Source organism: Ancylobacter polymorphus (assembly GCF_030813495.1).
Lineage (GTDB): Bacteria > Pseudomonadota > Alphaproteobacteria > Rhizobiales > Xanthobacteraceae > Ancylobacter > Ancylobacter polymorphus.
The window spans coordinates 1-56,143 of record NZ_JAUSUI010000009.1 but is presented as its reverse complement, the minus strand read 5'-3'; the positions used below and the strand labels follow the sequence as shown (position 1 = coordinate 56,143).

The following is a 56,143-nucleotide window of genomic DNA, read 5'->3' as shown; positions in this document are numbered from 1 at the left end:
CCTCGCGCCTCTTATCTCCGACCGGGAGCTGTGCCTGCTGGTGCCGCCGGGCCTTGCGCAGCTCGCCCATGGTCCCGGTATCCAGACCCATCCCGTGGGGGGGCTGAAAGGCAACGCGTGGGAACAGATTTCCCTCCCCTGGCACGCGCGCGGGGGCGTCCTGCTGAACCTGTGCAACCGCTCGCCCCTCGTCCTGCGCAACGGCCTGACCCTGCTGCACGACGCCCAGGCCTTCACCGCGCCCCGGTCCTACGCTTTTGCGGGAAGGCTGGCGGGGCAGTGGCAGGCCCGCGCCGCCGGGCGGCGGCAGCTGGGGCTGCTGACCGTGTCGGACTTCGCCAAATCCGAACTGGTCGGCCTCGGCCTCGCCCCGGCGGAGCGGGTGCATGTCATCCCCAATGGCGCCGACCATGTGCTGCGGGCGCCGCCGCAGACGGAGCTTCTCGCCCGGCTCGGGCTGGCGCCGCGCGGCTACGCGCTGGCCCTCGCCAATCTCATGCCGCACAAGAACATCCCGCTGCTCATCCGCGCCTTCGCCCGCCCGGCGCTGGCGGGAATGACGCTGGTCCTGGTGGGCGGCACCGGGCGCGCGGCCTTCGCCGCCGCCGGGGTGACGGCGGGCGCCAATGTCGTCTTCCCCGGCTATGTCAATGATGGCGAGATGCGCGCCTTGCAGGAGAACGCGCTCGCGGTCTGCACGCCCTCGCTCACCGAGGGCTTCGGCCTGCCGCCGGTGGAGGGGCTGATGCTGGGAACGCCGGCGGTGATCGCGCCCTGCGGCGCCCTGCCGGAAGTGTGCGGCCCCGGCGCGCTGCAGGCCGACCCGCACGATCCTTCCGCCTGGGAGGCGGCACTGCTGCGGCTGCGCGACGAGAGCGGCCTGCGCGCGCGCCTCGCCCGGGACGGCCGCGCCTTCGTCGCCCGCTTCACCTGGCACGCCGCCGGCAGGCGCCTGCTTGAAGTGGTCGACACGGTCGCGCCAGGCTGAGCGGGAGGGCGCATGGACATCTGCATCAATGGGCGCTTTCTCGCCGGCCCGCCGGCCGCGACCTATGCGGTGGCGGAGCGGCTGAGCCGCGCCCTTGTCGCGCTGGGGGCGTCGGGCGCGTATCCCGCGGATTGGCGGATGCGCGTGCTGGCGCCGCCCAATGCGTGCGCTCTCGATGCGGGACTGCCGGTCGAGCGGGTCGGCAGCCGGACGGGCAATCTGTGGGAGCAGATCGACCTGCCGCGCGCCGCCGGGGGCCGGCTGCTGATCAATTTCGCCGCGCGCAGCCCGTTGCTGCTGCGCAATGGCCTGACCATGGTGCATGATGCGCAGGTTTTCACCGCGCCTTCCTCCTATTCTCTGGCGTTCCGCGCCACCCTCAAGGCCAATATCCGTCTGGCCGGGCGGCGGCAGCTGGGGCTGCTGACCGTGTCGGACTTCGCCAAATCCGAACTGGTCGGCCTCGGCCTCGCCCCGGCGGAGCGGGTGCATGTCATCCCCAATGGCGTCGACCATGCGCTGCGGGCGCCGCCGCAGACGGAGATTCTCGCCCGGTTCGGACTGGCGCCGCGCGGCTACGCGCTGGCCCTCGCCAATCTCATGCCGCACAAGAACATCCCGCTGCTCATCCGCGCCTTCGCCCGCCCGGCGCTGGCGGGAATGACGCTGGTCCTGGTGGGCGGCACCGGGCGCGCGGCCTTCGCCGCCGCCGGGGTGACGGCGGGCGCCAATGTCGTCTTCCCCGGCTATGTCAATGATGGCGAGATGCGCGCCTTGCAGGAGAACGCGCTCGCGGTCTGCACGCCCTCGCTCACCGAGGGCTTCGGCCTGCCGCCGGTGGAGGGGCTGATGCTGGGAACGCCGGCGGTGATCGCGCCCTGCGGCGCCCTGCCGGAAGTGTGCGGCCCCGGCGCGCTGCAGGCCGACCCGCACGATCCTTCCGCCTGGGAGGCGGCGCTGCTGCGGCTGCGCGACGAGAGCGGCCTGCGCGCGCGCCTCGCCCGGGACGGCCGCGCCTTCGTCGCCCGCTTCACCTGGCACGCCGCCGGCAGGCGCCTGCTCGAAGTGGTCGACACGGTCGCCGCCAGTCGCGGCCGGTGTCCGCCATGAATGGGCTGGCGCTCGCCGGCTTCTGGGCTCTCGCGGTGTGGGGCCTGTTCTCGCGCCGCCAGCTCCTGCTGTGGCTGTTCTTCGCCATGCTGCCTTTCGGCATGTTCGCCGTCATCCCGACACAGGTCACCGGGGGCCTTTCGATTCTGGCGGCGCCTGTCGCAGGCGCGCTGTTCGTGCTGCGGCAGTTCCTGCTCCGCCGGCACGGCATTGCCGACCTGCTGACCCTGGCCCTGCGCGGGCCCGGAATCCTGCTGACGCTGTTCTGGACGGTAGCGCTGCTGGTGACGCTGTTCGTCCCGCGCCTCCTCGCCGGGCAGGTCGCCGTGGTGCCGATGGCGGAAGCCTTTCTGGGAATCGCGCTGCTGCGCCCGACCCTGCAGAACGTATCGCAGATCGGCTATCTCACCCTCTCCGTGCTGCTGGTCTTCGCCTTCGCCCGGTTCTTCCGCATTCCGCGCCACCAGGGGCTGCTCCTGCGCGGGCTGACGGTCAGCGCCGTCGTCACCATCATCACCGGCGCCCTCAGCTATCTCTCCACCACAATCCCGCTCGACCCGGTTCTCGATCCTTTCAAGACCGCCGGCTACGCCTTGCTCGACAAGGCCAGCATCGGCGACGGCGTCCCGCGCATCACCGGCCTGATGCCCGAGGCTTCCGCCTATGGCGGGCTGGCGCTGAGCCTTCTGGCCTGCCTGTATTTCCTCCGCGGCATCATCGACGACCGGGCGCAGTCGCTGCGCCTCAATGCGCTGATCATCGCCCTGGCGGTGCTGGTGGTCGCCTCCACCTCGTCGGCGGGCTATGTCGGCCTCGGTGTTCTCGCCCTGCTGATCGGGCTCGACTGGTTCACCCGCGCCTTCCGGATCAACCGCCCGCGCTTCTCCCAGAGCGGCGTGCGCGAGGATTTTTTCCTCGCGCTCGCCATCATCGGCTTCGCCGCGGCGGCGGTCATGATCACACCCGGCGTCTTCGAGCCCGTCATGGAGCGGCTCGACGAGGTGGTGTTCAGCAAGACCCAGACCGGTTCCTATGTGGAGCGCACCGCCTGGACGACGCGGTCGCTGCAGGCCGGCTTGGACAGCTATCTTATCGGCGTCGGCCTGGGCTCGACGCGCGCATCCAACTTTGCCGTTGTGCTGTTCGCCAGCACCGGCCTCGCCGGCTTCCTTCTCTATTTCGGCTTCGTGGCGCGGCTGCTGCTGAGCCCCGCGCCCCGGACCGCGCCGCAGCTGCAAGGCCTGTCGAGCGCGCTGAAATGGTCGTTCTTTCCCGCTTTCGCCGTGAGCCTTTTGATCGGAACCACCCCGGATTTCGGCGCGTTCGAGGCTCTGCGGTTCGGCGCGCTGCTCGCCCTCGCGGAGGCCGGACGGCGAGCGGCGCTCACCGATCCTGCCCGTCAGGCCGCCCCGCCGACAGCGACCCTGCGGGGCGGCTAGGCCTCCTCGGCCGCGCGGGTACGGTCGAGGAAATCGATCAGCGAGACGCAGGCGCCGAGAATATGCTGGCGGGTGAGTTCGGCCGCCTCCTCCGCATCGCGGCGGATGCAGGCGAGCAGGATGCCCTCATGTTCGCGGCGCGCGCGGGCCATGCCGTCGGTGAGCACCAGCTGGGCGCGCAGATAGCGGTCGACGCGGTCGAGCGCGGCGCTGATGGTCTGCAGGTAATAGGGCCGCCCGGACGCCTCGTAGAGACTGTAGTGGAAGCTGCGGTTGAGCTCGCCCCAGTGCGAGGAATCGGTCTCGGTGGCAAAGGCATGTGCGAAGCGCTTGGCCGCTTCAAGCGCCTCGTCCGACATGCGCTCCACCGAATAGCGCAGCACCTCGGGCTCCAGCAGGGCGCGGAACTGGAAGATCTCGCGGATCTCGTCGGTGGACAGGGTGGTGACGACGGCGCCGCGATAGCGCTGGGTGGAGACAAGCCCCTGCTCTTCCAGCCGGGTCAGCGCCTCGCGGACGGGAATGCGGCTGACATTGAACATGCGGGCGATATGGTCCTGCCGCAGGGTCTGGCCTTCGGCGATGTCGCCCTTGGCGATCGCCTGGCGCAGCGCGTCGAAAATGACATCCGATGCGGATGCCATCTGCGCGATGTCCGTCGCCTTCACCTTCACCTGCCTGCCTCCCGAAACCCGGCGCCGATTCAGCCGAAATCCGGCTTTCGGCAGCGTGCCGCTTTGTCGTCCGCGATTCTACCTGATGTGCACAGGTAAAATTCGTGCCGCGACCCTAAAATGGATATTGCAACTTGGATCCAAAAATTGGAAGCTCCTTTCCGTCGCCGGCTCGGGCACCGCAGAGGCGCCGCCGGTCATCAACAATGAAGACAGCTTCCTCCAGAGGAGAGCCATTATGGCTAAGGGATTCGGCATTCTGGCCGCGGCGGCGCTGACGCTCGCCGCCGCTCTGCCCGCGCAGGCGGACAAGCTCGACGACATCATCGCTTCCGGCACGCTGCGCTGCGCGGTGGTGCTGGACTTCCCGCCCATGGGCTCGCGCGATGCCAACAACAACCCGATCGGCTTCGATGTCGATTACTGCAACGACCTCGCCAAGGCGCTGGGCGTGAAGGCGGAAATCGTCGAGACCCCGTTCCCCGACCGTATCCCGGCGCTGATCTCCGGCCGCGTCGATGTCGGTGTCGCCTCGACCTCCGACACGCTGGAACGCGCCAAGACCGCTGGCTTCACCATCCCCTATTTCGCCTTCAAGATGGTCGTGCTCACCAAGGACGGCCTCGGCATCAAGGATTACGACAGCCTGAAGGGCAAGAAGACCGGTTCGGTCGCCGGCACCTTCGAAGCGCTGGCGCTTGAGAAGGACGTGAAGGCGTGGGGCGCGGGGACGAGCTTCCGTGGCTACCAGACGCAGGCGGATGTGTTCCTCGCCCTCGCCCAGGGCCAGATCGACGCCACCGTCGTCACCTCCACCGTCGCCGCCGCGATCGTGAAGGAAGGCAAGTATAAGGGCCTGATGATGGGCGGCGATGCCCCCTACGACATCGACTATGTCGCCCTCATCGCCCTGCGCAACGAGCAGGGCCTCCTCAACTACCTCAACCTGTTCATCAACCAGCAGGTCCGCACCGGCCGCTACAAGGCGCTCTACGACAAGTGGATCGGCCTTGGTGCCGCGCCCGACCTGACGGTGCCCGGCGTCTATCGCTAAGCGCCCAACCCAGGCGTCATCCCGGACGGCCGGCAGGCCGCTCCGGGATGACACCGAGGCAAGCCCGGTCGACGATCCCGGCGCTGTGGCTTCGCCTCAGGCCGGGATGACGGCCCGGCATCTTTCTTGCCCCTGCATTCTGCGCCCGATGCCCGCGACCACGAGCCCGCCATGAACTACACTTTCCACTGGCTGCCGGCGTTCCGCGCCCTGCCCGACATGTTGTGGGGCGCGCTGGTCACGCTGGAGATCGCCGTGCTCTCCATGCTGCTCGGGGTCGCCTTCGCGATCCTGCTCGCGCTCGCCGCCGCCTCGCCCTACCGGGCGCTGCGGGCGGCGGCGGCAAGCTGGATCGAGCTCGCCCGCAACACGCCGGCCCTGTTCCAGATCTACATGGCCTATTTCGGCCTCGGCTCGCTCGGCATCCATCTCGACAGTTTCGTCGCCCTGCTCGCCGGCATCACCTTCAACAATGCCGGCTATCTCGCCGAGACCTTCCGCGGCGGCCTGCGCGCCGTGCCGCCGACGCAGGTGCGCGCCGCCCGCTCGCTCGGCATGGGGCAGGTCCAGGCCTTCCGCCTGGTGGTGATGCCGCAAATGTTCCGCATCGTCTTCTATCCCCTCACCAACCAGATGGTGTGGGCGATCCTGATGACCTCGCTCGGCGTCATCGTCGGCCTCAACAACGATCTCACCGGCGTCACCCAGGATCTGAATGTGCGCTCCTTCCGCACCTTCGAATATTTCGCGCTCGCCGCCGTGATCTACTACCTGCTCGCCAAATTCGTCACCCTCTCCGCGCGCCTGATGGCGTGGCGGCTGTTCCGCTACTGAGAGGGGCACGCGCCATGTTCTCCTCGCTGTTCGAGACCAGCTTCTCCTTCAACGACCTGCTGTTCATGCTCAAGGGCGCGGGCGTCACGCTGATGCTCACCTTCTGGGCGGTGCTCGGCGGCACGCTGCTCGGGGTCGTCTTCGGCGTCATCCGCGCCATTGCGCCCTGGTGGGTCAACGCCCCGCTCGGCGCGGTGCTCGACGTGTTCCGTTCCATCCCGCTGCTGATCCAGCTGGTGGTGGCGAATTCGTTCAAGACCATTATCGGCCTGCACTGGAGCCCGTTCACCGTCGGCTGCGTCGTGCTGGCGCTGTACATGTCGGCCTATTGCACCGAGATCGTCCGCTCCGGCTTCCTCGCCGTGCCCGCCACCACGCGCCGCGCCGCCCGCTCGCTCGGGCTCTCCTGGCGCCAGGACCTGACCGAGATCGTCTTCCCCATCGCGCTCCGCGTCGCTTTGCCGAGCTGGATCGGCCTGACGCTCGGCGTGATGAAGGACACCGCCATGGTGTGGTGGATCGGCGTCGTCGAATTGCTGCGCTCCTCGCAGGTCATCGTCACCCGCATCCAGGAGCCGCTGTTCGTGCTCTCCATCGCCGGGCTGATCTACTTCCTGATGAGCTTCCCCATCGCCCGCCTCGGCGCCCGCCTTGAAAAGCGCTGGCGCGAGAACGACTGAGACTCCGAGGTTTTTGCATGTCGATCGAAATCCAGGACGTCCACAAATCCTTCGGCTCGCTCGAAGTGGTCAAGGGCGTGACCATGACCGTCGAGAAGGGCGAGGTCGTCTCCGTCATTGGCGGTTCCGGCTCGGGCAAGTCCACTTTGCTCATGTGCATCAACGGGCTTGAGCCGATCAATGCGGGCCGCATCCTCGTCGACGGCACCAACGTTCACGGGCGCGGCACGGACCTCAACAAGCTGCGCCGCAAGATCGGCATCGTGTTTCAGCAGTGGAACGCCTTCCCCCACCTCACCGTGCTGGAAAACGTCATGCTCGCCCCCCGCAAGGTGCTGGGCAAGTCGAAGGCCGAGGCCGAGGCGATCGCGGTGGACAAGCTCGCCCGTGTCGGCCTCTCCGAGAAGTTGAAGGTCTATCCCTCCAAGCTTTCCGGCGGCCAGCAGCAGCGCATGGCTATCGCCCGCGCGCTCGCCATGTCGCCCGACTACATGCTGTTCGACGAGGTCACCTCCGCCCTCGACCCGCAGCTCGTCGGAGAGGTGCTCGACACGATGCGCTCGCTCTCCGCCGAAGGCATGACGATGATCGTCGTCACCCATGAGATCGCCTTCGCCCGCGAGGTCTCCGACCGCGTCGCCTTCTTCCACAAGGGCAAGATCCACGAGATCGGCCCCCCCGCCCAGGTCATCGGCAATCCCCAGAAGCCCGAGACCATCGATTTCCTCAAATCCGTCCTCTGATCCCTTCGCGCATTCGCACGAGACTTAAGGAGCATTCCCATGTGGCAGGGCGTCTATCCCGCCGTTACCGCCAAGTTCAACGAAGACGACACGCTCGATCACAAGGAGATGGAGCGGTGCTTCGGCCTGCAGATCGACGCCGGCGTCGACGGCATCATCGTCAACGGCTCGCTCGGCGAAGGCCCCATGCTCTCGCATGACGAGCGCCTCGCCGTGCTGAAGACCGCCAAGGCGGTCGCCGGCAAGCGCCCGGTGCTGATGACCATCGCCGATTCCGCCACCCGCGATTGTGCAAGCCTCGCCAAGCGGGCCGCCCAGGCTGGCGCCGACGGGCTGATGGTGGTGCCGAGCCTCGTCTACCACACCAACCCGAAGGAGACGGTGGCTACCCTCTCCGCGGTGGCTGAGGCCGCCGACCTGCCGGTCATGATCTATTCCAACCGCGTCGCCTACCGCGTCGACGTGACCGTCGAGATCATGGCGGAACTCGCCAAGGACAAGCGCTTCGTCGCGGTGAAGGAGTCCTCGGACGACATCCGCCGCACGGTGGAACTGCAGAACGCCTTCGGCGACCGCTTCGACATCTTCACCGGCGTCGACAATCTCGCCTATGAGGCGCTGGCGCTCGGCGCGGTGGGCTGGGTCGCCGGTCTCGTCGTCGCCTTCCCCGAGGAAACGGTCGCGATCTACCGGCTGATGAAGGCCAAGCGCTATGACGAGGCGCTGGCGATCTACCGCTGGTTCCGCCCGCTGCTCGACCTCGACGTGTCGACCTATCTCGTCCAGAACCTCAAGCTGGTCGAAGCCATGGTCACCGGCACCACCGAGCGCGTGCGCGCCCCGCGCCTGCCGCTGGAAGGCGAGCAGCGCGCCAAGGTGGAGAAGATCGTGCGCGAGGCCCTCGCCACCCGCCCGACCCTCGCCAAGGCGGCGTGAAGCGGCGCCCATCGACGCGACCCCTCATCCCCGGGCTCGACCCGGGGACCCAGGGGCCGGGACTCCCTCGCGGATATTATAGGCGATCCCGGATGCGGCCTGCGGCCGCTCCGGGAGGACGCCCGATGTGAACAGCGCGGTCAAAAACGTGCCCTCAGCCTCCCCCCAGAACGACATCGTCATCATCGGCGCCGGCATTGTCGGCCTCTCCGCCGCGTTCCATCTTCTGGCCGAGGGGCACCGGGTGCGTCTGGTCGAGCGCGGGGGCGTCGCGGAAGGGGCGAGCTATGGCAATGCCGGCGCGCTGGCCTTTACCGATATTCTCCCCCTCGCCTCGCCCGGCATGCTGCGCAAGGCGCCGAAATGGCTGCTCGACCCGCTCGGGCCGCTGACCATTCCCCCACGCTACCTCGCGCCGATCACCCCGTGGCTGATCCGCTTCTGGCGCGCCAGCCTGCCCGACCGCTACCGCGCCTCGATCGCGGCGCAGGGAAACCTCATGCGCTTTGCCGCCACCGCCATGCAGACGCTGGTGACCCAGGCCGGCCTTGCCGAGCATCTGCGTTCCGATGGCAATCTCCAGCTCTATGAGAGCGAGGCCGAGCTTAGCGCGGCGATGCCGGGCTGGGAGGCGCGGGCGCGCGAGGGCATCGCCTTCGAGCATGTGCGCGGCGAGCGGCTGGCCGAGCTCCAGCCCGGCCTGTCGCCGCGCTTCACGGTCGGCACCTTCACCCCGCACTGGCAGACGGTGAGCGACCCCTATCATTTCGCGCTCGCCTTGTTCCGCACGGTGATGGCGCGCGGCGCCGGGCTCGTGCATGGCGAGGTGGTCGGCGTCACGGCGACGGCGGAGGGCGTCGAGTTGCGCCTCGCCGATGGCAAGTTGCTCAAAGCCGGCCGGGCGGTGATCGCGGGCGGCGCCTGGTCGCGCCCGCTGGCGAAGTCGCTCGGCGATTCCGTGCCGCTGGAGACCGAGCGCGGCTATAACACCACCCTGCCCCCCGGCGCCTTCGACCTGCGGCGCCAGCTCACCTTTGGCGGCCACGGCTTCGTGGTCACGCCGCTGTCCACCGGCATCCGCGTCGGCGGGGCGGTGGAACTGGGCGGGCTGAAGGCGCCGCCGAATTTCAAGCGTTCGGAGGCGATGCTGACCAAGGCGGCGCGCTTCCTGCCGGGCCTGCGCACGGAAGGCGGCAAGCAGTGGATGGGCTTCCGTCCCTCGCTGCCGGATTCGCTGCCCGTGATCGGCCCCGCCACCGCCTCGCCGCGGGTGCTCTATGCCTTCGGACACGGCCATCTCGGCCTCACCCAGAGCGCGGCCACGGGCAAGCTGGTGGCCGATCTCGCCGCCGGGCGCCGGCCCTCCATTCCGCTCGAACCTTTCCGCCCCGACCGCTTCTGACGAGTAGATCCCATGGCGCGACACAGCTTCTTCTGCATAGACGGCCACACCTGCGGCAACCCGGTGCGGCTGGTGGCCGGCGGCGGGCCGAACCTGGTCGGCGACACCATGATCGAGAAGCGCGCGCATTTCCTGCGCGAATTCGACTGGATCCGCACCGGGCTGATGTTCGAGCCGCGCGGCCACGACATGATGTCCGGCTCGATCCTCTATCCCCCGACCCGGCCGGATTGCGATGTCGCCATCCTGTTCATCGAAACCTCCGGCTGCCTGCCCATGTGCGGGCACGGCACCATCGGTACAGTGACCATGGCTATTGAGCACGGGCTGGTGACGCCGAAGACGCCGGGCGTGCTGATGCTCGACACCCCCGCCGGCGTGGTGAAGGCGGAATACAAACAGGTCGGGCAATATGTGGAAGAAGTGCGCATCACCAATGTGCCCGCCTTCCTTTATGCGCGCGGGCTCACCGCCGCGTGCCCCGGCCTTGGCGAGGTGACGGTGGATGTCGCCTATGGCGGCAATTTCTACGCCATCGTCGAGCCGCAGGAAGCCTTCCGCGACATGGCGGACTTCACCGCCGGCGAACTGGTGGGCATGAGCCCGGCGCTGCGCCGCGCGCTGAACGAGAAATATGAATTCGTGCACCCCGAGAAGCCGGAGATTCGCGGCCTGTCGCACATACTCTGGACCGGGATCGCCCGCCACCCGGAGGCGCATGCGCGCAACGCGGTGTTCTATGGCGACAAGGCGATCGACCGCTCGCCCTGCGGCACCGGCACCTCCTCGCGCATGGCCCATCTCGCCGCGCTCGGCCAGCTGAAGGTGGGCGATGATTTCGTGCATGAGAGCATCATCGGCTCGCTGTTCAAGGGCCGGGTCGAGGCGGCGGTGAAGGTGGGCAATCGCGACGCGATCATCCCCTCCATCGGCGGCTGGGCGCGCATGACCGGCTACAACACCATCTTCATCGACGACCGCGACCCCTTCGCGCACGGCTTCGTGGTGGTGTGAACAACGCTGGGTGCGACGTCATCCTGAGGTGCTCGGGCTTCACCCGAGCCTCGAAGGAGGCTCACGCAGGGCACCATCTGTTTCAACATCCTTCGAGGCTCGCTGCGCTCGCACCTCAGGATGACGGCTGAACGCGGGCGGCAACGGCAAACAACGGAAACCACGCCATGAAGATCACCGGCATCAAGGCCTACAAGGTCGGGCTCCCGCTGCGGGAAGGCCGCTACAACTGGTCGAACGGCAATTTCATCGAGGTGTTCGATTCCACCGTAGTGGCGGTGGAAACCGACGCCGGCATTACCGGCTATGCCGAATGCTGCCCGCTCGGCTCGGCCTATCTGCCGGCCTATGCCCATGGCGTGCGCGCCGGGCTGGAGGAAATCGGCCCGAAGGTGATCGGCCTCGACCCCACCGACCTCAATGTGCTGAACCGGCACATGGACGCGGTGCTGCGCGGCCACCCCTATGTGAAGGCGCCGATCGACATTGCCTGCTGGGACATTCTCGGCAAGGTGGCGGGCCTGCCGGTCTACAAGCTGCTCGGCGGCGCGGCGCAGGAAAAGGTCGCGCTCTACCGCGCCATCTCGCAGGAAGCGCCCGAGGTGATGGCGAAGAAGATCGCCGGCTACAAGGCCGAGGGCTACACCAAGTTCCAGCTGAAAGTCGGCGGCGATGCCGATCAGGACATTGACCGCATCCGCGCCACCCGCGAGATTCTCGACGCCTCCGACATTCTGGTCGCCGACGCCAATACCGGCTGGACCCGGGCGGAAGCCGCCCGCATCTGCGCGGAAGTGGCCGATCTCGATGTCTATATCGAGCAGCCCTGCCCCACTTATGAGGAATGCCTCTCGGTGCGCGCCCGCACCGCGCGGCCCTTCGTGCTCGACGAGGTGATCGACGGCGTCGGCACGCTGATGAAGGGGCTGGCGGATGATGCGATGGACATCATCAACCTGAAAATCTCCAAGGTCGGCGGGCTGACCAAGGCGCGGCTGATGCGCGACATCTGCGTCGCCTCCGGCACGCCGATGACCATCGAGGACACCTGGGGCGGCGATATCGTCACCGCCACCATCGCCCATCTCGCCCGCTCGACGCCGGAGGAGTTCACCTTCTCCGCCACCGATTTCAACAGCTATGGCACGGTGGATATCGCCAGCGGCGCGCCGAAGCGCGAGAACGGCTTCATGACCGCCTCCGACGCGCCGGGGCTGGGCATCACCCCGCTGTTCGATGTGCTGGGCGACCCGGTGGTGGTGATCGGCTGAGAACTTTCACTCCCTCTCCCCGTCGGGGAGAGGGTCAAGGCGCCGCACGTAAACGCGAGGCCCCCATGCGCTCTTCCAAGATCATCCACATCGTCGGCTGCCATGCCGAGGGCGAGGTCGGCGACGTGATCGTCGGCGGCGTGGCGCCGCCGCCCGGCGACAGCGTGTGGACGCAGTCGCGCTTCCTCGCCTCCGACAACAATCTGCGCAATTTCGTGCTGCAGGAACCGCGCGGCGGGGTGTTCCGCCATGTGAACCTGCTGGTGCCGCCGAAGAACCCGAAGGCGGTCGCGGCCTTCATCATCATGGAGCCGGAGGACACCCCGCCCATGTCCGGCTCCAACTCCATCTGCGTGTCCACCGTGCTGCTCGACACCGGCATCGTGCCGATGACCGAGCCGGAGACACATATGGTGCTGGAGGCGCCGGGCGGGCTGATCGAGGTCACGGCCTATTGCCGCAATGGCAAGGCCGAGCGGATCAAGGTGCGCAACCATCCCTCCTTCGCCGACAAGCTCGACGCCAAGCTGGAAGTGGAAGGGCTCGGCACGCTCACCGTCGACACCGCCTATGGCGGCGACAGCTTCGTCATTGTCGACGCCCATGCGCTCGGCTTTTCCATCCGCCCCGACGAGGCCAAGGACCTCGCCGAGACGGGCATGCGCATCGTCAAGGCGGCGAACCGCCAGCTCGGCTTCAAGCACCCGGAGAATGCCGACTGGAACCACATTTCCTTCTGCCAGTTCGCCGCGCCCGTGGTCGAAGTGGCCGGGGTGAAGACCGGCGCCAATGCGGTCGCCATCCGCCCCGGCAAGATCGACCGTTCGCCCACCGGCACCGGCTGCTCCGCCCGCATGGCGGTGCTGCACGCCAAGGGTCAGCTGAAGCTGGGCGAGACCTTCATCGGCCGCTCGATCATCGATTCCCGCTTCGAGTGCCGGATCGAGGGCGAGACGACGCTCGGCGGCCGCCCGGCGATCCTGCCCTCGATCATGGGCCGGGCCTGGGTGACGCACACCGCGCAGCTGATGCTGGACCCGGAAGACCCGTGGCCGACCGGCTACCGGCTCTCCGACACGTGGCCGGTTTGGACGGCGGACTGACATCCGCCTTCCGGCCGGTTTGGACGGCGGACTGACGAGGCTTGCGCCTCGCGCCGTCATCCTGAGGTGCTCGGGCATCGCCCGAGCCTCGAAGGAGGCTCGCGCAGGGCATCTCCGGCTTCAGCATCCTTCGAGGCTCGCTGACGCTCGCACCTCAGGATGACGTTGTGAGCCACGAAAAAAGAGGCGCCCCGCGAGGCGCCTCTTTCATTTCAAGCGGCAACCGCTCTCAGCCCAGCGTCGCGCCGATCTTGCGCAGTTCGGGCAGGATCGGCGCCTTGGGCGTCCAGATCTTGTCGTACTCGGCGATGATCGGCGCCGCGTCGGCGGTCGGCGGCACGACGATCTTGATGCCGGTGCCCTCGAAATCCTTGATCAGCTTGGGCGCATTGGTCACGGTCTCGTCGACCTGCACGGCGAGCGCTTCCTTGGTCGCGGCGGTGATCAGCGCGCGGTCCTCGGTGGACAGCGTCTGCCACGCCTTGCCCGAGGCCAGCGCGATGAAGGGCATGAACACCGCGTCCATGCGCATCAGCACCTTCGACACCTTGTCGAAACGCTGGTTCCACGAGAAATCGAGATCGGCCTCCAGCCCGTCGACCTGGCCATTGGCCATGGCGTCATAGACCTGCGGCGTCGGGATCGGGGTCGGCGCGGCGCCGAGCAGCGAGTAGAAATCGCGGAAGGCCGGCGTGGTGTTGATGCGCAGCTTCATGCCGTTGAGCCCGGCAATGCCGTCGATCTCCTTGGCCGAGAACACCACACGGATCGAGGTGATGCCCCAGCCGAGGCCGAGCGTGCCGGTTTCCTTCGGCAGCGGCTCCAGCATCTGCATGGCGATGGGCTGACGCACCAGCTTGGCGGCGGCCTCGGTGGAACGGATCACGTAAGGGGCGAGGATGGCGGCGACGTTCGGCACACGGTTGCCGACCTCGGCCGCCTGCAGGAAGGCCATGTCGAGCGCGCCGGTCTGCAGCTGCTGCATCATCGCGCCCTCATTGCCGAGCTGGCCGGCATGGAACACGGTCATGGTCAGCTTGCCGCCGGTCTTCTCCTTCAGAACCTCGGCGACCTTGAGCGCGGCGTTGTTCCAGGGGTGGCCGGGCGGGGTGATGATGCCAAGGCGCAGGTCGCGCGCCTGGGCGCGCAGCACGCCGGGGGCGGCGAGCGGCAGGGTGGCGCCGGCAGCGGCGGCGAGCAGGGTACGGCGGGTGATCATCAGGGCGGTCCTTTCGGCTGGGAGGGTTCAGCGGACGAGGGCGGTGGAGAGGCCGGGAAAGATCGAGAGCAGCACCAGCAGCAGGCAGGCGGCGAAGAAGAACGGCAGGGTGACGAGGAACATCTTGCCGGGTTTCGCCCCCGTCACCGCCGCCGCCACGAAGAAGCACAGGCCGACGGGCGGCGAGAGGAAGCCGAGCACGAGGTTGACCACCGCCACCACGCCGAACTGCACGGGGTCGATGTGATAGACCTCGGTGGCGATCGGCAGCAGGATCGGCACCGTCATAATGAGGCCCGGCGCGCCGTCGATCACCGTGCCGATGACCAGCAGGATGACATTGACCAGCAGCATGAAGCTGATGGGCCCGGTGGCGATGGACTGGATCCACAGCGCCACTTCCTGCGGCACCTTGGCGAACACCAGCACCCAGGACAGCACCCCGGCCGCGGCCACGAGAAACAGCACGATGCCGGAATAGACGCCCGCCCGCACCAGCATGCGCGGCAGCTGCGACAGCGATAGCTCGCGGGTCCAGAACCGCCCCACCAGCACGGAAGCCAGCGCGCCGACGGCGGCGGATTCGGTGGGGTTGGCAAGGCCGGTGAGGATGGAGCCGACGATGACGATGGGGATCAGCAGCGTCGGCGCGCAGGCCACCACGGTGGCGACGCGCTCGCGCAGGGTGAAACTCTCGCCGCGCGGGTAGTTGTAGACATAACCCATGACGGCGATGACGACGCAGAACATCGCGGTGAGCACGATGCCGGGGATCAGCCCCGCCACCAGCATGGTGCCGACCGGAACCTGCGCCAGCACCGAATACATCACGAACATGATGGAGGGCGGAATGATCGGCCCCAGCATGCCGGCATAGGCGGTGAGGCCGGCGGCGAAGGTCTTGTCGTAGCCCTTCGCCTCCATCTCCGGCACCATGATCTGTGCCATGATGGCGACCTGGGCGGTCGCCGAGCCGAGGATGGACGAGACGAACATGTTGGCCAGCATGTTCACATAGGCGAGGCCGCCGCGCAGCGAGCCGACAAAGGCCATGGTCATGGAGATGATCTGGCGGGTGATGCCGCCGCCATTCATGATCTCGCCGATCAGAATGAACAGCGGGATGGCGATCAGCCCGTAATTGTCGACCGAGCCGAACATCTGCATCGGGAAGCTCTGATAGAGCACCGGATTGCCGGAGGCCTGGATGAAGACGACGCCGGTCAGGCAGATGGCGATGCCGATCGGCACGCCGACCAGCAGGAAGACGAGGAAGGCGGCGCCGGTGAGCATCAGGCGACCTCCTCGGCATTGCTGAGGCCGATGCCGCTGCGGTCCGGCGGGCTGGCGAAGCCAAGATCTTCCAGCAGATTGGCCGCGCTATGGACCGTGAGGGTGAGCGCGAAAAGCGGCATGACGAGATAGACCACCCAGCTCGGCCAGTTCAGCGTCTGGGTGCGCTCCGTGTAGAGGAAGTTGAACGTCGCCCCGCCATATTCGCGCGCATCGAAGCCGGCCGAGGCGATGCCGACCGGGTCCATCCACAGCCAGCACATCACCGCCAGCGCCAGGCCGAAACTGAGAATGCAGAGCGTGGCGATGACCCGCATCGCCTTCACCGCCGAGGGAGGCAGGCGCTCGGTCAGAATGGTCATGGAGAAATCAAGCCGCAGCCGCGACATGGCGGAGGCGCCGAGAAAGGTGAGCCAAACGGTGGTGAAGATGGCGGATTCGTCGATCCAGTAGAGCGGGACATGGCTGTAGCGGGTGACGACGTTGAGCAGGATCAGCCCGGTGAGCAGCGCCATCAGGCTGCCAATGGCGAAGCGCTCCAGGACCAGAAGGGCTTCCGACGCTGCGGTGACGGCACGAAAGGGCCGACCACCGGCAGCAAAGCCGTTGGTGTGCGTCATGTACCCGTTCCCCTCTTTTTTGTGATCGTAGATTTTATAAATTATATCCGTCAATATGCCTGACGTGATTATTCGGGGCGCGACCGAAGGTAAATGAACCCGCTTCTCAAGCATCGGACCCTGTCGGCGGCGATCCTGGATCAGCTCCGCCGCGCCATATTGGATGGCACCTATCCCGCCGGCGCCCAGCTGCGGCAGGACGCGCTGGCCGCAACCTTCAATGTGAGCCGGATTCCCATTCGCGAGGCGCTGTTCCAGCTCGATGCGGAGGGGCTGGTGCGGATCGTGCCGCAGAAGGGCGCGATCGTTTCCGAACTCTCGGCCGATGAGATCAACGACGTGTTCGGCCTGCGCATGCTGCTGGAACCCCGCCTGCTCGCCCGCTCCATCCCTCATCTGGACACCGGGGACTTCGCCCGCTTCGACGACATGCAGCAGCAGATGGTCGCGGCCACCGCGGCGCAGGATCTCAGCCGCTGGGGCCAGCTGAACGCGGAGTTCCACATGGCGCTCTATGGCCATGCCGGCCAGCCCCGTTCCCTTTCCATTGTCCACTCGCTGCTGCAGTCGAGCGACCGCTACACGCGGGTGCAACTCAGCGACACCGCGGGGTCCGGCATGGCCGGCATGCAGCGCGCGTTCGAGGAACATGCCACGCTGATCGACCTCAGCCGCGCGGGGGAGACGGCGCGCGCCTGCGTCTTCCTCGAAGAACACATCCGCACCGTGCATGACGACCTGCTGCGGGCGCTCGAAAGGGGCGCGCGGGAAGCGGCCCGTCTCCAGGAAGCGGGAGCCGCCTCATGAACGCGCCGGGCACGGGAAACGCGCTGGTCACGCTGAGCCTTGCCGAGCTCCATGCGCTCGCCCGCGACACGCTGCGGGCCGCCGGGCTCGGCGTCGCGCATGCGGAAGCGATCGCCCGCTCCATCACCCGCGCCCAGGCGGATGAATGCCATTCGCACGGGCTTTACCGGCTGCTCGGCTATGTCGACAGCGTGCGCAGCGGCAAGGCCGAGCGCGAGGCGCTGCCCGTGCTCACCCGCACGACGCCGGTCATTCTCAACGTCGATGCGCGCCGCGGCTTCGCCCCGCTCGCCATCGAGGCCGGCGTGCCGGCGCTGATCGAGGCGGCGCAGACCTATGGCATCGCCGCGCTGGCGATCCATGACTGCTACCATTTCTCCGCCCTGTGGGCGGATATCGAGCCCGCTGTGGAGGCGGGGTTGGCGGCCTGGTGTTTCACCATCGGCCAGTGCTGCGTCGCGCCGGCGGGCGGCACGACGCCCTTGCTGGGCACCAATCCGATCGCCTTCGGCTGGCCCGGGCCGGCGGGGCGGCCCTTCATTTTCGATTTCGCCACAAGTGCCGCCGCGCGCGGCGAAGTTGAACTCAAGCGCCGCGCGGGCGAGCCTCTGCCCGAGGGCTGGGCGGTGGGACCGGACGGCGCCCCGACCACCGACCCGGCCGCCGCGCTCTCCGGCGCCCTGCTCCCCTTCGGCGGACACAAAGGCTCGGCCCTCTCGCTCATGGTGGAACTGATCGCCGGCCCGCTGATCGGCGATCTCACCAGCCGCCAGGCCAAGGCGGTGGAGAATGGCGATGCCGGCCCGCCGCTCGGCGGGGAATTGTTCATCGCCATGGACCCCGCCATGTTCGGCCGCGACACGCTGAGCCAGCGCCTTGACGACGCCGACGCGCTTTTCGCCCTCGCCAAAGCCCAGCCGGGGGTCAGGCTTCCGGCCGAGCGCCGCTACGCCGCCCGCGCCCGCAGCCGTGAGGGCGTGCAGATTCCTTCCCGTCTTCTCGCCGAGATCCACGCCCTGACACAAGGCGACACCGAGGGAGAGCGCACACGCCGCTAGCGAACGGAGGGGTCCCTGGTCTATCTGGGACCGCTTATCTCAGGACGGGTGCCGCGCCGATTGCGGGCCGAAGACGGGCGGAGCGGCATGCAGCAGCCGGCAGGGGATGAGACGCCACAGGCCGCCGGGCGGGCGCGGGCGCGCATCTCCGACAACCGCAGCAGCCCGCTTTCCGCGGTCGCCCGCCTGCTCATCCTGCTGCTCCTCGTCGGCGGCGGCGGCGCCATCGCCTGGACGGCGACAATTCCCTCGCAGGACCATGTGATCGCCCGCGCCATGTTTGAGGACCGCGACGGCACCATGACCATCGACGAGGTGAGCGGTGCCGCCTTCACGCCCGTCGCGCCCATTCTCACGCGCGGCTATACGCCCTCCGCGACCTGGCTGCGGCTGACCGTCGGGCCGGCCGATGGCGGGCCGCTGGTGCTGCGCATCCGCCCGACCTATCTCGATCGGGTCGCCCTGTTCGAACCCGTGCCCGGCCGGCAAGGCGTCTGGCGCGAATATGTCACCGGCGACCGCACCCCGTTTCTCGAACGTGAGATGCCCTCGGTCACGCTCGGCTTCACCATCTGGCCGAGCGGGCCGGAGACGACCTATTATCTGCGCCTCACCACCACGAGCACCTCGCTGATGCACGCCGAGGCGCTCGTGCCGCAAGTGGCGGCGCTGCGCGACCTGCATATCCATGTCAGCCAGATCTTCATCCTGGCGCTGCTGCTGTTCATCCTGTTCTGGACCGCCAGCGACTTCGCCCTCAACCACGACATCGTGGTGGGCTGCTTCGCGGTCAACCAGCTGTTTTTCATCAGCTATAACGTGCTGATTATGGGCTATGGCGCCCTGATCTTTCCCAACGCGCCGGCGGGCTTCGTCGACATGCTCACCAGCGTCGCGATCATCGCCACGCCGCTGTTCTCGCTGCTGACCAACCGCCTGCTGCTGCGCCAGTTCGACCTGATGCCTCTGGCGCGCTGGGGCATCGACACGCTGCTGCTGGCCTTGGTCGTCGCCTTCGGCCTGCTGGCGGCGGGCGCCACCCAGCAGGCGCTGAAGCTGAACGCCGTGGTGGTGGCGCTCATCGTGCTGCTGCTGCCGCTGATGGCGTTCGGCACGCGCCGCGAGGCGCCGCCCGGCCGGCGGGTGCTGCGCATCTTCTATGTCATCCAGGCGGTGGCGCTCCTGCTCACCATGCTGCCGATCCTCGGCGTGGTGCCCGCCTCTGCCTGGAACCTCGACGCCAACATCATCCACGGGCTGCTGTCCGACCTGCCCATGTTCGTGCTGCTGGCCCTGCGCTCGCGGGAAGCGCGCGAGCGCGGCATCGAAGCACAGCTGGCGCTCGATCTCACGCGCGGCCAGCTGGAACTGCAGCGGGCGCAGTTCGAGATGCAGAACCGGTTCATGGCGATGCTTACCCATGAATTGCGCACGCCGCTTTCCGTCATCCGCCTCTGCGTCGACACGGCGAAGGTGGCGGGCGAGCCGCGCCGGCTGATCGAGGCCGCCTTCGGCAATATGCAAGGCATCATCGACCGCTGCAGCTTCGCCGACCGCATGGAGCAGAAGGGCCTCGACGTGGTGCGAGCGCCGGTGGATGTCGCGGCGGCGCTGCGGGCGGCGGTGGCGGCGAGTTCCGAGGCCGGGCGGGTGGCCCTGCATGTCGGGGCGCTGCCCGCCGTCACCTCCGACGCCCGGCTCATCGCCACGGTGCTGCACAATCTCATCGACAATGCGCTGAAATACTCGCCGGAGGGCTCGACCGTGGAGGTGACGGCCGCGGCGGAGCCGGGCGAGGCCGGCCCCGGCGTGCGGATCACGGTCGAAAACGAGTGCGGGCGCACGGGCGTGCCCGATCCGACGCAGCTGTTCGAGAAATTCTATCGCGGCCCACACGCACGTACCAAGAGCGGTTCCGGCCTGGGACTTTACATCGTTCACGGAATCGTGGACCTACTTGATGGTTTGATTACATACGAATTCATCGAGGGAAGAGCGCGCTTCAGCGTCTGGTTGCCATGCTCAGCATTGCCGTCGTCGAAGACAATGACGATCTGCGAACGGCCATCGTCAACGCCCTGAAGGGCGAGGGCCACCATGTGGTCGGTTTCGACTGCGCCGAAGCCATCGCCGAACAGGGGCAGGCGCTGCGCATCGACCTCGTCGTGGTTGATCTCAACCTTCCCGGAGAGGATGGGCTGAGCCTCACCCGGAGGCTGCGCGTCACCAACCCTGATATCGGCATCATCATGATGACCGCCCGTACCCGCAGCGACGACAAGCGGATCGGCTATGAAAGCGGCGCGGATATCTATCTGCCGAAGCCGGTCTCGCTGGAGGAGCTGACCGCCGCCATTCTGGCGCTGTCGCGGCGCCTGCGCCCGGCCGCGCCGGCGCCGACGGGGCTTGTGCTTGACACGGTGCGGCTCACGCTGGTGGGACCAAAGGGCACAATCGGCCTTTCCGCCCCGGAGGCCGCGCTGCTCGCGGCCTTCGCCCGGGCGCAGGACCACCGGCTGGAGACCTGGCAGATCATCGTCGTGCTCGAACAGGGCGACCGCGCGCCGAACCGCAACGCCCTCACCGTGACCATGTCCCGCCTCTCCGCCAAGATGCGGCAATGCGGTGGAGGCGCGCATCCGCTGCGCGCCATCCGCAATTGGGGCTACCAGTTCTGCGAGCCGATCATCTTGACCTGAGCGGCACTTCGTCGACGGAACAACCCTCCAATACCTCCGGTAAGCTTCTGTAATCATTCGATTTCCGGCTTCGCTACCTTGCCGCCCCAGGTTGAGGGCTGGATGGGAATCGAAGGGCTATGGGGAAGCTTGAACGCCGGGTGAGCCGCAGGCGCGCCGTCGGGAGAATCGCGGCCGGTGGCGCGCTCGTCGCCGCCTTCTCGGGCCTCAGCCCGCAAGCGCGGGCGGACTGCGTGCGCGACGGCACGGTGGTGGCCTGCGCGACGGCCTCGCCGGCCGGCTATGAAGAGATCGTCACCAGCGGCCGCACCGACCGCACGGTGAATGTCGCCGCCGATGTCGCCGACGGCATCGAGATCCAGCTCCTGCAGGGCGGGGATATCGATTTCCACCAGAAATCCGGCACCATCACCAACATTTACGGCGACAGCGTCTATCTCAAGACCACCGATGGCAAGGTCAGCGGCACCTTCAGCAACATGTCCACCAAGGATAACGCGCTGGAGATCGTGGCGTCGGAAATCGACGTCACCGTCAAAGGCTCGATCACCGGCACGGGCTTCGCCTCCTCCGGCGTTATCTTCAACGATGTCGGCTCGGTGAAGATCACCAATTCGGGCGGAGACAGCAACGCCATCAGCGGAAACTCGGCCGGGCTGAATGTCTGGCAGGCCGACAGCTTCACGCTCGTCAACGAAAACGGCAGCAAGATCACCGGCACGACCAAGAGCAGCGGCGGCGTCTTCGCCAACGACGTCTCCGGCGATATCTGGGTCTCGAACGACGCCAGCTCGATCACCGGCTCAACCGCCTTCGGCGCCTGGTTCAGCGGAGGCGACCTGACCATCGAGAACGGCAGCGGCACGATCTCGGGCACGAATTACGGCATCGATGTCTATGATCTCGGCGGAAGCGCCAAGGTCAGCAATGGCAGCGGCACCCTTGCCGGCGTCAGCTCCAGCGGCGCCTCCTTCGTCACCATTGGCGGCGATGTGGAGGTGAAGAACGGCACGGGCGGAAAGATCACCAGCTCGAAGGATTATGCCCTGCTCGCCTATCTCGTCGAGGGCGACACGCTGATCGAGAACAGCGGCGGCCTCATCGCCTCGGCCAAGGTCGGCATCTATGCCGACGGCGCGAGCGTGACCATCATCAACCGTCCCGGTCTCGACGCCGAGGAGGTCGAGCAGTTCGGCTTCATCACCGGCGGCATCGTCATCGACAGCGGGGCTTACTCGGCAAAGGACGACACGGGCGGCGCCACGCTGACCAACGAGGCCGGCGGCATCATCATCAGCCAGGCGCTGCCGGTGCTGGACGGCGAGATCACCCGCGAGCAGATCGCCGCCGCTTCGGCCGTGACGGTGGTGAAGGCCACGGGTGGGCGGATCGAGATCGCCAATGACGGCATTCTCATCGGCCGCGTCCAGCTTACCAAGTCGGACGACGTGTTCGAGAATACCGGCGGTTGGGCGGTCAGCGGCGTCAACGATTTCGGCTCCGGCCAGGACGCGCTGACCAATAAGGGCACCCTCTACGCGGCGGCCCTCGCCGACACCGCCGAGACCACCCGCTTCGACGGGCTGGAAACCTTCACCAACCACAGCATCTTCAGCCTTGCCGATGGCGGGGCCGGCGACATGGCGGTGTTCGCGGGCGATGTCGCCTTCGCCAAGGGCGCGACCTACATCATCGATGTTGACCTCGCCGGGCAGGCGGACCTCATCACCGCCGAAGGCAAGGCGACGATCGATTCCGGCGCCGCAATCCGGCTGCGCGCCGTGGATGACATCGCTTTCGGCACCGACTACCGCGTGCTCAGCGCCGCCGGCGGGGTAACCGGCAATTTCGGCGAGGTCGACGGCGAGGTCGACGGCGAGGTCGAGGTCTCAGCCTTTGTCGGCCTTACCTCGATCAATACCGGTTACGACCTCTATGTCCGCTACGATCAGGTGCGCGACTTCACCGCCGCCGCCGCGACGCGCGACCAGTTCGCCGTGGCGAGCGCGCTCGACACGCTGCCGGGCAAGGGGCCGACGGGCACCCTGCGCAACGCGCTGGCATTCCTTCCCACCGACGCGCAGGCGCGGGGCGCCTTCGACCAGCTCGCGGGCGAGGTGTATGCCTCCTCGCAGAGCCTGTTCGTGCAGCAGAGCAGCCTGATCCGCAACGCATTGATCGACCGGATGCGGGCGGCGCAGGGGGCGGTGGGCGCCTCCGCCGCGCCGGTGCTGGGCTATGCGCCGGCACCGGGCAGCAGCCCCGCTGCTCGGGCCATCGACGACGGGCTCGCCACCAAGGCCGCGCCGCTCGCGGCGACCACACCCGAACGGGCCCTGTGGGTGACCGGCTTCGGCTCCTGGACCGATTTCGACGGCAGCGCCAACGCCGCCGGCTTCAACGGCTCGACGGGCGGCTTCCTCATGGGCGGGGATGCCGGGTTTGACGGCGGCTGGCGGCTCGGCGTGGCGGGCGGTTACAGCGCCACCTCGTTCAGCGGCCAGGGCGCGTCCGGCGACAGCGACAACTGGCATATCGGCGCCTATGGCGGCAATCAGTGGGGCGCGCTCGCCCTGCGCGCCGGGCTTGCCTATACGTGGCAGGACGTGTCGACCTCCCGGTCGGTCGCCTTCCCCGGCTTCACCGACAGCCTCAGCGCCGATTACCACGCCGGCCTGTTCCAGGCCTTCGGCGAGCTCGGCTACCGGCTGGACACCGCCTTCGCCGCCTTCGAGCCCTTCGCCAACCTCGCTTATGTCAGCCTCGACACCGACAGCTCGGGCGAGTGGGGCGGGGCGGCGGCGCTCGCGACCCGCGGCAACGACATGGAAACCAGCTTCACCACGCTCGGCCTCAGGGCCGAGAGGGACGTGGTGCTCGGCAGCTTCGCGACCACGCTGCGGGCCTCGGCCGGCTGGCGCCATGCCTTTGGCGACATCACCCCGGTGGCGACGCAGGCGTTCCTCGGCTCGGCTTCGTTCGACACGACAGGCGTCGCCATCGCCGAAGATGCCGCCGTGGTGGAAGCCGGGCTCGATGTGCATGTCGGCGCCAGCGCCACGCTCGGTGTCGCCTATACCGGCCAATATGGCGGCGGCGTCACCGAGAATGGCTTCAATGCCAGTTTCAAGCTGAGCTTCTGACGCTCTCGCCTATCCCGGCGGATGCGGGTCCGCCGGTCTTCGCGGGGCCGACGCTCACAAGGCGCCGGCCCCCGCGGAGGGCCCCGGGTCGCACGGGCGGTGCGCCCCGGGGATGACTTTTCCGGCTCCCGGCGTCTATTCCTCAAGGTCCTCGCTCTCGACATCGGAGGACAGTTCCTGCACCGCCTCGCGCGTCGGCTGGCGGGTGAAGCCCTTGAGGTCGGCCGTCGGCTGGAAGTCGCGGGTGATCTCCACCGGGCTGACGACATAGGCGGTCACCAGTTCCGCCAGCGAGCGCAGCGCGTGCATGTGGATGCGCTCATAGCCGTGGGAAGCATCGACGCCGAAGGTGATGAGCGCGGTGCGCACATCCGCCCCGGCGACCACGGCGCTGGCCGAATCCGAGCGGTAGAAGCGGAACACGTCCTTCTGGTAGCGAATGTCGTTGGCGCGGCACAGTTCCACCAGCTTGCGGGTGAGGTGGTAGTCGAACGGCCCGCTCTCATCCGCCATGGAAATCGTGACGCCGAACTCGTCGGAATTCTGCCCGGGCGCCGTGGTGCCGTTGTCGATCACGACAAGCGAGGCGACATCGGCGGTGAGCACGGCGGAGGCGCCGACCCCCACTTCCTCGGCGATCGAAAACAGCCAGTGAATATCGACCGGCGTTTCCGCCTTCGCCTCGTGCAGCGCCCGGATCGCCGCCAGCATCACCGCCACCCCGGCCTTGTCGTCGAGATGGCGCGAGACGATGAAGCCGCTGTCGAGGAACTCCGGCTGCGGGTCTATGGCGATGATGTCGCCGATCTCGAAGCCGAGATGATGCAGATCCGCCGCGTTGCGCGCCCGCGCATCGACCCGCATTTCCACATGCTCCCAGCCCACCGGCAGATGGTCCACCTCGTGGTTGAAGGTGTGGCCGGAAGCCTTCAGCGGCAGGATCGTGCCGCTATAGCTGCCCTTCTCGGTGAACACCGTGCCGCGCGCGCCTTCGGCGAAACGTGCCGACCAGGTGCCGATGGGCACGAGCGACAAACGCCCGTTCTCCTTCAGCGCCTTCACCTGGGCGCCGAGCGTGTCGACATGCGCCACCAGCGCCCGCGCGCCCAGCGGCGTGCCGCCGGGGCGGACGGCACGGATGGCACCGCGCCGGGTGAGTTCCACCTTCAGGTCGAAATGGGCGAGTTCCTTGGCGACGAAGCGGACGATGGTGTCGGTGTAGCCGGTGGGGCTGGGGATGGCGAGCAGCCGGCGCAGCAGCTTGGCGAGATAGTCCGCATCGATGGTCAGCCGCGTCATGCCTCCGCCCTCCCCTGCGGCGCGTCCATGGCGTGGCGCGCGCCGGCAGGAATGGCGAGGGGGAACAAGAGGTCGATGAAGCGCTCGGCGGTGGGCTGCGGTTCGTGGTTGGCGAGCCCCGGACGTTCATTGGCCTCGATGAAGGCATAGTCCGGCCCGGTGGGCGATTTGACCATCAGATCGACGCCGACCACGGGAATGTCGATCGCCCGCGCCACCTTGATGGCGGCGTCCACCAGGGCGGGATGCACCATGTCGGTGATGTCATGGATGGTGCCGCCCGTGTGCAGATTGGCGGTGCGCCGAACCTTCAGTTCCTGGCCGGCGGGCAGGACGGTCTCCATGGAGACACCGGCATCGCGCACCGTGCGCTCCGTCTCCCCGTCGCAGGGAATGCGCGATTCCCCGGAGGTGGCGGCGGCGCGCCGGCGGCTCTGCACCTCGATCAGCGCGCGCACCGTGCTGCGCCCGTCGCCGATCACCGTCGCCGGGCGGCGGATAGCGGCGGCGACCACGCGGTAATTGATGACGACGAGCCGCACATCCTCGCCCTCCACGCATTCCTCGACCAGCACCTCGCTGGCGAATGTGCGCGCCTCGGCGATGGCGGCGTCCAGCTCGTCCAGCGAAGCCACCCCAACGCTGACGCCCTGCCCCTGCTCGCCGCGCGCCGGCTTCACCACCAGGCGCCCATGCCGCTTGAGAAAGGCGGCGATCTCGTCCATCGGCGCGCTGGTGGTGAGTTGGGCGGGCACCCGCACGCCCGCCTCGGCGACGATGCGGCGGGTGATGCTCTTGTCGTCGCAGATCGACATCGCCACCGCCGAGGTCAGTTCCGACAGGCTCTCGCGGCAGCGCACGGTGCGGGCGCCGAAGGCCAGCCGGAAGAAGCCGCCCGCAGGGTCGATCGGCTCGACCAGAATGCCCCGGCGGCGGGCCTCATTGATGATGATCTGGGCATAGGGATTATAGCCCTCACCCTGCTCGGGCCCCGCGAACAGCTTCTCATTGATCGGGTTCTTGCGCTTTACGGTGAAGAAGGTGACGCGCTCGAAACCGAGCTTCTCGTAGAGGGCGATGGCCTGCGCGTTGTCGTGCATGACGGAGAGGTCGAGAAAGGCCGCGCCCTGCTGTGCGAAGCGCTCGGCGAGGCAGCGCACCAGCGCCTCGCCAATGCCGGGCTGGCGCGCCTGCGGATCGACCGCGAGGCACCACAGCGAGGCGCCGCGCTCCGGATCGTCGAAGGCGAGGCGGTGATCGACGCCGGTGACCGTACCGACGATGCGCCCGGTCGCCTCATCCTCGGCCACGAGATAGGTGAGCGGATCAGGCGCGCGCGGCGACTGGAAGAACTCCAGCGGCACCGTCACCATGCCGCGCGAGGCATAGATGCGGTTGATGGCGTCCGCATCCGCCCCCGTTTCCAGCGGGCGGACGCGAAAGCCCGCCGGCGGCCGCTCGCAAGGCTGGTAGCGGGCGAGATCCAGCCGGAAGGTGTGCGAGGGATCGAGGAACACTTCCTGCGGCGCGTGCGAGAGCAGCACATGCGGCTCCTCGACATAGACGGCGATGTCGCGCCGGTCCGGGCCCTCCTCGCGCAGCGTGTCCACGAGATCGGGCAGGCTGTCGAAGGTCTGGCCGAAGATCAGCCGGCCCCAGCCGACATTGAGAGCGCAATTGCGTGTCATGTCGCGTCCCTCCCGCTCAGACGCCGTGCGACTGGAGCCACATCTCCAGCAGCGCCACCTGCCAGAGCTCCGAGCCGCGCAGCGGCGTGATGTGGGAGACGGGATCGGCGAACAGCGTGTCGAGATAGTCCTGCCGGAACAGCCCCCGTTCGCGCGCCGCCTGCGAGCCCAGCACGTCGCGCACCATGTCGAGATAGGGGCCGGAGATGTATTTGAGCTGCGGCACCGGGAAATAGCCCTTGGGCCGGTCGATCACCTCGTGCGGCACGACGAGCCGGGCGGCCTCCTTCAGTACGCCTTTGCCGCCCTGCGCCAACTTGAACTCCGGCGGGATGGTGGCGGCGAGTTCCACCAGCTCATGGTCGAGGAAGGGCACGCGCGCTTCCAGCCCCCAGGCCATGGTCATGTTGTCGACCCGCTTCACCGGATCGTCCACCAGCATCACCTGCGAATCCAGCCGCAGCGCCCGGTCCACCGGGGTCGCCGCGCCCTCCGCCAGCAGATGGGCGGCGACGAGGTTGCGGCTGACATCGCTGTCCGCCAGCCATTGCGGGCCGAGCTGACGGGCGAGCGTGGCCTGGTCGCGATCGAAGAAGCCGCGCGCATAATCGGCCACCACGTCGTTACTGTCGGCGAGCGGGGGATACCAGTGATAGCCGGCAAAGACCTCGTCCGCACCCTGGCCGGACTGCACCACCTTGATCGACTTCGAGACCTCGCGGGAGAGCAGGTAGAAGCCGATATTGTCATAGGACACCATCGGCTCGGACATGGCGTGGATGGTGTCGGGCAGCGCCCCCATCAGATCGGAGGACGGCACGAAGATCTTGTGGTGGTTGGCGCCGAAGTGCTCCGCGATCAGGTCGGAATAGACGAACTCGTCGCCCTTCTCGCCATTCGCCTCCTCGAAGCCGATGGAATAGGTGGCGAGATCGCGCTGGCCCTCCTGCGCCAGCAGGCCGACGATGATCGAGGAATCCACACCGCCGGACAGCAGCACGCCCACCGGCACATCCGCCACCATGCGCCGGCGCACGGCGGTGCGCAGCGCGTCCAGCACCCGGTCGCGCCAGTCATTGGCGGAGAGGGCGGCATCCTCCGGCCGGCGTTCATAGGGCGGGCGCCAATAGACGCGCTCGGTGAAGGACCCGTCCGGTGCATAGCGGCGCACCGTCGCCGGCGGCAGCTTGCGCACGCCCTTGAGAATGGTGCGCGGCGGCGGCACCACGGCGTGGAAGCTCATGTAATTGTGCAGGGCGTCGCGGTCGATCGAGGTATCGACATCCCCCGCCGCCAGCAGCGCCGGCAGGCTGGAGGCGAAGCGCAGACGCTTGTTTCGTTCCGTATAGTAGAGCGGCTTGATGCCGAAACGGTCGCGCGCCAGCACCACCGCCCCGCTGTCGCGCTCGGCGATGGCGAAAGCGAACATGCCGTGGAAGCGCTCGACGCAGGCCTCGCCCCAGGCGTGATAGGCCTTGAGGATGACCTCGGTATCGCCCTGCGAGAAGAAGCGGTAGCCCTTGGCTTCCAGCGCGGCGCGGAGCTCGGGGTAATTGTAGATGCAGCCATTGAAGGTCAGGGTCAGCCCGAGTTCGGGGTCGACCATGGGCTGCGCCGCTTTGTCAGAGAGATCGATGATGCGCAGGCGGCGATGGCCGAAGGCGACAGGCCCCCGCGCTTCCAGCCCGGCCCCGTCAGGTCCGCGCGGCGCGAGCACATCCATCATGGACGCAATGGCGCGCGCATCCGCGAAGGATCCATCAAAGCGAACGTCTCCGGCAATTCCACACATACGGCTCTCGGTCTCCTGTGGCTGGGGCATCGGCCCGGGAGCGGTGGCATCGTCCCGATCCGACCTACTCCGATAGGGATAAGCACCGGGCGCGCGTTTCGTTTCATCGCCGCCGCCGGCTTTCGAGCCGAAGGCGCGCTGTTGCCACGTCGTTGCGCGGCTAAGAAACAGGCTGGGAGAGGTCGATCAGAGCGCCGCCCCGGCGGGAGCGGCCTCGGCCTCACACGCTTGCCGGATGCGGGCCTCGACGCCCTGGAGCGCGACCTCGGCCACCGCTTCCAGCTCCGCCCGGCCGACGCCGTCACGGGCGAGAAGCGACATGCCGCCCTGCACGGTCTGGATGAAGCGGGCGAGGGAATGGCCATCGAGGCCGGCGGGCAGTTCGCCTTCCGCAACGCCACGCGCCAGCCGCGCGGTGAGCCGTTCCAGCGTGGTTCCGCGGGCGGTGCGCAGACGGTCGCAGAGAGCGGGATGCGCCTCGCCATCCACCGCCGCGAGCGCCACCATGCAGCCATGGGGAATGTCGGCGCGACAGCCGGTCAACGCCGCAGCGGAATCGAACAGCAGCGCCGCGATCGCCTCGCGCGCCGTCGGTGCGGCCGTGAAGCCGGCCCAGACCAGCCCCTCATAGCTCTGCCCGTAATGGCCGAGCGCTTCGACATAAAGCGCTTCCTTGCAGCCGAAGGCGGCATAGAGGCTGGGCGCGCCGATGCCCATGGCGGCGGTGAGATCGGCGACGGAGGTCGCCTCATAACCCTTGGTCCAGAACAGCCGCATGGCCTGCGCCAGAGCCGCCTCCCGATCGAAGGCGCGCGGGCGCCCCCGGCTGCGGGCCGGGCCGGCGGGACTGTTCGGGGCGGGGCCGTCTGAATTCTGCATCGTTCGATATATAAAGGCTTGACCGCCCCGATCAATCGCTTTAGCCATTTATGTATCAATCACTATATAAATGGATCGATCATGAGTGAACTCGCAGGAAAGCGCGCCTTGGTGACGGGCGCTTCGCGTGGCATCGGCGCGGCCATCGCCCTGGCACTGGCGGAAAAGGGCGCGGATGTCGCGCTCACCTATGAGCGCTCGGCCGAGCGTGCGGGAGACGTGGTCCGGAGCATCGAGGCACTGGGGCGGCGGGGTCTGGCGATCCAGGCCGACAGCGCCGATCCGGCGGCGGTGAAGCGCTCGGTCGACGAGGCGGTGGCGGGGCTTGGCGGTCTCGACATTCTCGTCAACAATGCCGGCATCGCCCGCCAAGGCCCGGTGGCCGAGATCAGCCTCGCCGATATCGACGCGCTCCTGAACGTGAACGTCCGCGCGGTAGTGCTGGCCTCGCAGGCGGCGATCCCGCATCTGAAGGCCGGCGGGCGCATCATCTCCATCGGCTCCTGCCTTGGCGAGCGCGTACCCTTCGGCGGCGTGACGGTCTATTCCATGACCAAATCGGCGCTGCTGTCCTTCACGCGCGGCCTCGCCCGCGAGCTCGGGCCGGCGGACATTACCGTCAACGTCGTCCAGCCCGGCGCGACCGATACCGACATGAACCCCGCCCATGGCGAGCAGGCGGACGGGATGCGGGCACTCACGCCGCTCGGTCGCTATGGCAGCCCGGCCGATATCGCAGCCGCGGTCGCCTTCCTCGCCAGCCCCGCGGCGCGGCAGATCAGCGGCACCGCCCTTACCGTGGATGGCGGCTTCAACGCCTGACCCCGCCATACGCCGACGCATGTAGGAGGCCGGCGGGAAGGCGGACCGCAAAGGCCCGGAACAGGTAGGGAGGCGGTGCGCGCATCGCCTCCCTTTCCCTATCACGCGACCGCTCGCGGGAGGGAAACAGGCGCCATCGGTTGACGACCGGAGGTGCGTGGCCTAGGAATTGCAGATTAGAATATTTCGCATTGTCGACACTCCGTCGCCTCGCCGATCTTTCTCTGCGCCCAAAAGGCTCATCTTGCGCAATGTCGATCGATGAATCTCGCGTCCGCTATTGGCTTCTCGGCGAGAATACGCAGAATTTCGGCGATTATATTTCTGAATACCTAACATCGCACCTCTTCTTTAACCATCGGCCCGGAACGTCCGGCATCCACATCATCGGCAGCGCGATCGACGACTTCTTTGTCCCGCCGCAAGCCGGGAGGGAACGCCCTGTCGTGTTCTGGGGATGCGGCGTGCGCGAACCCGGTGGTCTGTCGCGGGAAAACTGGCCATCGACCGAGATTCGCGCCGTGCGAGGGCCGCTGAGCGCCGCCGAACTCGAACTTGGCGCCGATGTGCCGCAAGGCGACCCGGCGTTTTTCCTTCCGGCACTTTACCGCCCGCGAAAACTGGACGCGCTGCGCGGAAAAACCCTTTGCATCCCGCATTTCCATGACACGCGCGACAATGAGGCCCTTCGCGCCGCCTCCGGCTGCGATGTGGTGGTGCGCCCCAACATCCCGCCCGGCGAGCAGGCGCTCACAGATGTCATCGACGCCATCTTCTCCGCCGATTTCGTCCTGGCTTCGGCCATGCATGCCTGCCTGGTCGCAGCGGCCTATCGGCGGCCTTTCGCCTTCTGGAGCGGAAAGAGCATCGACCTGCCGTTCAAATGGCGCGATGCGGCGCTGTCGCTCGACATTCCCTGTGTCTTCGCTTCCGATATCGGCGAGGGCCGGCGCCTTTATGCCGAGGCTATAGCGCCCGCGATCCGGCTGCCGGACATGCGGCCGAGCCTCATGCGCGCGCCGCTGCTGGTCCGGGCGTCGGGGCTCGTTGCGGTCCTGCGCTGGTACCGCGAAAATCCGCCCGCTGGCGGCGCCCCCGACCCCCTGGACGACGCCGAGGCCCTCGCCCGCTTCGCGACGGAGCAGCAGGCGCTGTTCGACAGCATCGTGACGGAATCGCTCCGCCGGCAGGAGCCGGCGCAAGTGCTTGAGCCCCCTCCCCCCCGCCCCACGCCCTTACTCAAGATGCTGTTCCAAGGTGACGGCACGCCGAGGCTGGGCCTGCGCCGCCTGCTGTTCCGCACCAGCGGCAAGCCGCGCCGCCTGTTCCATCGCTGGCTCATGCGCAACGGCGCTCCCCCCCGCTTTCTCCAGCCCTGGATGCAAAGCGAGGCTTACCGCGCCCTGCCCAAGGCCTTCGACATTCCTGCAGTCGCGGTGCCCCGCACCAGTGCTCTCCGCGTCCCGGACGGGGCGTCAGCCGTGCGCCCGGAACGCCCATACGCCGGAATCCCGATCGTCGAAGCTCGCCGCCGGGTGCTCCTCATCGATGGTGCCTATCCCACGCCCGATCGGGACTCCGGCTCCATCGACGCGGTCCATTTCGTGCGCATCTTCACGGAGCTCGGATACAGCGTCTATTTCAGTGCCACCGGCAGTTTCTGCTCCGGCGCGCTGAGCCCCGTTCAGAGAGCGGCCAGGGCGCAGCTCCAGCGTATGGGCGCGATCGTTGTGGACGATGTCTATGCGCGCGACCTCGAGGATCTCATCCACGCGAATGGCTTCCTGTTCGATCTCTTCTTTCTGTCCCGCGTGCATGCCGGCGGGCAATTCTACGAGACGATACGCGCGCACGCCCCAGACGCACGGATCCTCTTCAATGCGGTGGACCTGCATTTTGTGCGGGAAGGCCGGGAAGGCCGTCTCGAAGGCAACAGGAGCAAGATCGGCGCCGCACGCGCGACCCGCGAGAGGGAACTGCACCTTGTACGCCAGGCGGACGCAGCCCTGGTCGTCTCCGAGGACGAACTGACGCTGCTGCGCAGAGAAGCGCCGGAGGCCCGCGTGCACACCTTCCCGCTGATCCGCGACATTGCCGGCCGGAGCGCGGATTTTGCCGCGCGGCGCCATATCGGCTTCATCGGCGGCTATAAACACCAGCCCAACATCGACGCCGCCCACCACTTTCTCGAGGCGATCTGGCCCCGCATCCGCGGAGAACTGCCGGAGGCGCAGTTCCACCTGATGGGCGCCGACATGCCCGATTGCCTAAGCGCCCGGACGGATCCCGGCCTGGTGATCGTGGGTCACGTGCCGGATTTGCGCGTCGCCTTCGAGGACATGCGGCTGACCGTGGCGCCGCTGCGCTATGGCGCCGGCGCGAAGGGCAAGGTGCTGTCCAGCCTGACCCACGGCGTGCCCTGCATCTGCACCTCGATCGCCGCCGAAGGTATGCAGTTGGGGAGCGACGCAGGCATTCTGGTCGCCGACGCCCCCGAGGACTTCGCCGCGCTGGTGGTTCGCACCTATCGCGACGAGCCATTGTGGCAGCAGCTTTCGGCCGATGGACTGCGCCGCGTGGAGGAACATCACAGCTTCGCGGCCGGCCTCGCCCGCATGACCGCGATCACCAAAGGTCTCTAGCATCGGGGACTGAACCCGGCGGGGGCGCGGCGGGGGACGCGGCGCCACTCACCACACTCATCCCCGCCATGCGGGAATCAACGATGGCCGCGATCTGAACCGGCCGGTTGAGCCGGCGCGAGGGCGATCGCCCAATCCGTAGCCATCCGCACTCACCCCCGCACAGCGGCTCCAGCCTTTTGAGCCGCCATGCCCTATAATTGCTACAGCATTGCTATAGGCCGCAGGCATGAACAGACCCGCTCCCGTGCCGTCCGCCGTCAATCGCCTCCTTTATGGGGCGGCGTTCGCCTGCGTCCTCATCATCGTGGTCCTCTCCCTGCTCCCTGCTGAGGAAATGCCGCGCACGGGCATTCCCGATGGCACCGACCACTTCATCGCCTATTGGGGCACGGGCGGCCTGATGGCGCTCGCCTTCCGGGGCAGGGGCGCGGTGCTGGCGCTTGCGGGTCTTGCCCTGGTCGGCCTTGGCGGCCTCATGGAAGTGCTTCAGCAGCTCTCGCCCGGCCGCTCCACGACATGGAGCGACTTTCTCATGAGCGGCGGAGGGGCGCTTGCCGGCCTCCTCATGGGGACAATAGCGGCCCGCATCATCAGCTATGGGCGCCGGCAGTACAGCGAGCGCCTCGGCAGCCTGCCCCGCCTCGGAGCCCCCATGCCGCCGACGCCTTCGCCTGTTCGGCGCGGTCGTCCTTGAGCCGGTAAACCGCCTGTCGGATGAGGCCGGCCCTCTCAGGAGCCGACGCCCGCCATCTCGTCGATGACAGCCTCCTCACCCGCCTCCACGCCGACGACCGTGAGCGTATGGACAGCACCATCACGGGCCGTCCACTTCATCGACTGTCCCGCAGAAAGCCCTATCAGAGCGACACCCATGGGCGTCATCACGGACACCTTCCCCGCTGCGATATCGGCCTCGCCGGGGAGAACGAGCGTCACGGTGCGGTCGTCCCCGTCATCCGTGGTGAACCTGAACCGCGAGCCGAGGCGCACGAAGGGGGAGCCGGGCTTCTGCGTGGCGACAACCCGCGCCCGATCCAGCTCGGTGTAGAGCTCATCGGCGAGGTCGGGATGGCGGGACGCATAGCTGTCCGCCAGCTTCGTCAGGCGTGCGTGGTCGTCGCGAGTGATGAGGATGGCCGGCTTGCGGCTTGCGAGTGCCATTGAAGTCTCCGATTGAAATGGACGCAGAGCGCGGCGCGCGCGGCGCGTGTCGTCGGTCCGATGATGTGGATTGTGCCGCCCAACGCGGCTTCGCGACCTACAGCCTGAGACCGCGCACCCCGGCGTCAGGGCGCAGGGCGGCCCAGCCGGGGGCTAGTGTCCCGCGATGGGACACACCCGAAAGTGCTGATGCTGTGCGCGTGCGATCGTCATAACCGGAAATTGGGGGCGGTCTTCCGCAAAGTCAAATCCCCGGAAGCCGAGGGCATGGTAGCCCCGCACGCGAACTCCGGCGGAAAATGCTGTGGGAAAGCTCCATCAAGACACTGGCTCCCCGGCGAGCCGCGCCGAGCCTGTTAGGATGAAGCGCCGCAGAAGATAACGCTAAAGATCGCGCCGGTTCTGGTCACTTCGTCCGAAGATCGGGTCTCGCGAATGGAGCCCGGCGCGCAGAGGCTCGGAATCGGCCATGCATGTCATCTCTCGGGGTCAACCCAGCGCAGAATGAGTCCTGACAGAACGGCATTGACTGAAACTGCAGATCCGGAATTTTTATCTTAACCCGTAAATCTGGCTTGATCTCATGTCCTGTCATTTCTCTTCAAATGATCTTTCCGCCGAAGAGGCTCTGAAATGGTTCGCAGACTGCGGAAACACCGACGCCGGCTACCTTCAGGCGCACTGGAGCCGATTTCAGTATACTTATGAATTTGCCATGGCCCCGGTCAGTCAGGGAGCCAGACTCGATATCCTCGATGTCGGATGCCACTGGCTGCACAACGCCCTTCTTTATGCACGGGCGGGGCACAGAGTGACCTGCATCGATGGATCGGCTCTGGTGGAGCATCCGAGCGTTATCGCGGCGGCTGAGCGCATGGGAGCCAGTTTGCTGCCCATGCGCCGCATGGAAACCGGTGATGGCCTCCTTGTGCTTCCGGACAACAGCGTCGATCTCGTGCTTTTTTGCGAGATCATCGAGCATATTGCCTTCAATCCAATTCCGTTCTGGAAGGAAATCTATCGAATCCTTCGCCCCGGTGGGCGGATTATCATCACCACGCCAAATGCCCTTTACCATCGATCAATCGATACGCAGATAAATCGCCTTCTGTCTGGCCGTGGTGGTTTTGGAATCACCGTGAACGACATCATGGAGACAGGGACATACGGCCACCACTGGAAAGAATACAGCCTGCCAGAACTGAGAGACTATTTCGCCAGACTGTCCAGTGACTTTGACACGTCGCGTCATGTGATGGCGACGCGCGAGGAGGACCTGAACGCAACGCTGGGGCCGATTTCCGAGCTCGTAGCGGCGTGCGCCGATGTCCGGGCGCATTCGATCTATCTCGATGTGGTGCTGACGCGGAAGGATGCCGGAATCAGCATCTCGCCGCCCTGGATTCCGCCGCAGTCATAAGCCGGGCGTGGCCGGCGGCCGATCGGCCTGCGCAGGAACTCCGTCCAGACCGGCTCCACCCTGGAGGCGCCGATCGCCCGCCCCAGCACTTCGGGCCGGCCGTTGGGATTGGCGCAAAGTGGAATGATTGCCACTACGGATTGCCCCGCGAGCGTTGCCGCGCTTGGCGGGGTTTCCTTTTTGGGGTCAGGCGGTTCCACCCTCATTCGCGCGTGCACGCCGGAACGGCCCGGGAACGAACTCCCCGGATTCTCTCCCAGTCCCGATGCGACAAACACGGTTTGTTCCGCTCCGCCGAATGGGGGAGCAGGGACAGGTTTCGCGCTTAAGTGCTGATTTTCCTCGGGAAAAATGGTGCTGCGAGAGAGGATTGAACTCTCGACCTCTCCCTTACCAAGGGAGTGCTCTACCACTGAGCTACCGCAGCGCCCGCTTTTGGTGGGCAGGGCCACCAAGGCGCGGGGACGTTTGCCACAGTGTGCCGGTCGGCGCAAGCGTCCGCCGTGCAAATCCCCAAAGCCATCCGCAAAGCCTGTGCATGCCGTGGACAAGCCGCAGCGGCGCGGCGCGTCCAAGGCCACTCACCCGCCGGTCGCGGGCCGGCCCTTCCGCCCATAGGCGGGGCACAGTAGAAGTTCCGATCACCGGCCAACAAGGCGTGCCGGTGGCGAAACGTGACGCGGAGGCGGCGGAATGAGTGGCGAGGGGGAAACCGAGCGGGCCGAGCGGCTCGCCGCCGCGCTGCGCGCCAATCTCGCCCGGCGCAAGCAGCAGGCGCGCGGGCGCAGGGAGATTCCGCCGGCGGGCGAGGCGACCGCCCTCTGCGAGCCGCCGCACGCTGGGACGCGGCCGCAGACGCCAGGTCCCTCCGACGGGGAGGCATGAGCGCGCGTTGTCGCAGGCCGCGCCCCGCGCTAAAGATGACGGGAACAAGGATGGGGCGCCACGAATCGGCCCCATCGCCCAGACATGCCGCTGCCGACAGGCGCCGGACGCGACCGGATCGCGCGGGTCGCGCCCGCTGTCGTGCGCTGAAGGAGTACCTGACCTCATGGACCGCATCCGCATCGTCGGCGGCAATCCGCTCAACGGGACGATCCCGATCTCCGGCGCCAAGAACGCCGCCCTGCCGCTGATGGTCGCCGGCCTGCTCACCGACGAGAAGCTCATTCTGGAAAATGTGCCGCGTCTCGCGGATGTCTCGCAGCTGCAGCGCATCCTCGGCAATCATGGCATCGACATCACGGTGAACGGCAAGCGGCGCGGCGACGACGCCAATGCCGGGCAGACGCTGGAGATCGACGCGCGGGTGATCGTCGACACCACCGCGCCCTATGAGCTGGTGTCCAAGATGCGGGCGAGCTTCTGGGTCATCGGCCCGCTGCTGGCGCGGATGGGCGAGGCCAAGGTCTCGCTGCCCGGCGGCTGCGCCATCGGCACGCGCCCCGTCGACCTGCATATCGCGGCGCTGGAAGCGCTGGGCGCCGAGATCGAGATCGACGCGGGCTATGTGCTGGCCCGCGCGCCGAAGGGGCTGAAGGGCGGGCGCATCGTCTTCCCGAAGGTGACGGTCGGCGCCACCCATACCGCGCTGATGGCGGCGAGCCTCGCCGACGGCGAGACGGTCATCGAGAACGCCGCGCGCGAACCGGAGATCGTCGATGTCGCCGACTGCATCAACGCCATGGGCGGGCGCATCGAGGGACAGGGCACCTCGACCATCCGCATCACCGGCGTGCCGCGGCTGCGCGGCGCGCGCCACAGCGTGCTGCCCGACCGTATCGAGACCGGCACCTATGCCATGGCGGTGGCGATGACCGGGGGCGACGTGCTGCTCTCCGGCGCGCGCGCCGACCTGCTGGAGACGGCGCTCGACACGCTGCGCGAGGCGGGGGCTGAAATTTCCGTTTCCAATGAGGGGCTGCGGGTGAAGCGCAACGGCGCCGGCATCTCCCCGGTGACGGTGACGACCGAGCCTTTCCCCGGCTTCCCCACCGACCTTCAGGCGCAGCTGATGGCGCTGACCACCCGGGCCCGCGGCACCTCGCACATCACCGAGACGATCTTCGAGAACCGGTTCATGCATGTGCAGGAGCTCGCCCGGCTCGGCGCCCGCATTCATCTCGACGGCGAGACCGCCACCATCGAGGGAGTGGAGCGGCTGAAGGGCGCCCCGGTCATGGCCACGGATCTGCGCGCCTCGGTGTCGCTGGTCATCGGCGCGCTCGCCGCCGAGGGCGAGAGCATGATCCACCGCGTCTATCACCTCGATCGCGGCTTCGAGCGGCTGGAGGAGAAGCTCTCCGCCTGTGGCGCCGAAATCGAGCGCCTGGCGGGCTGAGCCCGGCTACGCAGTCTTCCGCAGCCCCTTGGTCTTCCGCAACCCCTTGCCGGAGCGGGGCTGCGGCGCCATCTGTGCCGCGAGTGAGGCGGCGGAGAGAATGACATGGCCGGTTTGAAGCTGGTGGCGCTGGACAGCGAGGACCTCGCGGTCCTCTCGGTGCATCTGCAGGACGCAGTGGTCGCGATCGGCGACATGACCTTCCTGCCGAAGGAGCGGCGCTTCGTGCTGCTCGCCAACCGCTTCGACTGGGAAAAGGCGATCCAGGCCGAGGCAATGGCCGATGCCGACGCGCCCATTGGCGCGGCGGCGGCGGCCGTCGGTCCCTGCGTGCGCCGCCGGGCGGGGCTCCGCTTCGAGCGTGTGCTGGGCGCCCGGGTGCGCGGCATCGACCTCAAGAAGAAACAGGGCGTGCTCAACCTGCTGGCGGTCACTTTCCAGGAGATCGACGCCCCCTCCGGCATCGTCACCTTCCTGTTCTCCGGCGGCGGCGAGGTGCAGCTCGATGTCGAGTGCATGGAAGCCGGGCTGGAAGATCTCGGCCCCGCCTGGGACGCCAAGGGAACGCCCTGCCACGAGGCGTGAGAGCGCCACGCCCGCCGCGCGCGCTCCTTGCGAATGTCCTTGTCTTCGGCAAGCCCGGTTGCGATAGGACAGGAGAACAGGCAGCGGCGCCCCGCGCGACCTGACGCCCCCTGCGGCGTCGGGGCGACGGCCGGCAGGGAAGCCGCCGCCGACGTGCCGCTTGCCGACCCGTAGGACCCCGCCATGCCGCTTCGCCTCGACACACGCTCGCCCGATTTCTCCGAGCGCTTCCGCGCCTTTCTCGGCACCAAGCGCGAAGTGTCGGCCGATGTGGCTGAGGCGGTGGCGCAGATCATCGACGCCGTGCGCCAGCGCGGCGACGAGGCGCTGATCGCCTTTTCCAAGACCTTCGACCGGGTGGACCTCGGCACGCGCGGCATACGGGTGACGGCGCACGAGATCGCCGCCGCCCGCCGCGCCTGCGATGCCGCGACGCTGGAGGCGCTGAGCTTCGCCCATGAGCGCATCCGTGCCCATCACGCGCGCCAGCTGCCGACAAGCGGGCGCTATGTCGACGCCGCCGGCGTCGAGCTCGGCCATCGCTGGACGCCGGTGGACGCGGTCGGGCTCTATGTGCCCGGCGGCACGGCGGCCTACCCCTCCTCCGTGCTGATGAACGCGGTGCCGGCCAAGGTGGCGGGCGTCGCCCGCCTCGCCATGGTGGTCCCGGCGCCGGACGGCGTGCTCAACCCGCTGGTGCTCGCCGCCGCGGAGCTCGCCGGGGTCGACGAGGTGTACCGCGTGGGCGGGGCGCAGGCGATCGCCGCGCTGGCCTATGGCACGGAGACCATTGCCCCCGTGGCCAAGATCGTCGGCCCCGGAAACGCCTATGTCGCCGCCGCCAAGCGCCATGTCTTCGGCACGGTGGGCATCGACATGGTGGCGGGCCCTTCCGAGGTGCTGGTCATTGCCGATGGCGAGCAGAACCCGGACTGGATCGCCGCCGACCTGCTGGCCCAGGCCGAGCACGACACGGCCGCCCAGTCGATCCTGATGACGAACGACGCCGCCCTGGCCGATGCCGTGGTGGCGGCGGTGGAGCGCCAGCTCGCCACCCTGCCCCGGCGCGACATCGCGGCGAAGAGCTGGGCCGAATTCGGCGCGGTCATCCTTCTCGGCAGCCTCGATGAGGCGCCGGCGCTGGCCAACCGCATCGCGCCGGAGCATCTGGAAATCATGGCGGCGGAGGCCGAGACGCTGGCCGAGGCGATCCACCATGCCGGCGCGATCTTCCTCGGCGCCCACACGCCGGAAGCGATCGGCGATTATGTCGGCGGCTCCAACCATGTGCTGCCGACCGCGCGCTCGGCCCGCTTCTCCTCCGGGCTCGGCGTGCTCGACTTCATGAAGCGCACCTCGATCCTCAAATGCGGGCCGGAGCAGCTGCGCGCGCTCGGCCCGGCGGCGATCGCGCTCGGCGAGGCGGAAGGGCTCGGCGCCCACGCCCGCTCGGTGGCGATCCGCCTCAACCTGTGACGGGGCGGCGATGGGCGACGCGGATCCCCATGCCGAAACCCGCCGCCTGTCGGCGGTAACGCTGGACGGCGCTTCCATCGGCCGCTCCAATGTCGATGTCGAGCATGAGCGGGCTGTCGCCATCTATGATCTGCTGGCGGAAAACAGCTTCGCCCCGCTCGGCGACCCCGCCCCCGGCCCCTACCGCCTCGCCATCGCGCTGAATGAGGGCCGGCTGGTGCTGGATGTCACCCGCGAGGACGGCGCGCCGGTTGTGCAGCATCAGCTTTCGCTCAGCCCGCTGCGGCGTGTGGTGCGGGACTACTTCATGGTTTGCGAGAGTTATTATTCCGCCATCCGCACCGCCAGCCCGTCGCAGATCGAAGCCATCGACATGGGCCGGCGCGGCCTGCACAACGAGGCCTCCGAATTGCTGCGCGAGCGGCTGAAGGACAAGATCGCCCTCGATTTCGGCACGGCCCGGCGCCTGTTCACGCTGGTCTGCGCGCTGCACTGGAAAGGCTGAGCGTGGCGCCGCCCGCCTCCGCCGACGCCTCCCCCGGCCCCGCGCCGGCCGCACGCCGCGAGCGGCCGCAATCGGTTCTGTTCATGTGCGGGCAGAACTGCGTGCGCTCCCCCATGGCGGCGGTGCTGGCGCGCCATCTGTTCGGCCGCTCGCTCTATGTCGGCTCCGCCGGGGTGATGAAGGGCGAGACCGACCCGTTCGTCACCGCCGCCATCGACGAAGTGGGGCTCGACCTCTCCCGCCACCGGCCGCAGACGCTGGAGGAACTGGAAGAGAATGAGGGGCTCGGCTTCGATCTCGTCATCACCCTTTCGCCCGATGCCCATCACCGCGCGCTGGAGCTGACCCGCACCAACGCCATCGACGTGGAATACTGGCCGACGCCCGACCCGACGCTCGCCAGCGGCAACCGCGAGCAGCGGCTCGACGCCTATCGCGAGGTTCGCGACGAGCTGGAACGGCGGATCCGCGCCCGCTTCCGGCCGAAATGAGCCGGCGGCGGCAAGGCCGTTCCGTTTTCCCCCCACATGCTCTAGCCTGCCGGCCGATTGCCCCGCCGGCCCGCCGGCGCAAAGGAGTGACCGCGTGAGCGCCCGCCCGACACTGGTGCTGGCCTCGGGTTCGCCGCGCCGCCTGGCGCTGCTGGCCCAGGCCGGAATCGAACCCGACGCCCTTCTGCCCGCCGATATTGACGAGACGCCCGAGCGCGGCGAACTGCCCCGCCGGCTGGCGCTGCGGCTGGCCCGCGAGAAGCTGGACGCCGCCGATGCGCGCCGCCGCGCCATGGACCAGCATGAGGGCGCTTTCCTGCTCGCCGCCGACACGGTGGTGGCGGTGGGACGCCGCATCCTGCCCAAGCCGGACATTGCCGAAGAGGCGGCGGATTGCCTGCGCCTGCTCTCCGGCCGCGCCCACCGCGTCTATACCGGCCTTGCGCTGATGACGCCGAAGGGCGGCGTGCGCACGCGCCTTGTCGAGACAAGGGTGCGCTTCAAGCGCCTCTCGCGCGAAGAAATGGACGCCTACATCGCGTCGCGCGAATGGGAGGGCAAGGCCGGCGGCTACGCCATTCAGGGCCTCGCCGGCGTGTTCGTGGTCAAGCTGGTCGGTTCCTACACCAATGTGGTCGGCCTGCCGCTGGCGGAAACCGTGGCGCTGCTGGGGGGCGAGCGTTTCCCGGTCTACAAGCGCTGGGGCCACCCGGAATGAGCGCCGCCAGTGCCGCCGGCGGCAAGCCCTGCCCGATCTGCGGCAAGCCGATGGTTGAAAAGTACCGCCCTTTCTGCTCTGCGCGCTGCGCCGATGTCGATCTCAACCGCTGGCTGACCGGGGTCTATGCGATCCCGGTCACGGAAAACGACGACGAGGACGGCGAGGAGCCTTCCCTCGCCCCCAAGCCGCCGCGCGAGGGCTGAAGGGGACTTGCCGGCGGCGTCCGAGGTCTTGAGGCGCCGTACCGCTGTCTCGGGATGGAAGGATGGCGCGGGGTGCGGCAGGGCCCGAGGGTTCCCGCGCCGGGCCCCGGGCCGCGCCCCGGCCTGAGCCAGCACCGCCGCCTCTCCGTGAGCCCGGCGGCTCCGGCTGGGGAAGAAGGCTCGGGCACCATCTAGCTGTGCAAGCTATGAAGAGTGTTCATCCAGGTCCGGGATGTGAGGCTGGGGTTGCGAAGCCAACCAACCCTGACCGGAGCGCCCGGATGAACATGCACGAGAATGCGCGGATGACCGTTCATGGTCGAATCCTTCTGGTGAGGCGGGTGTGCGATGAGGGCTCGCGCGCCGGCGCCGCGGCCGACGCTGCGGGGGTTTCGGAGCGTACGGCCGACAAGTGGCTGGCGCCGTTCCGGGCCGGCCGCGAGCGTATGGTCACGACAGGAGCTCGGCGCCGGTCAGCAGACCGCCTGCGACCCCGGCCGCGACGGTCCAGGCCGTGGAGGGTCTGCGACATCGGCGCATGAGCCGCCCGTCGTCCCACCGCCCCCCCGGCCGGACTACCCGTCGCTCCCCGGCTCCGGGCCGACAAGACATGTGCCGTGACGCGATCCGCGGACTGGCAGACCACAGGGGGCGAGCCCACCTATCCCCCGCGCGCACGGGACCGCTCCGCCCAGCGCGAAGCTGATGCAAGGAACGTCGCCCGCTCGCCCACCGCCGGCGGCTTTGCGCATCGCCCGCTTGCCACGACCGGCGCGCGCCGGTCGCCGCAAGCGGCACCGGACGGCGCGCTACCGGGCGGCGCCGGCCGTGGATGACACGGCTGGGGACAGGCTGAATTTCCGTTTCATGACATATGGACAGGGCGCAGCCGAGACTCTATAACCCGCCCGCTCCGCACGGCTTGCAGCCGTTGCCGGCTACGCCCAGGTAGCTCAGTTGGTAGAGCATGCGACTGAAAATCGCAGTGTCGGCGGTTCGACTCCGTCCCTGGGCACCATTTCCCCGCTTTAGGTGGCTCTAGAAAGCTCAAAAGCGGGACATTTCCTCGACTTAGCTGAATTCGAGGCTCGCGGCGGCTCTCCGGGGCTCGTTGGCATTCGGGAAATTTGTTGGCATGTTCGTTGGCATTCGCGGATGCCAACAAATCGCGATGCCAACAAAGGGCGCCTCCAATGCCGTTGACAGACGTCGCAATCCGCCAGGCCAAGGCGACGAAGAAACCTTTCAATCTGTCGGATGGAGGCGGCCTCCATCTTCTCGTCACTCCTACGGGTGGCAAGCTCTGACGGCTGGCCTTCCGCTTCGGTGGGAAACAACGGCAGGTCAGGCGGTGCCGGCGAGCAGGCTGAGGGAGAAGGCCCAGGTGAAGATCGAGACGGCGCGGCAGTGTAGCATCTTGGTCCCCTGAATTTTGGAAGCCGGGCCTTGCCCGTTATGCCCGATTGACGCTGCCGGCCATCAGGCCAGCGCATGTCCTGCTGCCACCAGCTTATCGGTGACCTTGCGAAGGGCGGCGCGCGTCATCTCGACCATTTCGTCGATCTCCCCCTCATTCATCACCAGCGGCGGCGCGACGCCGAGAATGTCGCCATGGGCATGGCGCGCACGATCAGCCCGCGCTCGCGCGCGGCCTGCGAAATGCGCGGGCCGAACCTTGAGCGCCGGACCGGGACAGACCGCCTTCATCCCGATCGTCACCGCACGCAGCAGGGACGATTGAGAAGCCTCCACGCACAAATTCTACAAGAATCCCGATATAAACGGATTCAAGAGCGTGCAATCATGTATCGCGTGCCGCCGGCTTCGCAGTACCGATTGATTTCTGCGAGCTTTGACGTGAGTGAAACGCGCACAAATCAAGAAATGAGCGCCTTCTCCTAATAGTAAAATTTTACCCATTGTGCGTCCGCCTCACAAAACGCCGAGGAATTGCTGAAGCTCGGGCGTCTGCGGAGAGGAAAATACCGCCTCGGGCGGTCCGATCTCGTGTACCCGGCCCTGATGCATGAAGACGACACGCGAGCAGACGTCGCGCGCGAAACGCATCTCATGCGTCACCATGAGAAGCGTCATACCCTCCGAGGCCAGTTCTTTCACCACCGCGAGGACTTCGTTGACGAGCTCCGGGTCGAGCGCCGAGGTGATCTCGTCGCAGAGCAGGGCGATGGGCTGCATGGCGAGCGCGCGGGCAATGGCGACACGTTGCTGCTGGCCGCCGGAGAGCTGGTCGGGATAAGCATCGAACTTCTGCGCGAGCCCGACACGCTCCAGCATCTTGCGCGCCATTGCTTCTGCGTCGGCCGCCGGCGTCTTTTTCACGACCATCTGCGAGAGCATCACATTGCGCCCTGCGGTGAGATGCGGGAACAGGTTGAACTGCTGGAAGATCATCCCGACCTTCAAACGCAGTGCCTTGAGGTGAAGCTCGTCCGGCAGAAGCTGGGCACCGGCGACGGAGATCGAGCCCTCATCAATGGTCTCGAGCCCGTTTATGCAGCGAAGCAGCGTCGACTTCCCCGATCCCGACTTGCCGATGATGGCGATCACCTCGCCCGGGTCCACATCGAGGTTGATGCCCTTGAGCACTTCGTTCGAGCCGAAGCGCTTCTTCACCTCAGTGATTTCGATGAGCGACATTGAGCTTCCTCTCAAGGATCTGAGACGATTTGGAGAGCGGCCAGCACAGGCAGAAATAGATGAGGGCGACGAGGCCGTAGACGGTGAAAGGCTGGAAGGTCGCGTTGGTTACGATCGTCCCGGCTTTCGAAAGCTCGACAAAGCCGATGATGGAGGTGAGCGCCGTGCCCTTCACCACCTGCACCGAGAAGCCAACGGTCGGTGGCACGGCGATGCGCAGCGCCTGCGGCAGGATGACATGGCGCATCTGCTGCACGTAACCCATGCCGAGGCTGGAGGACGCCTCCCACTGGCCGCGCACGATGGATTCGACGCAGCCGCGCCAGATTTCGGTAAGGAAGGCTGCGCTCCACAGTATCAGCGCCAACCCGGCAGCGAGCCATGCCGGCACATTCACGCCGAACAGCCCGAGGCCAAAGAAAGCGAGGAACAACTGCATCAGCAGCGGCGTGCCCTGAAACAGCTCGACATAGCCCTGCACGAAGATCCGGCCCGCGCGGCTGCTGCCGATGCGCAGAAACAACAGGATCCCCGCAACGATGCCGCCGCCCATGAAGGAGACCAGCGACAGCACGATGGTCCAGCGCGCCGCGAGCAGGAGGTTGCGCACGATATCCCAGGTGGTGAAATCGTTCATGGACCGATCCTCACAATGCGGCGCGCTTGGGGAACAGCGTCCAACCGATCCCACGCAGCAACTGGCGCAGGAGGATGGCAAGCAGGAGATAGATCAGCGTCGCGACGAAGTAGGATTCGAAGGCGCGGAAGCTGCGCGACTGGATGAAGTTCGCGGCAAAGGTGAGGTCTTCGGCCGCGATCTGCGACACCGCCGCCGAGCCCAGCATCACGATGACGATCTGCGACGACAGCGCGGGCCAGATGCGCTGGAGGGAGGGGATGAGCACGACGTACCAGAATGTCTGGAGACGGCTCATGCCAAGGCTCGCGCCGGCTTCGAACTGGCCGCGCGGCGTCGCCTGCAGGCCGGCACGCACGATCTCGCAGCTATAGGCGCCGAGATTGACCACCATGGCGAGGTTGGCGGCCTCCAATTCGCCCATCCGCACGCCGAGCGCGGGCAGGCCGAAGAAGATGAAGAACAGCTGGATCAGGAAAGGCGTGTTGCGGATCAGTTCGACATAGGCGGCGACGATCCCTTGCAACCATGTCGGGCCGTAGGCGCGCGCCCAGGCGCAGGCGACGCCGAGCGCCACGCCGAGAACGCCGCCGACGAGGGTGAGTTCGACCGTGATGGCGGTGCCCTTGAGCAGCACCGGCCAGTATTGTGCGATCCAGTCGTAATCGAACGCGTAGACCATTTCTCACCTCCGCCGGGAATTGCTGTTCTGGGAGGAGGTCGCCGGGTGGTCCCCGGCGACCTGTGCGTGCGATCAGATGTCGGCCGGCAGATCCGCGCCGAGCCATTTCTGCGAGATGGCGTTCAGCGCTCCGTCCTTCTTGGCGGTGGCGATGATGGCGTCGATCTTGGCTAGCAGAGCGGGCTCGTTCTTGTTGAGGCCGATGTAACAGGGCGAGTTCTTGATCAGGAACTTGATCTCCGGCTTCTTCGGCGGGTTGCGCGCGATGATCGCGGCCGCGACGACATTGCCGGTGGCGATCAGATCGACCTGTCCCGAAAGGAAGGCGGAGATGGTGCCGTTATTGTCCTCGTAGCGCTTGATGGTCGCGTCGGCGGGCGCGATCTTGGTGAGTTCAAGATCCTCCACCGCGCCGCGCGTGACGCCGATGGTCTTGCCCGACAGCCCCTGCACGTCCTTCACATCCACACCCGCCGGGCCGAACACGCCATTGAAGAAGGGCGCATAGGCGGTGGTGAAATCGATCACCTTCTCACGCTCGGCATTCTTGCCGAGCGACGAGATGACCAGATCGACCTTGTTGGTCTGCAGGTAGGGGATGCGGTTCGCACTGGTCACCGGCACGAGCTCCAGCTTCACGCCCAGCTTGTCGGCGATGAGCTTGGCGACATCGACGTCATAGCCCTGCGGCTGCATGTCCGTGCCGACCGTGCCGAACGGCGGAAAGTCCTGCGGGACCGCGATACGGATGACCTTGTTGGTCTCGATGGTGGCGAGCGCATCGGCACTGGCGGGCGTGGGGGCCTGACCGATCATCAGGGCACCGGCGAGGAAAGCGAGGATTGTCCTGCGGTTCATGGCTCTAGTCCTTCTTGCTCGATTGGGTGACAGAGGGGTGGGCATGGGCGTGAGCATGCGTAGGCTCGGCCTCGCAGCACGGTGGCGGCGGTTCGGCGGTAACGGGTGTGGCGGGTGGCGGCGTGAGCAGATCGCGCAGCCCCGCGAGCGGGTCGGGTTTTGCGGTGAAGTCCAGCCCGGCCTCGACCTTGGTGATGTGCTCGTCCATCAGCCAAGCGGCGGCCTTGGTGTCGCCGGCTTCGAGAGCCGCGACGATGTCCGCGTGGTCGTGGCTCGATTCCTCAGCCTGTTCGGTCGGCTGATAGAGCATCGATATCAGCGTGGTGCGGGCGGTAAGGTCGCGAATAATCTCGGTGAGCAGGCGATTGCCCAACGCCTCGGCAAGGTGAATGTGAAAATCGCCCAGCAGACAGGCACGCGACGTCACGTCCCCGGCGTTTATCGCGGCCTCCTCCATCGCGATGTGGCGCTTGAGTCCGGCGATGACCTCGGGCGGCACGCGCTTCAGGGTGTGGAGCAAACCGGTCTCGATGACGCGCCGGGTCTGAAACGCGTCCCGCGCATCGTCAGCGGAAGGCTCGATGACGAACCACCCGCGCCGCGCGCTCACCTCCACGATGCCGCGCGTCTTCAGGCGCATCATGGCTTCGCGCACGCGGGTGCGGGACACGCTGAACAGATCCGCGAGTTGCTGCTCGCCAAGCCGCGTACCGGGCTCGATGCGACCTGCGAGGATCGCCGAAAGGATCGCGTCCTCGATATTGGGCGGGGGTAGGCTCATCAGGCTTGCTCACCAGCTGGTATACAAGCTGCCAAGCAAGCGCCGTGCCGACTTCGCCCGGAAGCCGAAACGCGTCGCAAAGAGGAGGCCCGGGCCCGTCACGGCGCGCCGGCGGTGTAAAATAAGGTGGCTCTACTGGGCGCTGCCGGACGAGGGGGGCCCACAAACGGACATCGGCGAGTGGGCCCGACGGCGCTTCCTGGCCAGGTGCTGACCTTCAGCCCCGCGCCAGGAGCGCCGGAACGGACGCCCCCCCCGCAGCTCGTTCAGTTGCGTTCAGACATCGCGAATTTCTGCGCCCAGTCCGTGCGAACAAAGCGGGGTGCCATCCGATCGGTCACTTCCGGTGTGCGCGTGTCGACGACGCCCGACCATCCGCCGCCCAGCGCCTTGTTCAGCGCGATGTAGTCCGTCGTGATCGCCACGCGGCTCTGCAGTTGGGCGTCTTCTGCCGAATAGAGCGAACGTTCCGCATCGAGCACGTCGAGGAAGCTGCTGCTGCCGCTTTGATACAGCGTGCGCGCCAACGAGGCCGCCTGCCGGTAGGAACGCACGGACGCGTCGAGGCTGCGGTTGCGCCGCTGCTCCTGCCTCAGCGCCACGCTGGCATTCTCGACCTCCTGCAGCGCCGTCAGCACGGCCGCTCGATAGGCGACGAAATACACGTCGCGCTCGGCCTGAGCGTACTCGACCGCGGCTTCCAACTGCCCGGCATTGAACAGCGGCACGCTCACGCTCGGGCCAAAACTCCAGCTGATGGACGAACTCTTTCCAAGACCGCCGAGCTTGGTCGCCGAGGTCGACACCTCGCCGGCAAGGCTGACATCGGGATAGCGCGCGGCCTCGGCCTGACCGATCTGCGCGGTATATTGCGCCAGCTGACGTTCGGCGAGCCGCACATCCGGGCGTGACAGCAGCACGTCGGCCGGCACGCCCTCCGGCACGGGGCGGCCCGGCGCGGGAATGGGAGCGCTGCGCTTCATGGCGTCGTTCAGCGCGGATGGCGATTGGCCCAGCAGGATGGCGAGCTGGTGCACCGACTGCTGATAGGAAGACTCAAGCTGAGGAATATCGGCTTCCGTGCTGGCCGCCTGCCCTTCGGCATTGGCCGCGTCGACGGCGGACGCGGACCCGGCTTCCAGCTTGGTGCGCGTCAGCGCCGCCGTCTCGCGCTGCGAGGTTGCCGTGCGGCGCGCCAGCGCGATGCGGGCCTGATAGCCGCGGGCCTCGACATAGCTGGTGGTCACATCGCCGATGAGCACCAGCAGCGTGTTGCGCAGGCTCTCCTCGGAAGCGTCGAGCCCATATTTCGCGGCTTCGGCGGCGCGGCGGTTCTCGCCGAACAGGTCAAGCTCCCAGCTCGCATTGGCGCCGAGGTTGAAGGTGTCGAACGGACCGGACACCGTCACATCCCCGGTGTCAGAGACATTGCTGCCATTGTCGGCGCGGCTGTAGCTGCCGGAGCCGGTCAGCGTCGGGGCGAGCGCGGCCAGTGCCTGCCGCCGCGTGGCCCGCGCCTGGCGCACCCGCGCTTTGGCCGTCGCGACATCGAGATTGCCGGCGACCGCCTGCTCGACAAGGCGGTTCAGCGTCGCGTCGTTGAGCTGCTCCCACCATCGGGCAAGGTCTGGCGGCAGACGGGTGGCATCATCCGCCGTCAGGCTGGCCGTTTTGCCGCTGCCCCAGGCGGTGGGGATCGGCATTGAGGGGGCGGTGTAGTCAGGACCGACGGCGCAACCGCTCACAAGGCCGGCAATAAGGACAAGCGAGACGTGCCAGAGCGGCCGCAGCTGGGAGGGGGGCATGAGATCACCGGTCGCGTCGGAATGCCGGGCAGCCCCGGAGAAGCGGTTAGCGGGCATCGGCGCTCTCCACCGGGACGGCGGGTTCCGAGACGCCGCGCGGCGCGGCATGGCCTGCGAACACCCGCCGCACCGTCACGAAAAGCAGCGGTATGAAAAACACGCCGAGCACGGTGGCTGCGATCATGCCGCCCATCACGCCGATGCCGATGGCGTTCTGCGCGCCCGAGCCGGCCCCAGTGGCCACGGCGAGAGGCGTCACGCCGAGAATGAAGGCGAAAGACGTCATCAAGATCGGCCGCAGACGTTGGCGGGCCGCGTCCAGTGTCGCATCCACGAGGCCAAGGCCATGCGCCTGCCGCTCAATGGCGAATTCGACGATCAGGATCGCGTTCTTGGCGGCGAGGCCGATCGTGGTGAGAAGGCCAACCTTGAAATAAACGTCGTTGGTCTGGCCGAACAGGTGAGCGCCCACCAGCGCGCCGAAGATGCCGATGGGAACCGACAGCAGCACCGCGAACGGGATCGACCAGCTCTCATAGAGCGCGGCAAGGCACAGGAACACGACCAGCACCGCGATGGCGTAGAGCGCACTCGCCTGATTGCCCGACAGCCGCTCCTGCTTGGAAAGTCCGGTCCACACATGGCCATACCCCTTCGGAAATCCCGCGGCGATCTCGTCGATCGCCACCATCGCGTCGCCGGAGCTGACACCGGGTGCGGCCTGTCCTTGGATTTCCACTGCCGAGACGCCGTTGAAGCGCTCCAGCCGGGGCGAGCCGAACGTCCAGCGCGTCGAAGCAAAGGAGGAGAACGGCACCATCGCGCCATCCGAATTGCGGACCTGCCATTTGGCGAGGTCTTCCGGCTGCATGCGGAAATCGGCCGCCGATTGCAGATAGACCTTCTTCACCCGCCCGCGATCAATGAAATCATTGACGTAGCTGCTGCCCCAGGCGGTTGAGAGTGTGTCGTTGATATCGCCGAGCGAGACACCGAGCGCGCTGGCCTTTTCCTGGTCGATATCGACAACGAATTGCGGCTCGTCCTCCTGCCCGTTGGGCCTTGTATTGGCGAGACGGGGATCGCTTGCCGCCTTGGCCAGCAACTCGTTGCGGGTCGCGATCAGAGCCGCATGCCCAGCGCCATTGATGTCCTGGAGGTAGAAGCTGAAGCCGTTGGAGTTGCCCATGCCCTGGATCGCGGGCGGGGCCAGGGCGAACACCATGGCGTCGCGATATGTCGAGAACGCGGCCATGGCGCGTCCAGCCACGGCGTTCGCCGACAGATTGGCGGATTTGCGCTCATCGAAGGGCCGCAAGCGCACGAAGGCGATGCCGACATTCTGTCCCTGTCCGCCGAAGCCGAAGCCGGACACGGTCATGACGCCCTCGACCGCCGCCTTCTCCTCCTGGAGATAATGGTCGGTCACCTGCTGCAGCACCTGCGCCGTCCGGTCAGCCGTGGCGCCGACCGGCAGCTGGACGCTGGTGATCAGGAGGCCCTGGTCTTCCTGCGGCAGGAAGGAGGACGGCAGGCGCACGAACAGCCAACCCATGCCGATCGCGACGATGAGGAACACGACCAGCGCGCGGCCCGAGCGGGCGATGATGCCGGCGGTACCGCGGCGATAGGCTTCGGTGGTGCGATCAAAGCCACGGTTGAAGGCGCCGAAGACGCCGCGCTGCTTGGCGCCCTGCCTGGCGGGTTTCAGGATGGTCGCGCACAAGGCGGGCGTCAGGATCAGCGCCACCAGCACCGAGAGGATCATGGCGGTGACGATGGTCACCGAGAACTGCCGATAGATCACGCCGACCGAGCCGCCGAAGAAGGCCATCGGCACGAACACCGCCGACAGCACGGTGGCGATGCCGATCAGCGCACCGGTGATCTCGTCCATCGATTTGCGCGTCGCCTCGCACGGCGAAAGACCTTCCTCCTCCATGACGCGCTCGACATTTTCGACCACGACGATGGCGTCATCGACCAGCAGGCCGATCGCCAGCACCATGGCGAACATGGTCAGCGTGTTGATGGAATAGCCGAAAGCGGAGAGGACGCCGAACGTGCCCAGAAGCACGACCGGAACGGCGATGGTCGGAATGAGGGTGGCGCGGATGTTCTGCAGGAAGACGAACATCACCACGAACACCAGCACCACCGCCTCGATCAGCGTATGCACCACGCTCTCGATCGACAGCACCACGAACGGCGTCGTGTCATAGGGGTAGACCACCTCGACACCTTCGGGGAAGGTCGCGGAGAGGCGTTGGATGGTCGCCTTCACCGCCTCGGCGGCGTTGATGGCGTTGGCGCCGGTGGCAAGATTGATCGCGAGGCCTGCCGCCGGCTTGCCGTTGTACTGCGAGGTCGTGGTGAAGCTCTCCGCGCCAAGCTCGACGGTGGCAACGTCGCTCAGCCGCACGAGCGAGCCGTCGGTCTGGCTTTTGAGGATGATGTTGCGGAACTGCTCGGCGGTCTGTAGCCGCGAGCGAGCCGTCACGGTGGCGTTGAGCTGCTGGCCGCGACGCTGCGGCAGGCCGCCGAGCTGTCCGGCGGAAACCTGCGTGTTCTGAGCCTCCAGCGCCGTGGAGACGTCGCCCGGCATAAGCTGATACTTGGCCAGCTTGTCGGGATCCAGCCAGATGCGCATCGCATAGCCCGAGCCGAAAAGCTGGGTCGAGCCCACGCCCTCCACACGCTTCAGCGTGTCGGAAAGCGTTGAATCCACGTAGTCGGCGAGGTCGACCGAGGACATCTTGCCGTCCGTCGCAACGAAGCCGATCACCATCAGGAAGCCGTCGGACGCCTTGGCGACCTCGATGCCGGAGGTCTGAACGATCGTCGGCAACTGCGAGGTCACCAATTGCAGTTTGTTCTGCACCTGCATCTGGGCGACGTCGGGATCGGCGGAGCCGGTGAAGGTCAGAGAGATGCTCGCCTGTCCGGTCGAGGTCGACGTTGCCGACATGTAGTCGAGATTGTCGATGCCGGTCATGCCCTGCTCGATGATCTTGGTCACCGAGTTCTCGACGGTCTGCGCGTCCGCGCCGGGATAGCTGGCGCTGATCGAGACCGTGGTCGGCGCGATCTGCGGGTATTGGGCGATCGGCAGGCTGTTCAACGCCAACAGGCCGCCCAGCATGACGAGAATGGAGATCACCCAGGCGAAGATCGGGCGGTCGATGAAGAAACGCGACATGACCAGCCTCAGTTCGGTGTGCTGGTGGAGGGGCCCGCGCCGCCCGTTGCAAGGGCGCCGCTCGTCGGCGTGGCGGATTGCTGACCGCGCTCCCTGATTTCGCCGGTGGTGTCGTCGACCACGACGTCGATAGCGGTGACATCCTGCCCGCTGCGCACGAACTGGCTGCCTTCGACCACCACGCGATCACCATCGCCAATGCCAGCCTCGACCAGCCAGCTGTTGCCGACGCTGCGCGCGATTGTGAGCACGCGCTGCTCGATCTTGTTCTGCGCATTCACCACGAGGGCGACCGGCTCGCCCTTGGTGTTGCGGGTGACGCCACGCTGGGGAACCAGAAAGCTGTCAGGCGCCACACCTTCCTCGACCACGGCATGCACATACATGCCGGGCAGCAGCAGGCGCTCCGGGTTGGGGAATTGCGCACGTACGGAATAGGTGCCGGTGGTCTCGTCGACATAGGCCGAGGAGAACTCCAGCTTCCCGGCATGCACATAGGTCGTGCCGTTATCCAGCTTCAGCCGCACCGCGACGTTGTCGCCGCTGATCTTGATGCGGCCCTCGCGGACCGCCTTGCTCAGATTGAGCAGATTGGTGCTCGACTGGGTCACGTCGACATTGATCGGATCGAGCGTGCGGATGGTGGTGAGCGCCGTATCCTGGCTCGCGGTCACCAGCGCGCCGGGGGTAAGCGCAGACTTGTCGATCCGTCCGCCGATCGGCGCGGTGATGCGGGTGTAGTCGAGATTGATCCGCGCGGTGTCGACGCTGGCGCGCGCGGCCGCGACTTCGGCCTTGGCCTGCGCCAGCGAGGCGACGGCGTCGTCATTGTCCTGCTTGCTTACCGCATTCTGCTTGATCAGCCCGGCATAGCGCTCGACCTTGGCCTCGGCGCTCGGCACTGCCGCCTCGGCCTTCTGCAGGCTGGCGACGGCGCTGTCATAGGCGGCCTGATAGCTCGCCGGCTCGATCTGGTAGAGCGGGTCCCCGGCCTTGACCTCGCCGCCCTCCTGAAACAGCCGCTCCTTGATGAGCCCGCCAACCTGCGGCCGGACTTCGGCAACCAGCGAGGCCGAGGTGCGCCCCGGCAGTTCGGCGGTGATCGCCACCGACTGCGGATGCAGGGTGACGACACCGACCTGCGCGCGCCTTTGCGCGCCCGGAACGGGCACGCCCGCCTTGTCCTTCCCGTCGCACGCCGCCAGCGTCACCGCGAAGACAACGAGCACCGGGATTCTAGCCAAACGGCCGTTGAGAAGGGACATCGGAGCCGATCTGATTTATGGTACGCTATAGTACCCATATTTCTCAAGCGGCCGGATTGTCAATTGTGTTAGGTCTGCCACACTGATCGTCGCCTGCTGGAAGCGTTGCTGTGCCCTCTGAAGAAACGAAGCCCGCCACGGCCCCCCGCTCTCGGGGACGCCCCAAGCTGATGCCCACCGCTGCCCGTCGTGACGAAATCGTTGCCGTGGCAACCCAGATGTTTCAGGAGGCGGGTTATGCGCGGCTGACCACAGACGCGGTGGCGGCCCGCTGCCACATCTCGAAGCGCACGCTCTATCAGCTGTTTCCCAGCAAAGCGGCGCTGTTGACGGCGATCATCGACCAGCATCGCGCGCGCATGGTCCGGCTGCCGGCGGATTATGATGATGTCCCGCTCGACCGCGCGCTGGACCTGATCTTCGGCAACGATATTGACGACGAGGCCGACCGCGAGCGCTTTGCCTTCCTGCAGCTGATATTCGTCGAAGCGGCTCAGCACCCCGAGCTCGATCAGATATCGGCGACGCATGGCAAAGGCGTCATCCTGCAGTTGCTCGGCGACTGGATCGCTCATGAATGCCGTCGCGGACGCCTCGATGTCCCCGATCCGAAAGACGCGGCGCGCATGCTGATGGACATGGTGGCGGGATCCATCACGCACGGTCTCGACGGGCGGCTCGCCTGGGACGGAAGTGACCGCCGCCGGGCCTATGTCCGGGAGTGCATCCGTGTGTTCTTGAGCGGTACGATGTCAGCTCGCTGAGGTGGCGATTTGGCCGCGTGGCGGCCGCTATTGCGCGGGTGGCAGGCACGTTCGCCCCTGCGCTGCACGCGACGCTGGTGATATTCCACGCCAGGGGCGATGCCGCCCCCCTCCCTCCCCCTCGCCTCGCATCGGTTCTGGCGAAGCCGCGCCGACCGGGCCCTTGCACGGCCAGACGCCCGCGCGCGAGGCCGATGTCGCTCCCACCACAGGGCGGCGGCGTCAGAAGGCCGACGGGAGGCCGCCAGCCGGCCGCTCATGGGCGGCGGGATAAGGTAGTCAGCGGGCCAGGAACCGCAGGAATCGCCCGACGCGGGTATTCTGCGGATGAGGCGAAGAGGTACAGGAAGCGCCGCCGGCCGCACCGCCGGTACAACCTGTCGATTCTCCGCCGGCATTTTGGCTGTCTGCCGCCGCGCCGCCCTCCCCGTTGCCGCTGTTCTCCCCGGTGTCGAAGACCACGCCTGCGGAGAACGCCGAGGTCTGTACGAACCAGCTGTTGGGTGTCGCCGCGATCGCCAGCGCCACCTCCTCCGGGGGCGGCCAATCGCTCCGCTGCACCGTCAGAATGCCGGGGATGTAGCTCAAGGCATAGTTGTCCGTTGCCGCCAGGCTTCCCTGAAGGATGGGGTAGGCGCCCGCCGAGGAGGAGGATGTGGCGGAGGTCACGAGCGCGCCTGTCAGCGTATCTCCGTTGACGAGATCGCCGACAGTGATCGTCCAGTTGAGCGGCGGCACGGCGTCACCGGCCTTCATGGTGGCATTGTTGGCGGCGACCGTCAGTGGCCGCGGCGTCACCGTCATCGTTCCGCTGGCATAGGTCAGGGAATAGTTGGAGAGGCCCGAGCCCTGCGCGTCCGATGCGGCGATGCCATAAGCGCCCACATTGGCCGTGGTGGCCGTCCCGCTGCTCGACAGTGAGACCGAAGTCACCGTGTCCCCATTGACGAGGCCCGAGGTGGTGAAACCCGTGGCGCCGTTCAGCTCGCCGGCGTCGCCATAGGTCTTCGAGGCGTCGGAGGCCGTCACCGTCAGTGTCGCCGGGTTCACGACCAGTTCGCCGTCATGGTAGGTGATGTCGTAATTGGCGGCATTGAAGGTGCCGCCGGTCGCATCGCTGGCGACGATGACATAGGGGCTTCCGGCCACAGTGGCCGTCGCGGCCTCGCCGGCGCTCGTCAAGGTAACCGAGCCGATCGTCTCTCCGTTCTGCAGGCCGGACGAGGTGAAACCCGTCAGCGTTGCGACCTCGCCATAGGTCTTGCTGGCGTTGGATGCGGTAATCGACAGCGAGGCCTGGTCGATGGTGCCGATATTGCCCGACAGCGAGGTGGTGGTCAGCGTGTAATTATTCGCCGCCGTGCCCGTCAGCGTCAGGC

General features: G+C 67.2%; 50 protein-coding genes and 2 tRNA genes (1 of these 52 cut by a window edge). 32 read left to right on the top strand and 20 right to left on the bottom strand.

The window, feature by feature from the left end; genetic code table 11:
• The 3 genes in view from J2S75_RS18670 to J2S75_RS18660 are tightly spaced (at most 12 nt apart) and all read left to right on the top strand, a layout consistent with a single transcriptional unit that may run on beyond the window.
• On the top strand, positions 1-988 hold the 3' portion of the coding sequence (locus tag J2S75_RS18670) for a glycosyltransferase family 4 protein (RefSeq protein ID WP_307022129.1). It extends 92 nt beyond the left edge of the window; only the last 988 of its 1,080 coding nucleotides appear in the window; its start codon lies off the left edge, out of view; its stop codon occupies positions 986-988.
• Between the two features lie 12 nt (positions 989-1,000).
• Positions 1,001-2,098 carry a glycosyltransferase family 4 protein gene (locus tag J2S75_RS18665; RefSeq protein ID WP_307022127.1) on the top strand — a complete coding sequence of 366 codons (1,098 nt, stop codon included), beginning with the start codon at positions 1,001-1,003 and terminating at the stop codon, positions 2,096-2,098.
• Entirely contained in the window at positions 2,095-3,537 is a 1,443-nt protein-coding gene (locus J2S75_RS18660; protein WP_307022124.1) for an O-antigen ligase family protein, read from the top strand. The genes J2S75_RS18665 and J2S75_RS18660 overlap by 4 nt, the downstream gene beginning before the upstream one ends.
• Here J2S75_RS18660 and J2S75_RS18655 read toward each other — a convergent pair.
• Entirely contained in the window at positions 3,534-4,181 is a 648-nt protein-coding gene (locus tag J2S75_RS18655) for a GntR family transcriptional regulator (RefSeq protein WP_307022122.1), read from the bottom strand. The genes J2S75_RS18660 and J2S75_RS18655 overlap by 4 nt on opposite strands.
• A gap of 268 nt (positions 4,182-4,449) precedes the next feature.
• Here J2S75_RS18655 and J2S75_RS18650 point away from each other — a divergent pair, with 268 nt between their 5' ends.
• The 9 genes from J2S75_RS18650 to J2S75_RS18610 all read left to right on the top strand — a co-directional run bounded on the left by J2S75_RS18650 (position 4,450) and on the right by J2S75_RS18610 (position 13,248).
• Positions 4,450-5,265, top strand: coding sequence for an ABC transporter substrate-binding protein (locus J2S75_RS18650; protein ID WP_307022120.1), 816 nt, complete (start codon positions 4,450-4,452; stop codon positions 5,263-5,265).
• A 171-nt stretch (positions 5,266-5,436) separates the two neighbouring features.
• On the top strand, positions 5,437-6,099 hold the full coding sequence (locus J2S75_RS18645) for an amino acid ABC transporter permease (RefSeq protein ID WP_307022118.1): 663 nt from the start codon (positions 5,437-5,439) through the stop codon (positions 6,097-6,099).
• 26 nt (positions 6,100-6,125) lie between these two features.
• Positions 6,126-6,779, top strand: a complete 654-nt coding sequence (locus J2S75_RS18640) for an amino acid ABC transporter permease (RefSeq protein ID WP_307022338.1) — start codon at positions 6,126-6,128, stop codon at positions 6,777-6,779.
• Between the two features lie 17 nt (positions 6,780-6,796).
• On the top strand, positions 6,797-7,522 hold the full coding sequence (locus tag J2S75_RS18635; protein ID WP_307022116.1) for an amino acid ABC transporter ATP-binding protein: 726 nt from the start codon (positions 6,797-6,799) through the stop codon (positions 7,520-7,522).
• Between the two features lie 39 nt (positions 7,523-7,561).
• A complete protein-coding gene (locus J2S75_RS18630; RefSeq protein ID WP_244378745.1) occupies positions 7,562-8,458 on the top strand; it encodes a dihydrodipicolinate synthase family protein in 897 nt (298 codons plus the stop codon).
• A 148-nt stretch (positions 8,459-8,606) separates the two neighbouring features.
• Positions 8,607-9,860, top strand: coding sequence for an NAD(P)/FAD-dependent oxidoreductase (locus J2S75_RS18625; RefSeq protein ID WP_307022114.1), 1,254 nt, complete (start codon positions 8,607-8,609; stop codon positions 9,858-9,860).
• A 12-nt stretch (positions 9,861-9,872) separates the two neighbouring features.
• Entirely contained in the window at positions 9,873-10,874 is a 1,002-nt protein-coding gene (locus tag J2S75_RS18620) for a 4-hydroxyproline epimerase (protein WP_307022112.1), read from the top strand.
• 167 nt (positions 10,875-11,041) lie between these two features.
• On the top strand, positions 11,042-12,145 hold the full coding sequence (locus J2S75_RS18615; RefSeq protein ID WP_307022110.1) for a cis-3-hydroxy-L-proline dehydratase: 1,104 nt from the start codon (positions 11,042-11,044) through the stop codon (positions 12,143-12,145).
• A gap of 65 nt (positions 12,146-12,210) precedes the next feature.
• Positions 12,211-13,248: a trans-3-hydroxy-L-proline dehydratase gene (locus tag J2S75_RS18610; RefSeq protein ID WP_307022109.1), complete on the top strand. Its 1,038-nt coding sequence runs from the start codon at positions 12,211-12,213 to the stop codon at positions 13,246-13,248.
• Between the two features lie 229 nt (positions 13,249-13,477).
• On the opposite strand, the gene J2S75_RS18605 is transcribed toward J2S75_RS18610, so the two are convergent.
• Genes J2S75_RS18605 through J2S75_RS18595 form a run of 3 tightly spaced genes read right to left on the bottom strand, consistent with a single transcriptional unit; the run spans position 13,478 to position 16,380 of the window.
• Complete coding sequence (locus J2S75_RS18605) at positions 13,478-14,470, bottom strand: TRAP transporter substrate-binding protein (RefSeq protein ID WP_307022336.1); 993 nt, start codon at positions 14,468-14,470, stop codon at positions 13,478-13,480.
• Between the two features lie 24 nt (positions 14,471-14,494).
• Entirely contained in the window at positions 14,495-15,760 is a 1,266-nt protein-coding gene (locus tag J2S75_RS18600) for a TRAP transporter large permease (RefSeq protein ID WP_307022107.1), read from the bottom strand.
• Complete coding sequence (locus J2S75_RS18595) at positions 15,760-16,380, bottom strand: TRAP transporter small permease (protein ID WP_307022106.1); 621 nt, start codon at positions 16,378-16,380, stop codon at positions 15,760-15,762. The genes J2S75_RS18600 and J2S75_RS18595 overlap by 1 nt, the downstream gene beginning before the upstream one ends.
• Positions 16,381-16,473: 93 nt before the next feature.
• Here J2S75_RS18595 and J2S75_RS18590 point away from each other — a divergent pair, with 93 nt between their 5' ends.
• The 5 genes from J2S75_RS18590 (at position 16,474) to J2S75_RS18570 (ending at position 24,087) form a co-directional block, all read left to right on the top strand.
• Positions 16,474-17,187, top strand: a complete 714-nt coding sequence (locus J2S75_RS18590; protein WP_307022104.1) for a GntR family transcriptional regulator — start codon at positions 16,474-16,476, stop codon at positions 17,185-17,187.
• Positions 17,184-18,245 (top strand): Ldh family oxidoreductase, encoded by a 1,062-nt coding sequence (locus J2S75_RS18585; protein WP_307022103.1) that lies wholly within the window; start codon positions 17,184-17,186, stop codon positions 18,243-18,245. The genes J2S75_RS18590 and J2S75_RS18585 overlap by 4 nt, the downstream gene beginning before the upstream one ends.
• Before the next feature lie 87 nt (positions 18,246-18,332).
• Positions 18,333-20,327, top strand: a complete 1,995-nt coding sequence (locus tag J2S75_RS18580; protein WP_307022101.1) for a sensor histidine kinase — start codon at positions 18,333-18,335, stop codon at positions 20,325-20,327.
• Positions 20,264-20,944 carry a response regulator transcription factor gene (locus tag J2S75_RS18575; protein ID WP_307022099.1) on the top strand — a complete coding sequence of 227 codons (681 nt, stop codon included), beginning with the start codon at positions 20,264-20,266 and terminating at the stop codon, positions 20,942-20,944. The genes J2S75_RS18580 and J2S75_RS18575 overlap by 64 nt, the downstream gene beginning before the upstream one ends.
• A gap of 119 nt (positions 20,945-21,063) precedes the next feature.
• Complete coding sequence (locus tag J2S75_RS18570) at positions 21,064-24,087, top strand: autotransporter outer membrane beta-barrel domain-containing protein (protein WP_307022097.1); 3,024 nt, start codon at positions 21,064-21,066, stop codon at positions 24,085-24,087.
• A gap of 135 nt (positions 24,088-24,222) precedes the next feature.
• Here J2S75_RS18570 and J2S75_RS18565 read toward each other — a convergent pair whose 3' ends face one another.
• From J2S75_RS18565 to J2S75_RS18550, 4 genes are all read right to left on the bottom strand, one after another.
• Positions 24,223-25,386: an osmoprotectant NAGGN system M42 family peptidase gene (locus J2S75_RS18565; protein WP_307022095.1), complete on the bottom strand. Its 1,164-nt coding sequence runs from the start codon at positions 25,384-25,386 to the stop codon at positions 24,223-24,225.
• Positions 25,383-27,074 carry an N-acetylglutaminylglutamine synthetase gene (gene ngg, locus J2S75_RS18560; RefSeq protein ID WP_307022093.1) on the bottom strand — a complete coding sequence of 564 codons (1,692 nt, stop codon included), beginning with the start codon at positions 27,072-27,074 and terminating at the stop codon, positions 25,383-25,385. Before ngg ends, J2S75_RS18565 begins: the two co-directional genes overlap by 4 nt.
• Positions 27,075-27,090: 16 nt before the next feature.
• Positions 27,091-28,866 (bottom strand): N-acetylglutaminylglutamine amidotransferase, encoded by a 1,776-nt coding sequence (locus tag J2S75_RS18555; RefSeq protein WP_307022091.1) that lies wholly within the window; start codon positions 28,864-28,866, stop codon positions 27,091-27,093.
• Positions 28,867-29,052: 186 nt separating this feature from the next.
• Entirely contained in the window at positions 29,053-29,745 is a 693-nt protein-coding gene (locus J2S75_RS18550; RefSeq protein WP_307022088.1) for a TetR/AcrR family transcriptional regulator, read from the bottom strand.
• A gap of 81 nt (positions 29,746-29,826) precedes the next feature.
• Here J2S75_RS18550 and J2S75_RS18545 point away from each other — a divergent pair, with 81 nt between their 5' ends.
• The 3 genes from J2S75_RS18545 to J2S75_RS18535 all read left to right on the top strand — a co-directional run bounded on the left by J2S75_RS18545 (position 29,827) and on the right by J2S75_RS18535 (position 33,906).
• Complete coding sequence (locus J2S75_RS18545) at positions 29,827-30,567, top strand: SDR family NAD(P)-dependent oxidoreductase (RefSeq protein ID WP_307022086.1); 741 nt, start codon at positions 29,827-29,829, stop codon at positions 30,565-30,567.
• Between the two features lie 251 nt (positions 30,568-30,818).
• Positions 30,819-33,209, top strand: coding sequence for a glycosyltransferase (locus J2S75_RS18540; RefSeq protein WP_307022084.1), 2,391 nt, complete (start codon positions 30,819-30,821; stop codon positions 33,207-33,209).
• A gap of 229 nt (positions 33,210-33,438) precedes the next feature.
• Positions 33,439-33,906, top strand: coding sequence for a VanZ family protein (locus J2S75_RS18535; RefSeq protein WP_307022082.1), 468 nt, complete (start codon positions 33,439-33,441; stop codon positions 33,904-33,906).
• A gap of 35 nt (positions 33,907-33,941) precedes the next feature.
• On the opposite strand, the gene rnk is transcribed toward J2S75_RS18535, so the two are convergent.
• Positions 33,942-34,373 (bottom strand): nucleoside diphosphate kinase regulator, encoded by a 432-nt coding sequence (rnk, locus tag J2S75_RS18530; RefSeq protein WP_307022080.1) that lies wholly within the window; start codon positions 34,371-34,373, stop codon positions 33,942-33,944.
• A gap of 583 nt (positions 34,374-34,956) precedes the next feature.
• Here rnk and J2S75_RS18525 point away from each other — a divergent pair.
• Positions 34,957-35,793 carry a class I SAM-dependent methyltransferase gene (locus J2S75_RS18525; RefSeq protein WP_307022078.1) on the top strand — a complete coding sequence of 279 codons (837 nt, stop codon included), beginning with the start codon at positions 34,957-34,959 and terminating at the stop codon, positions 35,791-35,793.
• Positions 35,794-36,145: 352 nt separating this feature from the next.
• On the opposite strand, the gene J2S75_RS18520 is transcribed toward J2S75_RS18525, so the two are convergent.
• Positions 36,146-36,220 (bottom strand) — tRNA-Thr (locus tag J2S75_RS18520).
• 266 nt (positions 36,221-36,486) lie between these two features.
• On the opposite strand from J2S75_RS18520, the gene J2S75_RS18515 reads away from it, so the two are divergent.
• From J2S75_RS18515 to J2S75_RS18475, 10 genes are all read left to right on the top strand, one after another.
• Complete coding sequence (locus tag J2S75_RS18515; RefSeq protein WP_307022075.1) at positions 36,487-36,678, top strand: hypothetical protein; 192 nt, start codon at positions 36,487-36,489, stop codon at positions 36,676-36,678.
• A gap of 166 nt (positions 36,679-36,844) precedes the next feature.
• Complete coding sequence (gene murA, locus J2S75_RS18510) at positions 36,845-38,134, top strand: UDP-N-acetylglucosamine 1-carboxyvinyltransferase (RefSeq protein ID WP_244378787.1); 1,290 nt, start codon at positions 36,845-36,847, stop codon at positions 38,132-38,134.
• Positions 38,135-38,239: 105 nt separating this feature from the next.
• Entirely contained in the window at positions 38,240-38,719 is a 480-nt protein-coding gene (locus J2S75_RS18505) for a DUF2948 family protein (RefSeq protein ID WP_307022072.1), read from the top strand.
• A gap of 183 nt (positions 38,720-38,902) precedes the next feature.
• Positions 38,903-40,195, top strand: a complete 1,293-nt coding sequence (gene hisD / locus J2S75_RS18500) for a histidinol dehydrogenase (protein ID WP_307022070.1) — start codon at positions 38,903-38,905, stop codon at positions 40,193-40,195.
• A 10-nt stretch (positions 40,196-40,205) separates the two neighbouring features.
• Positions 40,206-40,700 (top strand): UPF0262 family protein, encoded by a 495-nt coding sequence (locus tag J2S75_RS18495; RefSeq protein WP_307022069.1) that lies wholly within the window; start codon positions 40,206-40,208, stop codon positions 40,698-40,700.
• An 83-nt stretch (positions 40,701-40,783) separates the two neighbouring features.
• A complete protein-coding gene (locus J2S75_RS18490) occupies positions 40,784-41,191 on the top strand; it encodes an arsenate-mycothiol transferase ArsC (protein WP_244450769.1) in 408 nt (135 codons plus the stop codon).
• Positions 41,192-41,285: 94 nt separating this feature from the next.
• Positions 41,286-41,909 (top strand): Maf-like protein, encoded by a 624-nt coding sequence (locus tag J2S75_RS18485; protein WP_307022067.1) that lies wholly within the window; start codon positions 41,286-41,288, stop codon positions 41,907-41,909.
• Positions 41,906-42,115 (top strand): DNA gyrase inhibitor YacG, encoded by a 210-nt coding sequence (gene yacG / locus J2S75_RS18480; RefSeq protein WP_307022065.1) that lies wholly within the window; start codon positions 41,906-41,908, stop codon positions 42,113-42,115. The genes J2S75_RS18485 and yacG overlap by 4 nt, the downstream gene beginning before the upstream one ends.
• A 62-nt stretch (positions 42,116-42,177) precedes the next feature.
• Positions 42,178-42,657: a leucine zipper domain-containing protein gene (locus J2S75_RS22495; protein ID WP_370874171.1), complete on the top strand. Its 480-nt coding sequence runs from the start codon at positions 42,178-42,180 to the stop codon at positions 42,655-42,657.
• A 400-nt stretch (positions 42,658-43,057) separates the two neighbouring features.
• Positions 43,058-43,133: transfer RNA gene (locus J2S75_RS18475), tRNA-Phe, on the top strand.
• Positions 43,134-43,594: 461 nt separating this feature from the next.
• On the opposite strand, the gene J2S75_RS18470 is transcribed toward J2S75_RS18475, so the two are convergent.
• The 9 genes from J2S75_RS18470 to J2S75_RS18430 form a co-directional block, all read right to left on the bottom strand.
• Positions 43,595-43,867, bottom strand: coding sequence for a hypothetical protein (locus J2S75_RS18470; RefSeq protein WP_307022063.1), 273 nt, complete (start codon positions 43,865-43,867; stop codon positions 43,595-43,597).
• A gap of 180 nt (positions 43,868-44,047) precedes the next feature.
• The gene (locus tag J2S75_RS18465) at positions 44,048-44,773 is read right to left on the bottom strand and encodes an amino acid ABC transporter ATP-binding protein (protein ID WP_307022061.1); all 726 of its coding nucleotides are present in this window, start codon (positions 44,771-44,773) and stop codon (positions 44,048-44,050) included.
• Positions 44,751-45,410, bottom strand: a complete 660-nt coding sequence (locus J2S75_RS18460) for an amino acid ABC transporter permease (protein ID WP_307022060.1) — start codon at positions 45,408-45,410, stop codon at positions 44,751-44,753. Before J2S75_RS18460 ends, J2S75_RS18465 begins: the two co-directional genes overlap by 23 nt.
• Before the next feature lie 10 nt (positions 45,411-45,420).
• Positions 45,421-46,092, bottom strand: coding sequence for an amino acid ABC transporter permease (locus J2S75_RS18455; RefSeq protein WP_307022058.1), 672 nt, complete (start codon positions 46,090-46,092; stop codon positions 45,421-45,423).
• Positions 46,093-46,164: 72 nt separating this feature from the next.
• Positions 46,165-46,908, bottom strand: a complete 744-nt coding sequence (locus tag J2S75_RS18450) for a transporter substrate-binding domain-containing protein (RefSeq protein ID WP_307022334.1) — start codon at positions 46,906-46,908, stop codon at positions 46,165-46,167.
• Between the two features lie 46 nt (positions 46,909-46,954).
• Entirely contained in the window at positions 46,955-47,731 is a 777-nt protein-coding gene (locus J2S75_RS18445) for a GntR family transcriptional regulator (protein ID WP_307022056.1), read from the bottom strand.
• Positions 47,732-47,997: 266 nt separating this feature from the next.
• On the bottom strand, positions 47,998-49,536 hold the full coding sequence (locus tag J2S75_RS18440) for an efflux transporter outer membrane subunit (RefSeq protein WP_307022332.1): 1,539 nt from the start codon (positions 49,534-49,536) through the stop codon (positions 47,998-48,000).
• 46 nt (positions 49,537-49,582) lie between these two features.
• A complete protein-coding gene (locus J2S75_RS18435; protein WP_307022054.1) occupies positions 49,583-52,735 on the bottom strand; it encodes an efflux RND transporter permease subunit in 3,153 nt (1,050 codons plus the stop codon).
• Positions 52,736-52,743: 8 nt separating this feature from the next.
• A complete protein-coding gene (locus tag J2S75_RS18430) occupies positions 52,744-54,000 on the bottom strand; it encodes an efflux RND transporter periplasmic adaptor subunit (RefSeq protein ID WP_307022053.1) in 1,257 nt (418 codons plus the stop codon).
• A 170-nt stretch (positions 54,001-54,170) separates the two neighbouring features.
• Here J2S75_RS18430 and J2S75_RS18425 point away from each other — a divergent pair, with 170 nt between their 5' ends.
• Positions 54,171-54,764 (top strand): TetR/AcrR family transcriptional regulator, encoded by a 594-nt coding sequence (locus J2S75_RS18425; protein WP_307022051.1) that lies wholly within the window; start codon positions 54,171-54,173, stop codon positions 54,762-54,764.
• Between the two features lie 279 nt (positions 54,765-55,043).
• Here the strand turns inward: J2S75_RS18425 and J2S75_RS18420 are convergent.
• A partial coding sequence (locus J2S75_RS18420) for an MBG domain-containing protein (protein ID WP_307022049.1) occupies positions 55,044-56,143 on the bottom strand: 1,100 nt, incomplete at its 5' end.

What these genes read in the sequence shown, in the direction of transcription:
- J2S75_RS18665 (WP_307022127.1), top strand. Translation starts at nt 1,001, where the DNA reads ATGGACATCTGCATCAATGGGCGCTTTCTCGCCGGCCCGCCGGCCGCG.
- J2S75_RS18660 (WP_307022124.1), top strand. Translation starts at nt 2,095, where the DNA reads ATGAATGGGCTGGCGCTCGCCGGCTTCTGGGCTCTCGCGGTGTGGGGC.
- J2S75_RS18655 (WP_307022122.1), bottom strand. Translation starts at nt 4,181, where the DNA reads ATGGCATCCGCATCGGATGTCATTTTCGACGCGCTGCGCCAGGCGATC.
- J2S75_RS18650 (WP_307022120.1), top strand. Translation starts at nt 4,450, where the DNA reads ATGGCTAAGGGATTCGGCATTCTGGCCGCGGCGGCGCTGACGCTCGCC.
- J2S75_RS18645 (WP_307022118.1), top strand. Translation starts at nt 5,437, where the DNA reads ATGAACTACACTTTCCACTGGCTGCCGGCGTTCCGCGCCCTGCCCGAC.
- J2S75_RS18635 (WP_307022116.1), top strand. Translation starts at nt 6,797, where the DNA reads ATGTCGATCGAAATCCAGGACGTCCACAAATCCTTCGGCTCGCTCGAA.
- J2S75_RS18630 (WP_244378745.1), top strand. Translation starts at nt 7,562, where the DNA reads ATGTGGCAGGGCGTCTATCCCGCCGTTACCGCCAAGTTCAACGAAGAC.
- J2S75_RS18620 (WP_307022112.1), top strand. Translation starts at nt 9,873, where the DNA reads ATGGCGCGACACAGCTTCTTCTGCATAGACGGCCACACCTGCGGCAAC.
- J2S75_RS18615 (WP_307022110.1), top strand. Translation starts at nt 11,042, where the DNA reads ATGAAGATCACCGGCATCAAGGCCTACAAGGTCGGGCTCCCGCTGCGG.
- J2S75_RS18610 (WP_307022109.1), top strand. Translation starts at nt 12,211, where the DNA reads ATGCGCTCTTCCAAGATCATCCACATCGTCGGCTGCCATGCCGAGGGC.
- J2S75_RS18600 (WP_307022107.1), bottom strand. Translation starts at nt 15,760, where the DNA reads ATGCTCACCGGCGCCGCCTTCCTCGTCTTCCTGCTGGTCGGCGTGCCG.
- J2S75_RS18595 (WP_307022106.1), bottom strand. Translation starts at nt 16,380, where the DNA reads ATGACGCACACCAACGGCTTTGCTGCCGGTGGTCGGCCCTTTCGTGCC.
- J2S75_RS18590 (WP_307022104.1), top strand. Translation starts at nt 16,474, where the DNA reads ATGAACCCGCTTCTCAAGCATCGGACCCTGTCGGCGGCGATCCTGGAT.
- J2S75_RS18585 (WP_307022103.1), top strand. Translation starts at nt 17,184, where the DNA reads ATGAACGCGCCGGGCACGGGAAACGCGCTGGTCACGCTGAGCCTTGCC.
- J2S75_RS18580 (WP_307022101.1), top strand. Translation starts at nt 18,333, where the DNA reads ATGCAGCAGCCGGCAGGGGATGAGACGCCACAGGCCGCCGGGCGGGCG.
- J2S75_RS18575 (WP_307022099.1), top strand. Translation starts at nt 20,264, where the DNA reads ATGCTCAGCATTGCCGTCGTCGAAGACAATGACGATCTGCGAACGGCC.
- J2S75_RS18570 (WP_307022097.1), top strand. Translation starts at nt 21,064, where the DNA reads ATGGGGAAGCTTGAACGCCGGGTGAGCCGCAGGCGCGCCGTCGGGAGA.
- J2S75_RS18565 (WP_307022095.1), bottom strand. Translation starts at nt 25,386, where the DNA reads ATGACGCGGCTGACCATCGATGCGGACTATCTCGCCAAGCTGCTGCGC.
- ngg (WP_307022093.1), bottom strand. Translation starts at nt 27,074, where the DNA reads ATGACACGCAATTGCGCTCTCAATGTCGGCTGGGGCCGGCTGATCTTC.
- J2S75_RS18555 (WP_307022091.1), bottom strand. Translation starts at nt 28,866, where the DNA reads ATGTGTGGAATTGCCGGAGACGTTCGCTTTGATGGATCCTTCGCGGAT.
- J2S75_RS18550 (WP_307022088.1), bottom strand. Translation starts at nt 29,745, where the DNA reads ATGCAGAATTCAGACGGCCCCGCCCCGAACAGTCCCGCCGGCCCGGCC.
- J2S75_RS18545 (WP_307022086.1), top strand. Translation starts at nt 29,827, where the DNA reads ATGAGTGAACTCGCAGGAAAGCGCGCCTTGGTGACGGGCGCTTCGCGT.
- J2S75_RS18540 (WP_307022084.1), top strand. Translation starts at nt 30,819, where the DNA reads ATGTCGATCGATGAATCTCGCGTCCGCTATTGGCTTCTCGGCGAGAAT.
- J2S75_RS18535 (WP_307022082.1), top strand. Translation starts at nt 33,439, where the DNA reads ATGAACAGACCCGCTCCCGTGCCGTCCGCCGTCAATCGCCTCCTTTAT.
- rnk (WP_307022080.1), bottom strand. Translation starts at nt 34,373, where the DNA reads ATGGCACTCGCAAGCCGCAAGCCGGCCATCCTCATCACTCGCGACGAC.
- J2S75_RS18525 (WP_307022078.1), top strand. Translation starts at nt 34,957, where the DNA reads ATGTCCTGTCATTTCTCTTCAAATGATCTTTCCGCCGAAGAGGCTCTG.
- J2S75_RS18515 (WP_307022075.1), top strand. Translation starts at nt 36,487, where the DNA reads ATGAGTGGCGAGGGGGAAACCGAGCGGGCCGAGCGGCTCGCCGCCGCG.
- murA (WP_244378787.1), top strand. Translation starts at nt 36,845, where the DNA reads ATGGACCGCATCCGCATCGTCGGCGGCAATCCGCTCAACGGGACGATC.
- J2S75_RS18505 (WP_307022072.1), top strand. Translation starts at nt 38,240, where the DNA reads ATGGCCGGTTTGAAGCTGGTGGCGCTGGACAGCGAGGACCTCGCGGTC.
- hisD (WP_307022070.1), top strand. Translation starts at nt 38,903, where the DNA reads ATGCCGCTTCGCCTCGACACACGCTCGCCCGATTTCTCCGAGCGCTTC.
- J2S75_RS18495 (WP_307022069.1), top strand. Translation starts at nt 40,206, where the DNA reads ATGGGCGACGCGGATCCCCATGCCGAAACCCGCCGCCTGTCGGCGGTA.
- J2S75_RS18490 (WP_244450769.1), top strand. Translation starts at nt 40,784, where the DNA reads ATGTGCGGGCAGAACTGCGTGCGCTCCCCCATGGCGGCGGTGCTGGCG.
- yacG (WP_307022065.1), top strand. Translation starts at nt 41,906, where the DNA reads ATGAGCGCCGCCAGTGCCGCCGGCGGCAAGCCCTGCCCGATCTGCGGC.
- J2S75_RS22495 (WP_370874171.1), top strand. Translation starts at nt 42,178, where the DNA reads ATGGCGCGGGGTGCGGCAGGGCCCGAGGGTTCCCGCGCCGGGCCCCGG.
- J2S75_RS18465 (WP_307022061.1), bottom strand. Translation starts at nt 44,773, where the DNA reads ATGTCGCTCATCGAAATCACTGAGGTGAAGAAGCGCTTCGGCTCGAAC.
- J2S75_RS18460 (WP_307022060.1), bottom strand. Translation starts at nt 45,410, where the DNA reads ATGAACGATTTCACCACCTGGGATATCGTGCGCAACCTCCTGCTCGCG.
- J2S75_RS18455 (WP_307022058.1), bottom strand. Translation starts at nt 46,092, where the DNA reads ATGGTCTACGCGTTCGATTACGACTGGATCGCACAATACTGGCCGGTG.
- J2S75_RS18450 (WP_307022334.1), bottom strand. Translation starts at nt 46,908, where the DNA reads ATGATCGGTCAGGCCCCCACGCCCGCCAGTGCCGATGCGCTCGCCACC.
- J2S75_RS18445 (WP_307022056.1), bottom strand. Translation starts at nt 47,731, where the DNA reads ATGAGCCTACCCCCGCCCAATATCGAGGACGCGATCCTTTCGGCGATC.
- J2S75_RS18440 (WP_307022332.1), bottom strand. Translation starts at nt 49,536, where the DNA reads ATGCCCCCCTCCCAGCTGCGGCCGCTCTGGCACGTCTCGCTTGTCCTT.
- J2S75_RS18435 (WP_307022054.1), bottom strand. Translation starts at nt 52,735, where the DNA reads ATGTCGCGTTTCTTCATCGACCGCCCGATCTTCGCCTGGGTGATCTCC.
- J2S75_RS18430 (WP_307022053.1), bottom strand. Translation starts at nt 54,000, where the DNA reads ATGTCCCTTCTCAACGGCCGTTTGGCTAGAATCCCGGTGCTCGTTGTC.
- J2S75_RS18425 (WP_307022051.1), top strand. Translation starts at nt 54,171, where the DNA reads ATGCCCACCGCTGCCCGTCGTGACGAAATCGTTGCCGTGGCAACCCAG.